Here is a 57,671-nt window from a genome sequence, read left to right as displayed (position 1 = left end):
CAGTCATTTTTTGCGCGAGCAGAGCACCGCATACACCTGCCAGCACATCACCTGTGCCACCGCTGGACAAGGCAGGGTTGCCAGTGGGGTTGATGCTCATCTCGCCATATGCATCGCAAATAATGCTGCCTGATCCTTTCAGTATCACCGTTGCCTTATATTTACTCGCTAGTTCATGTGCAGCCTGTACTCTGTCTGCCTGCACCTCGGCAACAGTTTGCCCCAGCAATCTGGCCGCTTCCAGTGGGTGTGGGCTTAAAATTGTAGCGCCAGTTCTTGATGCCAGCGCATTTTGCAGTGACTTATCGGCAGCGACCATGTTCAGTGCGTCGGCGTCAATCAGCAAGCTTGTTGCCTTATTCAACGCTTCCAGTAACAAAGTTTTTGCCAAAGATGAGTTACCTAAACCTGGCCCGATGACGACAGTACTACTGCCAAATTCCAGTTCTTGTGCCGGACGAAACATGATCTCCGGATGCAGGCTGTCATAGGCAGGTGCCTCGGCAAGCAGACCACAATAAATACGCCCCGCACCAGAAAACTGTGCTGCCCTCGCAGCCAGTATCGCCGCGCCAGTCATGCCAGACGCGCCGCCGATAATTATCACGTCGCCATAGCTGCCTTTGTGACTATTTTGTTTGCGTCGCTGCAAAATATTGAGTAAGGATGCACGGGTATTCAGGTGCGCATGGCAGGGTGGGAAGAAGGATTCAGGTATATCCAGTTTCGCAACGCTGACCCTGCCTGCATAGTCTCGCCCTGATCCTGTATGCAGGCCAGGTTTATTGGCAATGAAAGTAATGGTGTGGCTGGCTTGTAAAGTGATGCCATCAGTGTCATCTGCGCCAACAGGCTGGCCTGTATCTGCACTCAAGCCGCTCGGCACATCCAGCGCAAGCACGGGAACGCCTGTTTTGTCGCTTACTTGATTCAGGTAATTGATCAAAACGACGTTTGTGCGGTCCAGACGACGTTTCAGGCCTATGCCGTGCAAACCGTCTACAATCAGGCTCCAGGGTGTCAACGTGTCTGCCAGTACCTCTGCAGGGGTGCAGAAATGCACGCCTTGTTCTTGTGCCCGTTGCAGGCTGGCTTTTGCATCTGGCGAGTAATTGTCCGCATCGCCACACATGATCAACGTGGCTTGATAGCCGCGCCTGGATAGCAGAAACGCCACCTCAAAGGCATCGCCCCCGTTGTTGCCAGGCCCAGCCAGCAGCAAAACTGCGACACCGCTGGCACCACTGGCATGAATCAGTTGGCATGCCATGTCGGCGGCAGCCAGACCTGCTTGCTGCATCAGGGTAAATGCTCCCTGATTCGCCAAAGCCTTCGCTTCTATAGAGCGGATTTCATCTATCGTATAAAGCCTGTCCTCAGGATGAAAGTATGTTGGCATGGGAATATTATCTTTGCATTGGTGGCTGTGACGGTGGCGCTGTTGCGGGCAACCCCAATGATTGCATGGTTTCTATGCCTTGCTGGAACAGGTTTTCCAGCGGCAGCAGCAAATACGGCAGTATCAGCGCCAGCATCAGAAAGCCAACACCAATGGTGATGGGAAAACCGATACCGAACAGATTCAACTGCGGCGCGGCACGCGTCAAAATACCTAGTGCGACGTTGGTTACCAAGAGTGCCGCAACGATAGGCAGGGACAGGCGCATACCGACGCTAAAAATCTGTTCGCCCCAGATCACCATCTTCTGATAATTAAACCCGCTGTGGAAAGAGGTAGAGATAGGGATGGTCTGAAAGCTCTCTACCAGCGTCGCCAACATCGAAAGGTGTACATTCAAGGTGAGCAATATCAGAGTGGCTGTCAGCACCAGAAATTGTGCAATCGCTGAAGAACGTCCCTGAGTCTGTGGATCAAAAAAAGTCGCAAATCCCAGCCCCATTGTCAGACCCGCGACCTCGCCGGCCATTTCTATACTGGAAAACAGTACCCGCATAACAAAACCCATCCCCAAGCCGATGATCAATTGCTGCGCCAGAACAAGGATGCCGTTGAAGGAAACCGGGTCAAGATCAGAAATGACGGGCAGGGTAGGGGCAACGATGAGGGCCAGCATAACGCCCAGTGCAATTTTGATTTGCACCGGTACGGTATTGTTGCCAAATGGTGGCGCGACTGCAATCAGGCCCAGAATGCGGGTCAGTGGCCAGATAAAAGAATTGATGAGTGCAATCAGCTCATTACTGGAAATAGAAATCATTGCCTGGTTGGCTCTGGTGATCAGCCAGCCATGGTGGCGATACTGGAAAACATCTGCCGCATGTAATCAAGCAGTATGGAAAGCATCCACGGCCCGGCAATGATCAGGGTGACGAAAATCCCCACCAGCTTTGGAATAAATGAAAGTGTGGTTTCATTAATCTGTGTCGCAGCCTGAAAGATACTGACGATGAGACCTATGCCCAAAGCGACCAGTAACAGAGGTGCTGAAACCATCAAAGTGACTTCCATTGCCTGGCGGCCTAGTGTCATTACGCTATCGGGTGTCATGATGAGCCTTAATAAAAACTTTGAGCAAGTGAACCTATCAATAGCTGCCAGCCATCGACCAAAACAAACAGCATCAATTTAAACGGTAAAGAAACAATTGCAGGTGACACCATCATCATCCCCATAGACATCAAGACGCTGGCTACCACCATATCGATAATCAAAAAAGGAATAAAGATCGCGAAACTGATTTGAAAAGCGGTTTTTAATTCACTGGTAATGAAAGCGGGTATCAAGATGCGCAAAGACACATCTTCAGGTCCCTGCAATTGTGGCGAATTGGATAATTTGACATACAGCGCCAGATCAGACTGACGGGTTTGTTTCATCATGAACTGTTTTAGCGGAGCCGCCCCTTTATCCAGAGCCACAGACATGGAAATCTTATTTTCGTTAAACGGTTGATAGGCTTCGGCATAAATCTTGTCAAAAACCGGGCCCATGACGAACAGCGTCAGGAACAGCGATAAACCCACCATCACCTGGTTCGGAGGCGCAGATTGTGTACCCAAAGCCTGACGCAATAAAGACAGGACAATGATGATGCGGGTAAAACTGGTCATCATTAACAACGCTGCCGGTATGAAACTGAGCGCTGTCAGAAACAGCAACGTCTGGACACTTAAAGAGTAATTTTGCCCGCCACCAGCAGCAGGTGTGGCGGTAATTGCCTGTAAACCGCCATTGGTCTGGGAAAATGCCAGGTCAGGCAACAGTATGCCAGCGAAGAAAATGGCAAGCCATATCGTCGGCAATAATGCAGCAGGCAGGGGTAATCGCAAAGTTTTCATGCAGGTATGCTTACTTGGTTTCAGACCGGTCGGCAGTGCGTTTATCTACCGTACGCTTCAGCCATGCCGAGAAGGGATCCATTCCGGGTGGTTGGGCAGGGTGTGGCAGTAAATCTTCCTGCTTTGGCATGCTGCCCAGATTGTTGATGCTGTTGGCAGTCACACCCAGAATCAACCATTGATCAGCGATTTCTACCACCATCACGCGCTCACGATTTCCGACATTGATACCGCCGATGATTTTGACGGGGATTTTATTCCCTGTCGTCATTGGCCCCAAGCGCTTCATCAACCAGGCTGCGACGACCACCAGACCCAATACCAGCATCAGGCCGGTGATGATTTGCAATAAGCCTACACTGGGTGACGGCACACTATTTTCAGCTGCCAGAGCATTGCAGGATAATGCCAGCGCAATGACCGGGCCATAAAAATAGCGATTCCTCATTTGTTCAACTTGCGTATGCGTTCGGCTGGCGTGACGATATCGGTCAGGCGGATACCAAACTTGTCATTCACTACCACCACCTCGCCTTGTGCAATCAGGCAGCCATTGACCAGCACGTCCATAGGCTCACCGGCCAGGCCGTCGAGTTCCACCACAGAACCTTGCGCCAATTGCAGCAAGTTTTTAATCGCAATTTTTGTCCTGCCTAGTTCAACGGTCAGTTGTACCGGAATATCGAGAATGAAATCGATATCGTTATGGGTTTCGGTTGTAGCACCTTTACCGCTGAATTCCTTGAAAATGGCAGCGCTGGGTGGTGCTTCGGCTTTTTCAGCCGCTGCTGCTTCCGCTTTTTCCTGCTCGGCAATTGCCGCGCCCCAATCATCTTCACTGATTGGTGAATCGCCGTTGTCATCCATGATTTTCTCCTTGTGCTACTTCTTGTACGCTGGAACTGATGAGTTTCTCAACGCGTAAAGCATACTGCCCATTAAAAACGCCATATTTGCACTCCATCACCGGAGTGCCATCCACTTTGGCAGAAATGATGTCGGGGATCGACAGGGGAATAACATCCCCTTCTTTCATATTAAGTATATCGCCCAGCGTCACGCGCGTGGTACCCAGATCAGCGACGATTTCTACTTCAGCAATCTGTATCTGCTGCGTCATCAGACGTACCCAGCGCTTATCCACTTCCAGGGTTTCACCCTGCAAGCTACTGGTCAGGATGTCACGTATCGGTTCTATGGTTGAGTAGGGCATGCACATATGCATTTCGCCACTGACTGGTCCCAGTTCGATTGTAAATGTCGTTGAAACCACGACCTCATTGGGTGTCGCAATATTGGCAAACTGTGTGTTCATTTCCGAACGGATATACTCAAACTCAATCGGGTAGACAGGCTCCCAGGATTTTGAATAGGTTTCAAAAATGATTTCCAGTATGCGCTGGATAATACGTTGTTCCGTCTGCGTAAAATCACGGCCTTCCACACGGGTATGGAAGCGGCCATCACCACCGAACAGATTGTCGACCAGCAAAAATACCAGGCCAGGGTCTAGCACGATCAATGAAGTCCCGCGTAAAGGCTTCATGTGGACCAGATTCAGGTTGGTCGGCACCACCAGGTTACGGATGAATTCACTGTATTTGGACACCCTGACTGTACCGACAGACACCTCTGCACTGCGGCGCAGAAAATTGAACAGGCCTATCCTCAACAAGCGGGCAAAACGTTCATTGATAATTTCCAGTGTTGGCATACGACCACGGACAATACGCTCCTGCGTAGCAAGATTGTATGGCCTGACACCGGAAGTATCTTCCAGCGACTGTGAGTCATCCTGATCTCCCGTGACGCCCTTCAAAAGGGCATCGACTTCTTCCTGGGAGAGAAAATTATCTGACATGGCTTTATTGAACTACGAAAGAAGTGAAAAAGACGCCACTGACCTTTTGTGGTTCGCCTTTGGCAACGAATGGCTGCGCAACCTTTTCTATGATTTCAGTGACTAGTTTTTCCTTGCCTTCAGCCGACAATATTTCCGCAGCATCCTTGCTTGACAAGAGCAAAAGCAGGCGACTGCGTACTTGTGGCATATTGGCCTTGATGGAATTGACCTGTTCTTCATCCTGTACCTGCAAGGTCATGCTGATCTGAAGATACTTGTCGCCATTATCCGATTGCAAATTGACGGTAAACGGTTCCAGTGCCAGGAAGACCGGTGCTTTGGCAGGTTCTGCCTTGTGTTCTTTTTCTTTCGTTGCAGAACCTTTTTTCGACAGGAAAATGGCTGCGGCGCCGCCTACAGCGACCAATAAGAATACGGCTGCTGCAATGATGATGAGAAGTTTCTTTTTTGATTTGCCCGCTGGTGGGGCATCGCCTGTTTCCGGCGCTTTGGCTGGTGCTTTTGCCATTTTTTTCCTCTCGATTGGCATTAACTGCCATGATTTTTAAGTATTATCGTTGATAAGAGGCAGTTAATATCCAAGAATAAGAGGGCGTATTTCAGCTTATCTCTGTCATTTGTGACGCAAAATTTATTGCATGCCCTTGATGCCTGTTTCGAGGATCTCGCCTTTGGCAATCATTCTACATGCATGTAGCTGGTTTTTCCCAGAAGGCCGACCGAAGCGGATGGTCACCAGACAAAATTTGTTGGATTTTGAATTGATGGGCTCAATGGATAGGCGATATTATTTTGTCAGGCAAGCAAATCATCAGCCATCCTTGTCCTGATGGTTGATGCGTCTATAAAATTGACGCTGTAAGTCGTCTCGCAGAAATTGAATCAGGCAAAGGTGTCGACCAGGCCATTTTTGAGTTGTACTTTGGCCGTAGCTGGGCCAGTTGAATTGATCGTAGTGTCTGCCACTTCAGTTGCTTGCCTGGACGTACCGAAGGTTCTGGCCTGTTGCTGTTCAAATCCCTGATTCTGGTTTTGACCAGCCGCCTGGGAATTAACTGAAAAACCAGTTAACTGCACACCTGCATCACTGAGCATTTGTTTCAGACGTGGCAGTGCTGCTTCCAGTGCTTCCCTGACTTCAGGTTGTGCCGCAGTAAAACTGGCACTGGCTTGCTCATTGCTCAATTTCAGTACGACTTGCAAGGGTCCCAGATCGGGTGGGTTCAATGTCAGTTCGGCAGATTGCATTGCTTCTCCGACCATCCAGACGACTTTTTGTCCAACGGCCTTATCCCAGCCAGTGCTGCCTACCCTTGGGCCGATATGGTCTGCGGCGAAAGTATTAGCAGCGCTGACCTGCAAGCCGGTGATTGCGGCCTGAGCGGGTGGTGGGGCGACTGCAATCGGAATGTCTTTGCCAGTTGCAGTCAATTTTGTTTCGGATATTTTGTCTGCGAGAAGATCGCGGGCCTGCGCAATATCATTCGCAAAAGTTTTTGAATTATCCGTCACGCCTGTTTCAGGGCTGGAATTCACGGTTTTTTCTGTCACCTTGCTGATCAGTTCTGCATCTCCGGGTTTCGTATCAGCAGTCTTTGTGTCGGTCAGGGCTTCGGTCGTGTTTTTGCCTGTAGATGTTGCCAGCTCTTTCGGTGCAGCGGCAAGCGTCGCCAATGGCGTGCCATTGGTATCAGGAATAGCCAAACCAGTTTCTGCAGCAGGTTTTGACGCTTTAATGGAATTAGTGACGGTTTTTACTGTCACTGTGCCGCCTGATTTTGGATCTGCCTTGCCAGCAATTAATTGGGCGGCGATTGCATTCAAGTCTGGCCTGACAGCATTGCTGTCAAGCGCTGACTGGCTGGCAGCATCTGTTGCCAGGGTACCAGGCTTGTTGCTTGCTGCATTGAGGGCGTCTGCAATTTGGGTGTCAGCAAATTTTGCCAGGGAATCAATGGCCGCATCGCTGGCATTCTTGCCTGCGTCCAGTGCTGTGGCGGCCAGCCCGCTGAGCACCTTAGTGCCTGAACGTGCATCTGAGGCTGTGACTTTACTTGTATCGGTGCTGACTGGTACAGGCGCAAGATTACCTACCAGTGCAAGAATTTGCGCGCTGATATCCTGTTCCTTGCTGGTGTCCTTGTCTTCATCCTGTGTTGCGGGCTTGCTATCGTCGACATCGCTTGTCTGGGTATTGTTGGCAGTATTGCCAGGGCCACTGTCTGTCGTTTGTTTTGGCGCAGGATTATTATTGTTTGAATTGTTGACGTTATTGTTCGAATTGTTGTTATTTGTATTGGTGTTATTGGTATTGGCGTTGTTGGTTTTGGGCGCAGGCGCTGATTTGCTGACATTGTTGTTAAAACTGCTGTCGCTCTTGATGCCGCTGGATATTTCTTTGCTCAGCAACTGGTTGAAACTGTTTTCGCTACTGACAGAGGCTGCACTTTTAGATGGTTTCTGGCCATTGTTCTGTTTGTCAACGGAACTCAGTATGTTAGTAGCTTGCATTTGGATTACCTATATTCAATTCAACTGAAGTCGATTCAGCTAGCGTTTGTAGAACAGGGCGCGTGCTGCCATTTCATCGGTTTGTTTCTGATCTCGTTTGGCTTCTTTTTTCTGAACAATGTTCTGAGCCCGGGTTTGCAGCGTATCGTAAGAGAGGCGTTTCTTTTCAGTGGATTGCCATGCTGTTTTTGCCATGACAATACGGTGTTCGGCATCTTTGACAACCTGCTTTTGCCCGTCTATTGCAGAATCCAGTTTTTCTAAAAAAGACAGGAAATTCGTATATTGCGAAATGCTGAGACCCTTGCTCGCACCATCTTGCAATCGTTGCGCATAGTCATCCCGATATTGCTGCAACAAACTGAGTTTTTTCTCAGTGTCCTCATGCGCACGGATTGCCTTGCCCAAAAGTTTGGCGGCATCGTCAACTTCTCTTTCAGCAATTTCAATCAGCGTCGTAATGGGCGATTTTTGCGTCATCTTGTTTCAAGTATAGGTAATGTTCAGGCTTTCCATCCGTTGAATAGAGCACGAAGTTGGCCCATGCTTTCGGGAATGCCACATTTTTCACTGATATCTTGTTGCAAAAAGGCAACTATCCTTGGGTATAAGCGTATGGCTTCATCCAGCAAAGGGTCTGAACCGGGTGAATAGGCGCCAACACTGATCAAATCCCGGCTACGTTCATACCTGGAATAAAGCTGTTTCAATTTTCTGGCCAGTTGCTGGTGCTCCGGCGTGGTTATACCGTGCATCGCCCGGCTGATGGATTGTTCGATATCAATGGCGGGATAATGACCGCTTTCTGCCAAAGTACGGTTAAGCACGATATGACCATCCAGAATCGCACGTGCAGCATCGGCGATAGGGTCTTGCTGGTCATCACCTTCAGTCAACACGGTATAAAAAGCGGTGATTGAACCACCGCCGCTTTTGCCATTGCCGGCCCGTTCTACCAAAATAGGCAGTTTGGCAAAAACGGATGGCGGGTAACCTTTGGTTGCTGGCGGCTCGCCTATGGCCAGGGCGATTTCCCTTTGCGCCATGGCGTAGCGAGTCAGTGAATCCATGATCAGCAAAACGCTGCGCCCCTGGTCCCGGAAATATTCTGCAATGGTGGTGGCATAGGCCGCGCCCTGCAAGCGCATCAGGGGAGGGGCATCAGCCGGGGCGGCAACGACGACTGAGCGCGCCAGGCCTTCGGCACCCAGGATCTGCTCTATGAATTCCTTGACTTCACGGCCACGCTCGCCAATCAGTCCTACGACGATGACATCGGCTGCGGTATAGCGCGCCATCATGCCAAGCAAGACACTCTTGCCTACGCCTGAACCCGCAAAAAGCCCGAGGCGCTGACCACGCCCCACGCTGAGCATACTGTTGATTGCCCTGACGCCAACGTCAAGCGTATCAACAATTGGGGCGCGTTCAAGCGGATTATATATTCTTGCTCCCAGCGGGGCTGATTCATGGGTATTCAGCGGGCCTAAAGTATCAAGCGGGCGACCGTTGCCATCGAGTACCCTGCCCAGTAATTCATAACCTACAGGCAGATGCCTGCTTCTGTCACTGGGGCGGCGGCGCGGATGTTGCGCTATTTCATGGATCTCTGGCTCTGCTGGAAACACTGGCGCACCAGGCGTTACGCCGTCAAGATCACTATGCGGCATCAGAAACAGGCGTTCACCATCAAAGCCGACGACTTCTGCATCTATTTTGGCACCACTTTGCAAATGGATGGAGCAGGCGCTGCCGACGGGTAAGCGCAGGCCCACAGCTTCCATGACCAGGCCTGTCACCCGGGTTACTCTGCCAGAAAGCAGGGTTGTTTTGACATGGGAGATCTGCTCGCGAGTGGCAAGCAGTTTTGATTTCCAGTCCAGGGTGAAGGTGTCTTGCATAATGATTAGCCGGGACGATGCAGGCCATGCTGTATACCGGCCATCAATTTCTGCCAGCGTGTCGCGTAGCTGGCATCGACCATATTATGCAAGGTTTCGAGCCTGCAGCCACCGCGTTCCATGTGGGGATCAGCGATGACGCGCCAGCCACCTTCAATCAATGTTTCCCCAAGCTGATTTTTGATGATGACAGCGTCTTCGGGATTGAGAAAAATCTGTGCGGGTTGCTGAATGGCAGATAGCTGGCTAATGGCATCTTCGACGATAGGAAGTATGATTTCAGGATCAGCATCCAGTTTCGCTTTTAGCATGGCCTGGGCAAGATCAATCGCAAGCTCCATCAATTCACTTCCCATTTGGCTTGAGGCAGCGCCAATCTGCTCGGAAAACCCTTTGGCAAGTTGTTGCAAAGCCTGAATTTCTGACTGTACGCGTTCCACGGTTTCGTTGTAGCCTGTTTCCTGGCCATCTTTTAAACCGCGTTCATAAGCTTCTTTGTATCCGGCAGCAAAACCTTCCTGACGTGCACTTTCTCTTATCTTTTCTGCTTCCGCACGGTTGATCGCAGCGGTGTTTGCTGTCACCTGTTTGACTTCTTCTACATGCGCCGGGCGATTATCGCCAAACGAGGTCATTTCCCATCGCTGAAATGCAGTCAGGTCACCAGCTCTGGTGGGGTTAGACATAAGCGTCTTCACCTTTCGCGCCCAACATGATCTGGCCTTCATCAGCCAGGCGGCGTACTATCAGCAAGATCTGCTTCTGCTGCGTTTCAACTTCAGAGAGGCGCACAGGTCCTTTTGATTCCAGATCCTCACGCATCATTTCTGCAGCACGCTGCGACATATTTTTAAAGATTTTTTCACGCATATCCTGATTTGCACCTTTCAGTGCAACAATCAGCGAATCTGACTGTACCTCACGTAACAGTAACTGTATGCCCTTGTCATCAATTTCCAGAATGTTGTCAAAGACAAACATCTCATCCATGATTTTTTCAGCCATGTCACCATCATATTTGCGCAGATTATCCATGACCGATGCTTCGTTTTCGCCACTCATGAAGTTCAGTATTTCGGCTGCGGCGCGCACGCCGCCTATGGATTTTTTCTTCAGACTTTCATTGCCGGTCAGCAGTTTGGTCAGCACATCATTGAGTTCACGCAATGCCGTTGGCTGAATACCGTCGAGGGTCGCAATGCGCAAGACAATGTCATTGCGCAGGCGTTCGGTGAACTGGTTCAGAATTTCACAAGCCTGGTCGCTTTCCAGATGAACCAGGATGGTGGCAATGATTTGTGGATGTTCGTTCTTGATGAGCTCTGCGACAGAAGGGGAATCCATCCACTTCAGGCTTTCTATGCCACTGGCATCTTTGCCGCCTAAAATCCGGTTAAGCAGAGACGCCGCTTTGTCGTCACCCAAAGCTTTGGTCAGTACATTGCGTATATATTCGTCAGAATCGAGTCCGACAGACGAACTGAGGTCTGCTGCGGTCTTGAATTCTTCCAGAACCTTGGCAATCGCTTCGTGCGGAATAGGGCCGATCGCTGCCATTGCCGCACCAATTTTTTGCACCTCGCGCGGGCCCAGATACTTCATCACCTCAGCGGCGCCGTCTTCACCCAGCGCCAGCATCAGGGTGGCTGCTTTTTGAACTCCGTCTTCACTCATTGCTGACCCATGCCTTTACAACGTTAGCGACAATACGCGGATCTTCTTTTGCCAGCGCCTTGGCCATATCCAGGTTCATTTCATAAGTGGATCCATGGCGCGTATTTTGTTCTGCTTCCCGGGATAAATTGACGATAGCCGCCTCTTCTTCCTCTTTTTGTTCTTCTTCCAATATTCTTTGTTTCTCTGCCTGTTCCGCTTCTATAGTTTCCTTATCCTTGCCCATCATCTTATACAGCATGGGTTTTAAATACCCGAAGAAAAGATAAGCGAGGACGATGGCCGCCAGAATATATTTTCCATATTCTTTGGCCATTTGCCATACATCTGGCTGTTTCCACAGTGGTAATTCCACTATAGGTTCTTTTTCTGGACTGGCAAAGGGACTGTTGACGACATTCAGTGTATCACCACGGTCTTTATTAAAGCCCATTGCTTCTCTGGCCAGGTCGGTAATCTGGGTTTTTTCAATGTCGGTCAGGGGTCTGGTGGTGGTTTTGCCCGCTTTGTCTGTTTCACTTCTATAATTGACGACTATAGCCACAGACAATCGTTTTACGCCGCCCATAGGCTGTTGTGTATATTTAATGGTCTTGTCGACTTCATAATTCGTGGTCGAGTCTTTTTGCGCCAGACCACTGTTGGCCGCGGCATTGCTGCTGGCAGTAGCGCCACTGGCAACGATAGGCGCCGTGGCCGGCACGGGCGGCTGATTGCTCAGTGCACCTGGTATGCCAGAGGGATTAAGGCCCTTGTTATACGATTCGCTGGTCTGTTGGCTGCGTATGGTGGACGCTTCTGGTGGTGAATTGGGACGATAGCTTTCTGCCGCCTGTTCACTACGGGAAAAGTCAATATCGGCAGTGGCTTCAGCCCTGACATTGCTGGCGCCGACGATGGGCGAAATGATGGATTCAATCCGCTTGACGATGTTTTGCTGGTATTCCTGCACATATTTGAGTTGTGAAGGATCTAGATTATTGTTGCTTGCCTGCTTGGTAGGGTCGGATAGAAGATTGCCGTTCTGATCGACAATGGTGACGCTTTTAGCTGACAGTTCTGGCACACTGCTGGCAACCAGATGCAAAATTGCACTGACCTGTTGTTGATCCAGACTGCGACCAGGGTAGACATTCAATAAAACCGAAGCAGTGGGCTTTTGCTGGTCACGGATGAAGACGGATGACTTTGGAATGGCAAGATGGACACGTGCTGTTTGTACAGCTGAAACAGCCTGAATGGAGCGGGCTAGTTCGCCTTCCAGCGCACGCTGGAAATTGACTTGCTCCAAAAATTGCGAGATACCCAATTTTTGATTTTCCATCAGCTCAAAACCGACATTGCCGCCTTTCGGCAAGCCTTGGGCAGCCAGTTTCAGGCGTGCATCATGCACCTGGTTGGCTGGTACCAGGAGGGCATTGCCGCCATCTGAATATTTGTAGGGGACATTCATCTGCTGCAACGAAGCAACGATTGCACCACCATCCCTGTCGTTGAAATTGGAAAACAGTACTTTGTAGTCGGGCGATTGGCTCCATAGCCAGATGCCAACCATGATTGCCACTGTAATGGCTGCGCCGACACCAAGCATGATGTTGCGCATACCCTGGGTTTGCGGCAAGCCGAAAGGATTCGGAAAGTTCGCGACCGGTTGGGCAAGTACGGTATTTTCTGCTGTTGCCATAAATTACCTTGTACCGTTTAAGGTGTCAGTTGAGTCCATTGCTTGGTCCTGGAGATGAGTTTTTTCCTTGATACCGATTGTCCACTTAAATTGCAAAATCAAACTAAGGAAAAACACCATCTTTCACTCTCTTTTCGAGGGACTTACTTGTTTTCTAACTGTTAATGTAGCAGGCGTACCAGTTTAGAAAAAAAGGTGTCATGATGAAAATGGGCGGAATAGATACGAGCCAGATCAATGCGATGGTGGCGCAGTTAAAGGCAACTGCGGCCAGGATGGAGGCGGGTGCTGGCGTGGGTGTGAGCCAGGCTGAAAATCGCAGTCCTGACAGGGTGGATTTTGCTGACGCCTTGAAAGCATCGATTGACAGCGTGAATCAGTCGCAAACAAAAGCAGAGCAATTGGGGCAGAAATTTGCCTTGGGGGACGATAAAGTCAGTCTTTCAGACGTAATGATCTCTGCTCAAAAGGCCAATATTTCATTTCAAACGACTGTACAGGTCAGGAACAAGCTGGTTTCTGCATACCATGACATCATGAATATGCAGATTTGAGTTTAAGGCAATTAACCGGACAGTGCAGAGACACGGCCATGCAGCGTCTCTGCGAGGTGTTTTTGGTAAGCATTAGCGTATGCCGGTCAGTTTGGCATTGCGTTCACGTTCGAGCTTCATGATGTAACGCTGCACGCTGGCCAGCACCGTATTTGACATATTGATAAACTGGCATCCCAGACGGCGATTCGTTTTACCGTTCAACAAGATCAGGTCCTGGGAATTTCTGACTTGCAAAACGACATCTACCAGGCCGATTGTGGGCAGGTCGAGTTTGCAATGCTCGTAAATAACGCCAATAGTGCTGTCGAGCACTTTTTTTTCATCCAATATGGCGATGCCGCCACAACTGATATCTACCAGCGACAATTTCAAATTTTCAATCCTGTCGCCAACTTGCGCAGGCACCATCGCTCTGATCGGGTTTGAAAGCGGCGTATTGATACGATAATATTCGCGTCTTTGCAGACGTATCATCGTGGTTGGAATGGCAAATTGCAGGGCAGGGCGATCTTCAAAAATGATGCGCTCTATGCTGGTCGTGGAAAACTGTATGCTGATTCTGTCCAGCAAGCCTTCAAACGATACCCTTGGTGCTTCAATAATGCGCTGGTTAGCCAGTTGCCCGGGCGCACTGTCAATTGTCACCAGTTCATTGACATCGTCGACCTCAAGAATCGAAGTGATGAAAACTTCCGAACCACTATTGATGAGCATGCTGATGAGCTGCTTGCTATCTTTGAGTCCACGCAACAAACCGATGATCTCCCGTCGGGAATCAACCTGGAAAGGGCTCTGATTTTCTGTACCTAGACTCGGAGGTGAGGATGGCATATTTTTATAATCGTATTAAAAATCGGGTTGTTATGATCACGCTTAGCGCTTTTCTGGCCCGGGTAGCTCCGAAATTGCCTCTGATTTTTCTTTATCAATATGGTAAAGCCAAGCGAGTAGTTCTGCAACTGCGCGATACAGTGCAGGTGGAATATCGCGATCAAGATCCACTTTCATTAATAATGAGACCAGTTCTTTGGACTGGTGCACATGAATTCCGTGCTCTTTAGCTCTGGCAATGATTTCTTCCGCAATCAAGCCCTTACCTTTGGCGACTACCTTGGGAGCAGAATCACCGGTTTGATAAGCAATTGCAACAGCATTTTGTACTGCTGGCTTCGGATTATTCATCTTTATTGACTACAAACGACATTAATGGTGAACCGGCCACCTGCAAGGCTGCACTGAGTTCACTGGCGTGATTTTTTAATGCGGTGACTGTGTCGCTTTGTTCTGCCCGCAAAGATAATCCCAGGGTATCTGCCCGAAAATTCAGTGTCGCTGTGACTTGTCCAAGGCTGGGCAGGTTAAAACGCACTACAGATTGCCAATTTACCTCTTCTTGCGTTTGGATATTTCGTTTTTCTTGTGCTTCTTTTTTAATTTCCCATTCAATTTTTTGACCAGGAAACAACTCACCTTGCCATCGTACAATGTTTTGCTCAAGCACATTTAGTTGCTGATGAATTATTTGGCCTAATTCTTTGTTGACGGGCAGTGTGCTGCTTGTCTGGTCACTACTGCCCGTCTGAGTTGGGCTAATTTGTGACTGTGGCTCTGAACGAATGTCGGCAATGGGGCGCTGGCCCTGTGCCCATTCTGCAACATGAGATTCATAAAACAAACCGCTGGCACTAATCTGATTTTGCAGCTTGGTTGCGGTAGTGACGGTGTCTTTCAAATTCGCTGGAGCACTTAGAATTGGGTCCTGACTGGCGATGCTGGTTTTTGGGCCTTGTGGATGTTGTGTCTGCAAGATCTGATCTATAAATTTTGCTGTGCTGCTCAGCGAAGTTGGTGTGCTGCTATTTTTGTCCGTCGCCAGCTCAGGAGCAGGGGTGTTGACTAAAGGCGCTTTGACATTGATTTCGTTAGCTCTGGCAGTTGCTAGCTGTTGAGTGCCTGAGGGCTTTATTGCATCAGGGACGTCGCTCACAATTTTATTGCTACTATCAACATTTTTCGACAGGGTCACTACGGCAGAGGCATCCTCTTTGGCCGGCGTGCTGTCGGGTGAAATTTTACCGGGCGAGGCCTGGGGCCTGGCGATAACACCTGTTTCGCCCACATCAGAGGCAAGGTAATCCCTTAATGTGTTTGATGGGCTGGTTTTTTCTGCATTGGGGTTGTAATTTTGAAGCAATGCTGTGTGCGCAGGCACATCACCACTGTTTTCTAGCAAAAATGTCGGTCTTGGGCTTGTGCCGACCAGGCGCAAGGGAATCTGGTCGCCGGTTTTACTACCTTCGGGCAGCAACATTTTTGCGGTAATTCCCGCGACCCGGACGGTGAAACTGCCATCCATGAGCTTGGACAGAACTTCACCTTTTAACAACTGACCTGTAACAAGCTGGGCAAGCTTGGGAGTGATATCCTGTTTTAGCTCGCTAATTGCAGAGGCGGCAGTTGGCGCCTCGATATTGGCAACTGGCCTGCTAATTATATCGAGCCGTTCAGGCATACAATTCAGGCAGAGCTGCCTGCACCATAAGCTCTGGAAAGTTTTCTAGTGGTACTGGAATTTTTCATTAAATCAGATAATTGCGCCATCCATGGTTCTGTCAGGTCGCGAATTTCTTTATCATCTGCGAGTATCTTCTTGATGATGCGAATTTTTTTATCCCGCATATCGGCAGGAAGATCAAAGGGAATTTCATTTTCACGCAAGGTTTGTACGCGACTGGAGCAATCATGTTCCAGTTGTCCCAATAATTCCCAGTTGCCAGAGCGGGCAGCTTCCAGCATGTTGCCGGTGATGGTGGCCACATTTTCATACAACGAGATTAGTTCCAGACTATTCATCTTGATTCAAGCCTCAACAAAGTTAGCAGGACGAGGTGCTAATGGATCAATATTTACTTTTGGGGCTTCACTTACTACTTCCTTGGTCGGGGCGATGGCTTCCCATGAAGTTTTTAAATCACGTAAAAGGTTTTGTATCTCTGTCAGCATGGTTTCATTATTTTCCAGATTGGCTTGAATTAATCTGGCTGTCATGTATTCATACAGCGAGTCGAGGCTAACGGCAATTTCACCACCAGCCTTTTTATCAAGACTGGCGCGCAGGCCGTTTTCAATAATTGCGATGGATTTGGAAATGGCCTGACCTTTTGGTGCAATTTCACCATTGCGCAAGTGTTGCAGCGCATTGGAAATAGACACGATAGCCCCGTCAAAAAGCATAACGATCAACTTATGAGGGCTGGCTGCGATGACGCCGGTTTCTATGCCAACCTTGGCATAAGCATTTGCGCCACGTGCTTGTGATGAGCCAAACATATTGTTTTCCTTATATTCTCTGCGTGGTTATCGAATTACTGTTACTCATTACTCACTGCTTGCTACTGTTTACTTGCTACCAGACAGCGCTGCCAATTGCTGGGTCAGGAAGGTACTGGTGTTATTGAGGCTGCTGACGATGCTGTCCAAGGCTGTAAATTGCGCCCTGTACCGCGCTTCGATATCAAATAAGCGGCTATTCAAGACATCGCGTTGCTTGCCTATGTCCTTGATGCTGCTGTTGACGCCTGCCGTGGTGCTGGTAATGGTTCCTGAGCTGCCTATGAAGCCGCTTAACAAACCACTTAACTGTGTCGCATAGCCGACGGAGAAATTCACGGTACCCCTTGCGCCAGTTGAGCCACCGGCAACGAGTAATTTCAGCCCATCTGCCGGGCTGCCGCTGGCGCCTGACAGTACCTGTCCGTTACCGGTTGCGGTTATTCCATTTAATGTGCCTGCGACGTCCACGCCACTGGTGCCGCTCACCACACTGCCTGTCAGTAAGGCAATGCCGGTCCCTGTTTGATTGGCGACATTAATGGCAGAGGTAGAGCCAAATTTATTTGATTCCAGCACCAGAGCGCCACCGACTATGCTGGCTTTGGCGGTCGCGCTGACCGAACTAAATGCCGACGTACTGTTGATCGATGACTGGATCAGGGTGGCCAGGTCGGTCGGGGTGTAATTGCCGGCCGCCAGGCTGACGTCAGCAACCACGCCATCCAGGGTAACGCTGATTTTTGTATTTGGATCAATGGTGGTGGTAGCTGGCAGTGTCAGATCACCAGTCAGCTTGGATTTGGTCGCAATTTGTGTAATCGCCAGATCATAGCTGCCAGCTTTGGTCGTAGAAGAAGAACCAGTAATGCTGGCGAGACTATCAGTCGCCGAACCTATAGAAGCAAACAGGCCGCCTACATCGCTAAATTTGGTGGCAAGTGCCGATGAGAGCTTGGATGCATCCAGCGCAATGGAGCCATCTTTCTGGAAGCTGACACCAATCTGTGACAAGGTTGTTAAACCACCGCCCAGGCCATTGACTGAAGAGGACAAGGTTTTTCTGATCTGATTCTGTATGCTTTGTGTGGTTGAATCACCCAGCAGCAAACCGGCCTTATTGGTCGTCGCATCATAAGCAGTCAGGCTCTTGATAGTGCTGTTAAGATCATTGTAAGCTTTGACAAAACTTGTGACCCCCGCTTGTATACCGGTGGTATTGGGCGACACGGATATTGAAGTAGTGCCGACTTTTGAAACCGTCAGCGATACGCCTTGTATCGCGCCCAATACTGTATTGGATGCACTGGAAATGGCAATGCCATTGACCGTCAGGCTGGCGTTTTGCGCGGTACTGACTTCCGTAAAATGTTGCGTGCCAGCCGGATCATTAGCCAGTAGAGAGGTAACAGCGGCATCTTCGCCTGATGAGGTGATTTTGATGCTTGATGCTGCACCAGTTTTGCTGGAATTGAGTACCAAGTGATAAGGGGTGGCACTGCCGTCACCTACGATAGATGCGCTTACACCGATATTTGCCGAATTAATGGCATCACGAATTCCTTGCAAGGAATTATTGGTGCTGTTTATTTTTACGGTACCTACCGTTTGATTGGGATCTTGCTGGAATGTCGTGCCGCCAGGATAGACCCCATTTGTTGCTGTTCCGGTGATGGTGCCGAATTCAAAACTGATGGTGGTTTCAGTACCAGTACCAATCGCATCGGTAGAGTTGACCTGACCTGCACTGGAAAGGCCCTGTGCTTGCGCCAGCTTGGTCACGGCTACATTATAGCTACCAGCTGTTGCTGAGCTGTTGGCAGTGGCAAATGCAATGGTCGAATCGCCGGAGCTAGCATTCAGTGATTGAAATGTCGATGGCGTGTTCAGTGATGTCAGGGCACTTTGAAAAGCGCTTACAGCGCTACTCAACGATCCATATGCGGATAATTTGGCCTGATAGCTCGCTTCTTTGGTCGCCAGCAACGTTAATGGCTGACTCTCCACCTGCATCAGTTTGGAGACGATGCCATTGACGTCAAGATTAGAGCCAATGCCTGTTGATTGAATGCCTGCCACGTGATTCCCCTTTGTTGGAAGTACTTTACTTTATTATCGGCAAAGGTAAATCAGACTTTAGAAGGGAATTTACCTGCTTGTTTTGAATATAGACATAAAATTCATATTAGGCGGTTTGTTTTATTAGTAAACCTTGTAATTTGTCCAGTGATTTTGCAATCTCTAATGCTTCTTCAGTAGGAATTTGTCTGATAACTTGCTTGGTTTGCTGATCGACAATCTTGACGACCACTTCTTTTGCGTCATGGTCGACGCTAAATTCCAGGTTTTGCGAGCTGACCTGCAAGGATTTATTAATTTCGTCTACCGCTTTGGTAACTTCTTCAGCCGACGCTGACTTCTGGCTTTGATTGGCGGGAGTAACGGGATTGGCAATCTGCACTGGTGCAGCGCTCTGGGCTGTAGTAGGGGCTGGCGTTGCGCCGGTATACCGGTCTGTAACAGGTGCTCCTGACGATGTGCTGTTAATCGATAGGACATCCATGATGTTTCCTTAAAGTAAAATACCCCTGATCAAAAAATTGACCAGGGGATCACTCATTTCTCAATGAAAAACTAACTTACTTTCATTGATTAGCCACGCAGCAGGGCCAATACACCTTGTGGCAATGCGTTCGCCTGAGCCAAAATTGCAGTACCAGCTTGTTGCAATACCTGGCCACGTGTCAATTGCGCTGTTTCTTGAGCAAAGTCAGCATCACGGATACGGCTACGGGAAGCTGTCAAGTTTTCAGAAGTCGTATTCAAGCTGTTGACTGCTGAAGAGAAACGGTTTTGATAAGCACCCAGAGAAGCACGTGAACTATTGACAGAGGCCAGGGCCGCATCAATAGTCGTCAAGGCCGAAGTTGCGCCAGCTGCTGTCGTCAGGTCGAGTGAGGACAAACCTGCGCCAACCGTTGCCGTTGCAGCAGTAGCACCAGCTGTCACGCCCGCAGCAGTGGCACCGGCACCAGCAACATTGGTTGTACCTACAGCCAGACCGGAGTTGGCCAGCGTGGCGGTACCTTTTGTTGTAAAGGTGTAGCCGGCATTTTGCGAGCTTGTCAATGTAAGAACGCCAGCGACATTTGATGCAGTAACACCAGTGTCTTTGGTTTTCAGGTTGATCGCATCGCGGATGGCATCGCCTTGCAAAGTGGCTGTTGCGCCGCCAGTGATTGCGCCAATATCTACACCGTTGATCTGGATGTCGCCAGCAGCGATATTGGAGTTGGTGCCAGTGATAGTTGTACCACTTGTTGCAGCACCAGCGCCGCCATTTGCCAACACGATACCGGCAGAGCTGGTCGATGTCAGTTTAACTGTACCAGCTGTAGTGGTTGTTGCAGCAGCAGTACCGATAGCAGTGGCTGCACCGGTAGTTGAGCTACCCAGACCTGTTACTGTGGAAGCCAGACCGGAAGATGCATCAGTTTTGGAAACAGTGATGTTTCTGCCATCAGCAGCTGTCAGTGCAACTGCACCAGTAGAAGAGTCAAATGCAGCTGTTACGCCAGTTTGTGAAGATTTTGCGTTAATGGCAGCAGTAACTTGCGCACCACGTTCAGCAGCAGAACCAGCAGATGCCAGCGCGCCGATATCAACACCGTTGATCAGGACTGAGCCAGCAGTGATTGCTGTAGCAAAACCTGTTGCAGCTGTGCCGCTGGTAGTTGTAGCTTGAGCCGTTGCAGTAACACCTGTTGTACCGTTAGAGGCATTGATGGCGGCAGCTTTGGCAATCGCGCTACCTTTGCTGTCTGCATAAGATACGCCGTCGCTGCTGGTTGCGCCAACATTGAAACCGTTAATGACCAGATCACCAGACTGGAAGCCGCCTACGCCATTCACACCACCGGAGACGCTGGTCGTGTAGCTGGAACTTGCACCAACACCCAGGCTGGAAGACTTGGCGCTGGCGATGGAGGAGATGGAAATTTGATCGTTCGATGTTGCATTTGCACCAACTTGGAAAGTTTGTGCTGTGAAGCTACCGTCCAGCAGATTAACGCCGTTAAAGTTGGAAGAGCTGGCAACACGATTGATCTCTGAAATCAGTTGTGAAGCTTCGTTGTTCAACGCAGCACGGTCACTTGCGCTGTTAGAGCCGTTGGCAGCTTGCACGGCCAGATCACGGATACGTTGCAGGTTGGAGCCGATTTGTGTCAAATCGCCCTCAGCGGTTTGCGCCAGGGAGATACCGTCATTCGCATTACGAACAGCTTGATTCAAGCCGCCGATCTGAGAAGTCAGACGTTCAGAAATCGCCAGACCCGCAGCATCGTCTTTTGCGCTGTTAATACGCAGACCGGAAGACAGACGTTGCAACGAAGTGTTGAGGGATGACTGAGATGTAGTCAGATTGCGTTGTGCATTCAAAGACGCAATATTGGTATTAATAAATGAAGCCATGTTATTTCTCCTTACCCAAGTTATGTAAATATGGCCGGTGGCCTTAAACTTTGGTCTGTTTTACCAGGATATTGGACCGCCGTTGCAATCAGGTATCGGACGCTTATTTCAAAAGTTTAATGGGTTGCTCAAAGTAAATATTTTATTTTGGGGGTAAAGTTGGCTTTAATATTCCGCTAAACGGCAGCATTTCAAAATACTTGAGACGTTTTATATGTTTATTTCGGGCTTTAAACAGGTTTTTTTTTGCTATTGTCGACTGGGAAAAGTATTAGTTTTTGTTAAAAAACCTGGGCCTCAAAGTAGTGCCGTATCCCTTTAAATAAAGGTTTGACAATGAGTCAGCATCTTTCGTCTTCCCCATCTGATCCAGATATTGCTCAAATTACAGCAGAACGTGCGCTGGAGCAGGCGATTGCCCAGGTGTTGCAATTGGCGCAAGCGTCGCTGGCGGCGGGTGATACACAAGGTGCCATTGCGCATTACAAAGTAATACTGGAAAGTATCCCCGATCACCATGAGGCAAATTTCAGTTTGGGTAAGCTGTTGGTATCGACAGGTTTGCCCGAGGATGCACTTGCTTACCTGGAAGCAGCAATTCAGGGAGCGCCGCAATGTGAAGAATATTGGGATACTTATATAGATGTACTAAATCTGTTCGGCGACACGGAGATTGTCCGCCAAGCCCGGGAGCTACGTACATCATACTTTCAGAATACTGCGTCTATCGATAGTGACGTAGTAAAAGAGAGCAATAAAGACCAGCAAGTGGCGACGGCCAAAGCGTCAAAAGCCGCAGCTACTCATAAAAGCGGTAGTAATGTCCCTGAAATCAATAAATTATCGACATTGTATGCGCAGGCGAATTTCAAAGAGGTCGAGCGCCTGTCACGTAAGTTAATCCAGAAAAATCCGCAAGATGGGATTGCCTGGCGCTTTCTGGGTCTTGTCCTGCTCAATGCGGCAAATTATCAAGAAGCAGAGAAAGCCTTGTGTACCTCGCTAGAGCGCATGCCAGATGATGCCGTGGCACATTTCAATTTTGCCCTGGCCCTGGTTAAAAACAAGAAATTTGAGGCCGCGGAAACGCATTATCGAAAGGCGCTGGACATCGATGACACCATGCAGGCGGCTTATAATAATCTGGCAAATTTATTAAGAGCTACAGGCAAACTGGAAGAGGCAGAAAGCTGTCTGCGCAAATTATTGAGTTTTGCGCCTGATTTCGCGGTGGCGCATATCAATCTGGTCGGGATATTGCGGGAAAGAAAGCTGCTTCCACAAGCACTGGAGGAGGCATTGCAGCTTTTATCAAGCTATCCTCAATTGGCAGAAGCCCATCATGCTGTCGGTTCTGTGCTGTCTTTGCTGGACAGGGATGATGAAGCGCTGCCTTATCTATTGCGGGCGATAGCATTGAAGCCCGAATTTGCAGAGGCCTATAATAATATTGGCAGTATCTATTTGGATAAAAAAGATTTTGCTGCTGCAAAAGTCTATTTCGAAAAAGCCTTGCAAAATAACCCACACCTGAGTAACGCCCACCGTTGCCTGGGGCAGATAAGCATTTCGCTTGATTCTGATATTGACATGGCAGAACAGCACTTTCGGCGTGCCATCGCATATGGCAAGAATGAAAGCGAAGCCAATACCTGCCTGTTATTTTGCTTGAGTGAAACCGGGCAGCTCAATCCGCAAGAGCTGTTTCAAGAGCATCTGGATTACAGCACAAGATACGAGGCACCTTTGATACCAGGCTGGCCACAGCATCACAATGTCAAGGATAAAAAACGTGTTTTAAGGGTGGGCTTTGTGTCTGGTGATTTTTGCAATCATGCCGTCGCCACATTTGCCATACCTGTTCTTGACTACTTATCCCGTATTGCTACGCTGGATTTATATGCTTACGACAATAATGAAGTTGAGGACGAAGTTACCAAAGAAATACGCTCATACTTCAAATTCTGGCGGAAAATAAATAAAGTAGATGATGAAGTTGTGGCGCAACAGATTGTTTCAGACCAAATTGATATCCTGTGTGATTTATCAGGACATACAGCCAAGAACAGATTAATGGTGTTGGCGCACAAGCCTGCGCCTGTTCAGTTGAGCTGGATAGGTTATCCGGGCACGACGGGTCTGAAGGCGATGGACTATTTCATTGGTGACCGGTTTTACCTGCCTGAGGGAAGGTTTGATCATCTGTTCACAGAAAAGATTGTTAACTTGCCTTGTGCCGCACCGTTTCAACCAAGTGCGCTGGCGCCGTCAGTACTGGGTTTGCCTGCACTTGAGAATGGCTATATCAGCTTTGGCAGCTTTAACCGTTTAAGTAAAATCAATGCGCTGACCATACAAACCTGGTCAAATTTATTGCTGCAAGTCGCTAATTCAAAAATTCTGATTGGTGCCATGCCTTCCGGGTTTGACACGAAGGCAATGATTTCAGCTTTCGAAGCGCATGGCGTGGCCCCTGAACGCATCAGTTTTTATGGACGTACCAATGTTGAAGATTATTTGAATCTCTACAACAAGATAGATATTTGCCTGGATTCATTCCCGTTCAATGGGGGGACCACAACCCATCATGGATTGTGGATGGGTGTCCCTACACTGTCGATAGATGGAAAGTTGCTGGCGTCACGAAGTGCCGCTGCAATTTTGGGGCAAGTCGGCATGGAAGGGTTTCTGGCCAGTGACGAAGAAGATTTTGTCGTCAGAGGAAAATACTGGTGCGACAGGCTCGACGAACTGGCAGAGATACGGATGTCGCTCCGGTCGATTTGTGAAAATTCCATCAAGTGCAAGCCTGAGATCATCGCAGATGCCTTATATAGCGCAATGCGTCAGATGTGGGCAAACTGGTGTGATGGCGAAACCCCGAAAGCTTTCTCAATAGACAATGCCGGCCTTAAGTAATTAGCGTGGCACATCTGCACCTGACTGATAACCTTACTGACGAAAAAATGAAAAAAACGGACGGTACTTCAGCAATCTATGTGACGCAGCCTGTACTTCCACCTTTGGAAGAGTTCATGCCTTATCTGGAAAAGATCTGGGCGAACAAGATCTTGACCAATAGCGGCCCATTTCATCAGGAACTGGAGCAGGCGCTGTGTGATTACCTGGGCGTTAAGCATTTGTGCCTGTTTGCCAACGCCACTATTGCGCTGATCACGGCTTTACAGTCACTGCGCATTCATGGTGAAGTGATTACTACACCTTATTCATTTGTGGCTACGGCCCATTCGCTTTTATGGAACGGTATCAAACCGGTTTTTGTCGATATTGATCCGGAAACTTTCAATCTTGATGCTTCAAAAATTGAAGCCGCTATTACACCCGAGACATCGGCCATCATGCCGGTGCATTGTTATGGGCGGCCTTGCGATGTTGATCGCATACAAAAAATCGCTGACAACTATGGCTTGAAGCTGATTTATGATGCTGCGCATGCATTTGGCGTTCAATACCGAGGCGAGAGCCTGCTTAATTTTGGTGATCTGGCGATACTCAGTTTTCATGCAACCAAGGTATTTAATACCTTTGAGGGCGGGGCGATTGTTTGCCCGGACGCGAAAACCAAGCAACATATTGATCATCTGAAAAATTTCGGTTTTGTCGATGAAGTGACTGTGGTGGCGCCAGGCATCAATGGGAAAATGAGTGAATTCAATGCGGCGTTGGGTTTGTTGCAATTGAAGGGTATTGATGCTGTCCTGGATGAGCGACGACACATCGCCAACCTGTATCGATCAAAATTAAGCGGTGTCAAGGGCATTATCTGCGTACCGGATATCGCTGATACCAAACCCAATAATTCCTATTTCCCCATCCTGGTGGAAGCTGATTTCGCGATGTCGCGTGATGAATTATTTCAAAAGCTGCGTCAGCATCAGATATATGCCAGGCGTTATTTTTACCCCTTGATCAGTGATTTTCCCATGTACCGTGGCCTGGCATCGGCTGCCCATAGTAATTTACCTGTGGCCAGGGAAATTGCCAGCAAGGTCATCTGTCTGCCGATCTATCCCGGGCTAAATGAGGCTGAACTGGACACGATTACTGCTCTGATTACACAATCATGAGCAGGCCGGGTATTGTCGCCATGCCCAACAATATGATGCAAACCGCCCAGCTACCGGAACAGAAAAAAGTGGCGATCATGCAGCCTTATTTTTTTCCTTATATCGGTTATTTTCAGCTCATTTCAGCAGTTGATGTATTTGTCATTTACGATAACATCAAGTACACAAAAAAGGGTTGGATTAACCGCAACCGGATTTTGCAGCAAGAAAGGGATAGAGTCATTTCTTTGCCCTTGAAGCATGCTTCTGATTTTCTGGACGTTTGCGAGAGGGAACTGGCAGATAATTTCGATGCCGGAAAACTGCTCAATCAAATCAAGGCGGCATATCAGCGCGCCCCATACTTTAAGCAAGTGTTTCCTCTGATTGAGAGCATATTGAAAAATGATCAACTGAACCTGTTTCATTTTTTGCATAACTCCATTGTAAAAACCTGCAATTACCTGGGCATTCAAACAAAAATAATACCTTCATCCGGTATAGACATTGATCACACACTGAAAAACCAGGATAAGGTGCTGGCGATATGTCAGGCCGTGCGGGGCACACATTATCTGAATCCCATCGGCGGGCTGGAGTTATATTCGAATGAGTATTTCCTGTTTAAAAACATCCAGCTTCATTTTATTCAATCTGATTTGCGTGTTTATCCGCAATTTGGGCGAGAGTTCGTTCCCTGGCTTTCCATTATCGATATCATGATGTTTAACGCCATTGACGATATCGCTGATTACCTCGACAAGGGCTACACATTATTATGAAAGCTGCCATCGCACCATGAAATGGGAAAAAATAGGGAAGATATTTGACCCCACAGAGCATGTCTTGCCTGGTAACTGCTTGGCGTTTGCCCAGGCACCACAGGTACTTTTATTCGACGATTTCATCCGCATCTATTTTTCCACGCGCAGCCTCGATGCCAGCAATGGTAAATACCTGAGCCATATTGCCTATGTGGATATGGCCTTGAATTTTAAGGATATTCTTGCCGTGTCCGGGCATACCGTCATCCCGCTTGGCAAACCCGGGTGTTTTGATGAGCATGGTATTTTCCCGCTGAACGTTGTTCGTCATGCCAATAAAATTTATGGCTACATTGGTGGTGTCAACCGGCGCAGTTCCGTGCCGGTCGACAGTGCCATTGGTATCGCCGTCAGCAATGACGAAGGCAAGACCTTTAAGCGGCTGGGTGATGGCCCGGTATTGTCTGCTTCGCTGCATGAACCCTGCCTGATTGCGGACCCGTTTGTGCAGGTACATGGGAATCAATTTCATATGTGGTACATCTTTGGCAAAGGATGGCAGCATTCAGGCACCCATGTCGAGCAGGACAGGGTATATAAAATCGGACATGCCATTTCTGATGACGGCGTACATTGGAAAAAACGTGATGGCCACGAAATTATCGCATCAAAACTGGGCGCAGATGAGTGCCAGGCCTTGCCAACCGTGATCAGCATGGCGGGGCGGCATCATATGTTTTTTTGTTACCGTGAAGCCAGCGATTTCCGGAATAACAGAGAGCGTTCATACCGTATTGGGCATGCATTTTCTGATGACCTGATCAATTGGCAGCGTCAGGACGAAGAAATGCGCCTGGGTTTGTCCGACACTGGTTGGGATTCTGACATGACTTGCTACCCCCATGTTTTTGCATGCAAAAATGAAATTTACATGCTGTATAACGGCAATGAGTTTGGCCGCTATGGTTTTGGCTTGGCTAAATTAAGCCGCTGAATCAAAAATGCCATACATGATCAACATCATGGACATATAGTTACGTTGACGTAAATACAGCTTGATGTCGGGAGCAAGTTGCTTGAGTAAAATCGGCAACCTGTAAAAATCTTCTTTTTTATGAATCCGCACGACGATGTTTGGCCGGTTCTTTCTGATGGTTTCAGCGGCACCGCACAGCGCTTGATACTCCGCACCGTTAATATCGAGCTTGATCAGGCTGACTGAGGTATCAAGCTGCTTCAATATGGCATCTATTGTATCGACCTGAATTTCGCTGCTACCTGTTTCGCTGATTTCATTGTCGATATGCATGTCCTTGGTGGTGAAACGTAAAGTGGTTTTCTCATTCCATGCGCCGACTTTCAGAGGAATGACTTTGGATAATTGCAGCGTACTGATGGTTTCTTGTAGCGCTGTAAAATTCTTGTCGCCAGGCTCCAGGGAAATGATTTTTTCATAGGCACCTTTTTTAATGGCGTGAAACTCCCTGACCGTATCGCCAGTGAACCCGCCCACATCAAGGAAATTTTCATGGTCGCCAGGTGAAAACTCTGAGGACGGTAAATATAAATTATCAAGCCTCACCAAAGGCTTAATATGATCAAGGTTTTCGTTTATTTTGGTGTTGATGGCGGCAATATAGGTTTGCCGTGACAACTCATCGGCAAACAGATCGGCAGCCTGTTCAAAATGGGCGCTGTTTTCGATCACGAACTGCCTGTCCATAAAGGCGTTGGGCATATTAAGGTAATCCGGAATATCAATGACATGGATATCTGTTAACCCCAGCTTTTCCAGTTTTTCCACACACGGTGGATAGTTGGTAATGCCGATAATCACATGGCAATTGCCAAGTTGCGTAACATAAGACTCGGTGGTGACGACATTCAAGTCCGTGAAACTGGGATGCGATTGATAATCAGCATCCACCATGGCTGCCTGAATGTGGATACCATTTAATTCAAGAAATCGTTTCAGTACATAGGCATAGACGCCGGCACCGTAAATAATGATGGGTCTGGCAGATACTTTCAGCCGTTGCAGCAAAATTCTTTGCTGGTTGGTTTCTTCAAAAAGCTGATCTATGATTTTCATTGGCTGGTATATTCACTTGAGCTTGTAGAGGAGGGGGATTTCAGGCACCCATCAGTTCGGCAATGCCAAAACCTTCTTTGCCAAAGTGATTGCCACAATAAAACATGAAAATGCGACCGTCGATTTCTTTGATATTGGGATAACAGATCATCTCAGCATCCCAGCCGGAGTCGGATGTGTCTATACCAGCCTGTTCATCATCGCGAATCCAGGTTTCAAGATCAAGCGACGACGCATATCCCATCTGATAGGCACCTTCTGAAGAAGAGGGCTTGCGCCAGGCAAACACCGCATGCCATTTACCGTTGAGAAAAAAGGGAGAGAAAATATCCTGGCATTCATCCTCACTGAGGCGAGGTACAACAGGGCGGCCATCATGCTGCCAATGAAGGCCATCAACCGATCTTGCCAGTGCCACCTGGTAGACGGGTTCGTATTTTCCTTCTGCAAATAACCATTTTTTACCACTCAGATACCACATACGCCAGTCATTGCCGGTAACTCGCACGCTGGGGCCCGTGACAAAATAGGGTTCGGTCAGGCTTAATCCAAGAACCGGCCCATCGCCCAGTTTCTCAAAGCTCGTGCCGCCATCCTTGCTGATTGCGGCACCAATTGCCAGTGAGTAGGGGACAGATGACATACGGGTCCAGCCAGTATAGTAGGCAAAGATACCGTCATCACACTGAATAAAGCTGCTGGGCATGATACCGAATTCGTCAAACGCACCCGATCCTCCTAATGATAACAAGGGGAACTGCGAAATTGTGATGACCTTTGAGAGATCTTGCCGGTCCAAATCGACATACCCTGGGTAAGATACATATTTCAGGTCGGAGTCTGCTTTTGGGCGAGAGGCAATAAACACACGCACAGTGGTCTCATTCAAGATAAAAGCAGTGGGGCATTGCGCATATTCTTGCATCCACGGATGGGGCTTGCTAATGCAGGGGTTAAATACGTTGCCCAGTTTTTTCCATTTCAGCATGCGTCAATCCCTTTTCTGCCTGCTTCCCATGGCAGGTAAAGAAGTCATTCTGAGGAAAGTAGGGCTATCAAGCCTGAATTTTTCAGTGCCAGGAGCGATGAACACACTTTTATCGTCCGTACTTTTCAGGATTAGGGCCGCTCCACCCAGCAAATTATCTGCACCAATCACAATTTCACCACCCACGGTTGCATTAAGTCCGACAAAACAACGTTCGCCCAGTGTCGTGCTGCCACCAATGGTGACCCCAGCGGCAATCCAGCAATCATTGCTGATGGTGGAATGATGGCCTATCAAGGCATTGTTCCAGATAAAGACATTGTTGCCGATTTCAGCGCCTGGTTGTATGCCCACACCATCAAGGATGACGCAGTTTTCACCGATTTCCAGCCAGTGGCCATGATCGGCTTTGGGGCTGACATAACTGACCAACTGATAGCCCTTTGCTTTGGCCGCATTACACTTTTGCAGGCGGCTGGCGTTCAGGTTTTGATAACCGATAGCTATGATCATATCTACTGCTTCTGGTGGATATGTTTTTTCCAGGTCTTCGAATGCAACAATGGGCAAGCCCTGATGCCTGCCATCTTCTGATGCGGTAGCATCCAGCCACTGCCTGTCACAGGTAAAGGCCACTACCTGAAAACTCTGGTCACGGACGATATGCTGATAGACCACATCAGATATCTTGCCCAGGCCAAAAATCACAATGGGTTTCACATTTTTCATAAGGCATCCCGCTGTTTCTACTATTCGTTGCACGATATGGCATGATCGATTTTGCTATATTTTCTCACTATACTGTATAAGCTTTTAAACTCTTTTGATTGCATAAAAGAATTAATTGAAAATACAAGATTACCGTTTCAAGCCCGTCGATTTGATTAAAATCGTTGTTATAAAGCACCTGGATACAGGGATCTCGCCTCATACGCAGAAATAAGTATGTCTTTCCCATGAATTCATGGATAAGAAATTGCTTAAATACACATACACTATCGCATAAGTCTTTTAACACTAAACCTGGAGCGAACATGCGTTTTGGCGAAGAGAATTTCTATGTTGATCCCATTACCCTTGAACCCCTGGTTTTATCGAATGCTGTGAGCAGCGGAAAAGACGGTAAAGACGTGGTATCCGGTACGCTCAGCAGCGTTTCGGGCAATCATTTCGACATCGTTAACGGCGTCCCCAATTTTGTATATCCCTTTGACTTGCCGGTAGCTGACAAAAAAGCGCTACAACAGTACGAAGACCGTGCAGATGCTTATGACCGCTTCCTTCCCCTGACTTTTAGCACCTATGGTGAAGATGAGCAGGCTGTACGTAGTGCCATGATAGACAAATTAAACCTTACCCCGGGCAGCATCGTACTGGAAACCGGTGCTGGTACTGGCAGGGATTCGGAAATCATTGCCAAAAGACTGGGGCCAGATGGAAAATTGTATATTCAAGACCTATCTCCCTCGTTTCTGAACAAGAATCTGGAGCGCATGAAGGGAATAGATACCTGTGTGGAACCTGCGCTGGCAAATGGTTATTACCTGCCATTTGCAGATAACAGTTTTGATGCCTGTTTTCATTTTGGTGGTATCAATGCCTTTGGCGATATCAAGCGGGCTTTTTCTGAAATGGCGAGGGTGACCAAGCCCGGTGGCAAGGTTGTGGTGGGAGATGAAAGCATGCCACCATGGCTTAGGGAGACCGAGTTTGGCAAGATATTGATGAATTCCAACCCGGAATTCGTCTACACGCTGCCTTTGGATAAATTGCCAGTGGAGGCCCGCAAAACACGTCTGGAATGGATTATTGGTGGCGTATTCTACTTAATCGATTTCGTGGTGGGAGAAGGCGAGCCAAATGCTGACCTTGATTTTGACATTCCAGGTGCCCGCGGCGGAACTCACAGGACCCGTTTTCATGGGCAGCTTGAAGGGGTGAGTGCCGAGGCCAAGCGCATGGCTTATGAAGCGCGCGCAAAAACAGGCAAAAGTATGCATCAGTGGCTCGATGAGGTGGTGCGCGAAGCTGCCAAACGCGATATTGACTTGAAAGATTAAGCAGGTGTTGACTATGGACAATGCTGATGCTGGAGCAGGTGCAACATTGATATTTCCTGCGGTAGACCAGTCTGCGCTGGATTACCTCACTGCTGCACAGCATCGCGGAGAAAAAACTATTTGTGCGGCTTCCGTCAAAAGTGACCTGATTGCCAGTAATGGGGCCGATTTATTGCATTTGCCGTCTATCTATGCGGAAGATTTCATCGATTGCTTCATGGCTCTGGTTCAGTCGCGCCCTGTTCGCCGCTTGTACAGCCCGGTTTCCAGTGTTTATGATTTCATGCAGCGTTTTATCAATACCCACCGACTGAATATAGAAATGGTCGGGCAATCGCCAATACGCCAACAGGTTCAGCAACACAGGCAATTGATGGGACGTGCCAGTCGTTTATTGTCCTTTGTTGGTTTATGCGCAGCAGGGCTACCACATCTTTCCTTGATTGAAGTTGCCGGTGTATTGAGGCAGGTATCCCTGATCTATGGTGAATCCAACGACGATAAACTTGCCGCCATCATGGGTATTGCGCCAACGGTAGTGGCCGGGGATGTCATAGAAATCGGTTCTCTGATGGGACGATCTGCATTCGTATTGTCGTATCTTGCGATGAAATACAACATAGGGCCACTGCTGACGGTAGATCCCTGGGGGCGTGACCAGGCTATCCAAACTGATTCTACCCAATCATTTCAGGCACTGGTTGATGACTGGGATTTCAGCGTCCTGAGTGAAGGTTTTTATGTGAACATGGTGCCATTTAACCGGGGGCAGCACGCACATTTGCAATTGCCTTCGATTGATGGATTTAAAGAATACGCCAAGCAGCACAGTTTTTCATCGCCATCTGCTGAGCCAGTGAATTTCTCAGGACGCATATCATTAATCCATATTGATGGAAATCATGATTTTGCTCGCGTGCAGGAAGACTGCGTACATTGGCTGACTTTATTGACGCCGGGCGCCTGGCTGATTCTGGATGATTATATCTGGGCGCATGGAGATGGACCCTATCGCATCGGCAATCAGTTGCTGATCGATAGGGCGGAAGATATTGCACTATCATTCGTATGTGGCAAGGCACTGTTCATACAATTCAATAATTCAGTTGATGCGAAATGAGTAGTTTCAGACAAAGTTAACCGTATAGATATGTCCATAGAAAAAATATTCGCAGAAGTTTTTGGTTTGCCGGAATCCACTATTGTCGATTCTTTGGTGCTGACAGAAATCGCCAGTTGGGATTCGCTTGCCCACATGATATTGATAACGCGCCTGGAAGATAATTACGCGATTCAGTTGACTGGTGACCAGATCGCTGACATGCGATCTGTCGCCGACGCCCGCAAGGCGCTTGTTGCACAGGGCGCAACAATATGAATATCAGTGGCGCCAATATTCTTGTTACAGGTGGCGGGCGTGGAATTGGCCAGCATCTGGTCAATCAGCTTCATCAGGCCGGGGCCAGATTATGTGTACTTGAATATGATGCGCCACTGTGTGAAGAACTAAACCAGCTTGCACCAGACAGCATCCAGGCCCTGCAATGCGATGTCTCAGATGCAGACGCAGTCGACCGCGCTGTGCAGCAAATTGTTGAATCAGGTTTTTATATCGACGTGCTGATTAATAATGCCGGCATTATCCATAGCGAACCTCTGGTGAATATGCTTTCGCGAGCAGAGCGTGTACATTCCAGGGATAACTGGCGAAAAGTCATGTCAGCGGATTTGGATTCCGTTTTTTTTGTTACCAGTCGTGTTGTGGATCATATGCTGGCAAAGCGAAAAAAAGGAATAGTCATTTCCATCAGTTCCATTGCTGCCAATGGCAATGCCGGGCAATCGGCCTATTCCGCAGCCAAGGCGGGCGTGAATGCGCTCACCCATACGTGGGCAAAGGAACTGGGTCCCATGGGTTTGCGATTTATTGCGGTTGCGCCAGGCTTTATTGATACACCATCGACCCGTGCAGCATTAAGCGAGACTATCCTGCTGAAGTTACAACAGCAAGTACCCTTGCGCAGGCTTGGAGAAATGGGTGCAGTTTTCCAAGCTGTGCGCTATGCCATAGAAAATGATTACCTGACAGGCAGCGTTCTCGAAGTGGATGGCGGCCTGGTACTTTAGTTTGCCCATGGTTTGCATATGACCTATAACTCAAATTTGCCTCTGGTTTTTGAACAGATCGCCCAGCGCTTTGCAGACCGGGTTGCGCTTAGCTATCCTGAAACCGATGTGCAGGTTCGCTATGATGAGTTGTACAGGATGGCGGATAGTATTTGTCGTTCGCTCTACGCGAGAGGTTTGCGCCAAGGGCAGGTCCTTGCTCTGTTTAATGATAAGTCACCGGCAGCATTCGCCTGCATGCTGGCTTGTTTGAAGCTTGGGCTCATCTATACCAACCTGGACCCCGCCAGCCCGTGGGAAAGATTGCGTAAAATGTTAAGTACATGCCAGCCCGCGCTGGTGGTGAATAGTTTTTCTGATCTGTCATTTACAGTAAATCAATTTGATCATGCACAGGTTGAGGTGGTAACTCTCGATAGCCTTGTTTCTAGCCGCCATGAAGTCAGCTTACCTGACTGCACGGCGATTTCCGGGAGCACGCCTGCTTATATCATGTTCACATCAGGATCAACTGGCTCACCTAAGGGGGCGGTCATGTCCCATGCCAACCTCTTGTGGTTCATACAATGGGCGCAGGACAGGTTTCAGGTAAGCGCGCAAGACGTGTTCACCAACGTCAACCCCAGTTACTTTGACAATTCCGTATTTGATTTTTATGTGTCGCTATTTTCCGGTGCAAGCTTGGTCCCGTTCACAGTCAAACAGGTACATGATACGCGTTCCCTGGTTCGCCTGATCGCTAAGGCGGGGTGTACAGTCTGGTTTTCTGTGCCGTCCATGCTGGTTTATTTGCTGACGACACGTGCCTTGACTAAAAATGATTTTCCACAAATACGAAAAATCATTTTTGGCGGCGAGGGTTTTCCAAAAACCAAACTGCGTCAGTTGTTTGAATTATTTGCTGACCGTGCAGATCTGGAAAATGTATATGGTCCGACTGAATGCACGTGCATATGCTCTGCACACCAGATTCGCGCAGCGGATTTTGATGATATGAATAATCTTGCAACCCTGGGCAGGCTGGCTCAAAATTTCGATTATGAAATACTGGCGCTGGATGAAGAGCAATCCGACAAAGGGGAATTGTTCTTGCGAGGGCCACAGGTAGGCCTGGGCTACTATAACGACGTGCCAAGGACGATAAAGGCTTTTGTGCAAAACCCTGCACACGCACGCTATAGTGATATTGGCTACCGGACTGGCGACATCGTCATGCGCGACGCCCTTGGTCGCCTGCATTTTCAAGGCCGGGCTGATTTCCAGATCAAGCATATGGGTTATCGCATCGAGCTGGAAGAAATCGAAGCGGCCATCAATACACTGCCAGAAGTATCTGAGTGCGCAGTCATCTACAAAAAACTTGAAAATGGACTTGGCCAGATCATTGCTTTTGCCGCTGTCAGCGTCGTCAGTCAGCCGGAAGTCTTGTTACAAGGTGTGGCAAACATCGTTCCTGCCTACATGGTGCCCAGAAAATTAATTTTTCTGGATGCATTACCCAAGAATGCGAATGGCAAAATAGATCGTATCAAATTGAACACAACAGAAATAAGAAATTAATGTCAAAAATACTTCAAAATTTACAAGTAAAGATATCGTGTAAACAGTTTTATCATCACGGTTTTATCGTTATGGCTATAACTTTGAAAGAAAATCCATGCACATTTCTGATGTAATGAAGGATTTGCACAGGGTTTGGCCAGACGCGAGTTTCTGGAAGGACCGCCGAGTACTGCTAACCGGGCATACAGGATTTAAAGGTGCTTGGCTGGCATTCTGGCTGACGCGTATGGGGGCTAAGGTAACAGGTCTTGCCTTGCAAGCGCAAACAAGGCCAAATTTATTCGAAATCCTGAGCATTGAAAAACACTTGAGTAGCCATATAGGAGACATTCGCAGTCTGGACGTAATTCAAAATGTAGTGGATATATGTAAGCCGGAAATAGTCTTGCACCTCGCCGCACAGGCGTTGGTCAGAACAAGCTACAAAAATCCATTGAATACTTTTGAAACAAATGTTCTTGGTAGCCTTAATTTGCTGGAAGTTTTGCGAGGTAATAAGAATGTAAAAGTGATCGTGATGGTAACAACGGATAAAGTGTATCGCAATCTGGAACAGCGCGAGCCCTACAGTGAATTCGCCGAATTGGGAGGGCATGATCCATACAGCGCCAGCAAAGCAGCCTCTGAATTATTGATTGCGAGCTACCGGTCGTCTTACTTTAATGAGCAGGGGGTTGCGGTGATTGCTGCAAGGGCTGGTAATGTGATTGGCGGAGGCGATTGGGCGGAAGACCGACTATTGCCTGATGCTGTTCGAGCATGGCAGCGTAAGCAAATTCTACAAATAAGGCGCCCCGATGCGATAAGGCCCTGGCAACACGTACTGGAACCGTTGGCTGCCTATATGTGTCTGGCCCAGCAGGCTTATTTTCACCCCGATATTGACACAGCGTGGAATATCGGGCCTGAAGGCACCGCCACAGTGCGGGAAGTCGTTGAATTAGCCCGTATCAGTTATGGGCAGGGTGATGTCGAATTCGCCGCGAACCTTGCTGGCCCGCATGAAGCGGGTTTGTTAATGCTGGATGTTCGCAAATTAAAAAAAGAACTAGGTATCCAGCCGCGCTGGCAACTCGAAGAAGCCGTGCATCGCAGTTTGGATTGGTATCGTCAATTTGAAGCGGGTACATCGGGCAGTAGCTTGTGCACAGAAGATATAGACGCTTTTCTGTCATAACGTATAGCAGTATTCCTCAGCCCGCTTTTACTACCCGGTTTTTGCCGGATTGCTTGGCTTCATACATAGCCTTGTCGGCACGTTTTATCGTGGCGTCCTGTGGCTCACGTGGATTGCGTAAAGCTACCCCTGCGCTAAAGGTAATAAACAGTCTTTGCTCATTTGCGGTAAAGAAGTGTTTGGTCAATTCTCTCTGTACCCTGATCATGGCCTGGGAAGCTTCTTCCAATTGCGTTTCAGGCATGATAATGACGAATTCTTCACCACCGTAACGGGCTACCACGTCAATTGATCGCAATGTCTGTTTAACGATGCGCACCAGATGTACCAGGGCTTCGTCACCGGCGGCATGCCCATGCGTATCATTGAGTTTTTTGAAATTGTCGAGATCAAGCAAGGCTACGCACAAAGGTGTATTGCGCCTGTCTGCACGATCTGCTTCCCGCTCAAACACGTCATCCATGCCTCGGCGATTCAGGCTGCCGGTCAACTGGTCTTCCCTCACCAGTTCGCTCATATGGGCGAGTTTGTTTTCCAGTTCCTTGATGCGAGCCTCAGCTTCGCTGACTTCTTTTTGTGCCGCAACGATCATGTCGCGTGAGCGCAGGGTTTCGGACTGCACTTCTTTGGTTTCATTCAAAATATCGGCAATCAATGCGCTGACTTCCGACACTTCTTTGGCTGAACTGAGCTGCCTGGAATAGTTGCCCATCTTGTTTTGATAGGCTCCTGTGCTGTCTGCCATTGCATTGAGGCGATCAATAAATGCCGTCATCATGTTTTTGACGGATGTTTTTGATTCGGCAATACTGTTTTTCAGCACACCCTGTTTATAAATCACGTCTTTCAGGCTGCGCGTTGCTTCTTGCAGGGCACGATGATCAATCGGACCTGCGATCAAGTTCTGTACGACTTCGATTTGCCCACGCAGCCAGTTATCGTTATCAAGCAAGTCATGGATATTGGTTAGCAACAAATCGAACAAACGCAGCAATAATTCATGCTGCTCGGCACTGTCACCGCTTTGTAATTCAATCTGAAAACACAGTTGTTTAAGTCTGCTGGCAACGTGATTGAGTTCGGACTCATTATTTGCCACTTTGACAGACTGCCCCAGGCTTTCTGATTCTTCAGCAAGCTGCGGTGTAGGCTTTAATAAAGACGTAAGTGCCAGTGCCAGCGTTCTATATAATAAATCTTTCAGTAGCCGCAGCCGCGGGTCATCGACCGGCCCATCATCAACAAGCGAGATATTTTTTGCCGTAGCTGCCGGGGGGGGCAGGGGATCATCAACCAGGCTGATGTTGTTTGATGGTGCTGCGCTTGGTGGTGTGGTAATGCGGTCCGTCAATTGTGTCAGTGCCCGGCCGTAATCTGTCCAGTTGCCTGATTTGATTGCACGATTAAAGCGTTGTCCGAAGCTGGCGAGATCGCTGGTGGAATTTTGCAGGCTATTGGCAAAGCTGGTCAGTATGTTTTCAGCTTCGGATATTTTTTCAGGTGCTTCGGGATCAACGCCAGGCGGCGGTTCTATGACCCCGGATATTTCGTTGTATAACTTTTGATAAGCATCAGGGGTGGGCGCGATTCTTTGTATCGCCAGTTGCCGGAAGGTCTCGCGCGCAATGTCAGTAGGGCTTTTGAACTGCGAATTATTTGGAGTTTTTGACATATTGCTCTGCCAGTTAACGTTACCAAAGCATTACCAACGGTAGCTTAAGTACCAAAGGTAGTAATAACGATATTGTTATCTAGTCTACAAGTTGATTCTTGATGGCGTAGTGCGTTAACTCAGCATTGTGCCGTAATTTCATCTTCAAAAGAATTCTTGCGCGGTATTCACTGATGGTTTTTACAGAAAGTGACAATTCTTTTGCAATATCACTGACTGATTTTCCGGATGCGATCAAGGTCATGGTCTGGAATTCGCGATCTGAAAGCGTCTTGTGCAACGCATCTTCATGTTCCTGATTCAGATTGTTCGCGAGTTCTTGCGCCAGTTGTGCGCTGATGTATTTCAGGCCACGCGCAACCTGACGTATTGCTTCCAGAATCTGTCCACTGCCGCACTGTTTATTCAAAAAACCTGAAGCACCGGCTTTTAGCGCGCGCACGGCATATTGGTCTTCCCGATGAATTGAAAACATGAGGATGAAAATACCAGGCTTTTCTGATTTGATTTGTTTTAATACTTCGATGCCATTTTTATCTGGCAGCGATATATCCAGCAACATGACCTGAAAATCAAGCTGACGTGCCAGTCGTATGGCATCGAGCCCGGTTTCTGCTTCGGCAACGATGGCGATGTCTGTTGTGGTTGATACAATGCTTTTTATTCCCTCACGAACGACCGCATGATCATCGACGATGAGTACATTTATTGCTGCTTTTTCTGTCATGCAAAATCCATTTCTATTCCATGCGTGGCATTTTTGTTCTGGCAATCCAGGCAGAACTGTCAGCGGTCTGGCATCAATTTTAAGCATATGGCTGGCAATGGCAAGCCTGTGTTTTACTATTCTATAAGGGATGCATCAACTTCGGTGTTACAAAGCAAATTAATTTAACTAACTCCGCTACAATACAGTGATGAGCAAAGCATTTATTAAAGAATCAGATTCGGATGACGACGAGGAATTCGGCGCGCCAGCCATCCCGGTCGGCGTCAAGAATTACATGACGCCAGCAGGGCATCAGCGCATGAAGGCTGAATTCCTGCATTTGATGGACGTCGAAAGACCTGAAGTGGTTAATATCGTCCACTGGGCCGCATCCAATGGGGATCGTTCCGAGAATGGGGATTACATTTACGGCAAGCGTCGCTTGCGCGAAATTGACCGACGCATACGTTTTTTGACCAAACGCCTGGATATTGCCGAGGTATTTGATCCACGTATTCATCACGGTTCGGATCAGATTTTCTTTGGTGCAACGGTCACCTATGAAAACCAGCAGGCTGAAACGGTCACCGTAACCATCGTAGGTGTCGACGAATTTGATCCCCTGCAAGGCAAGATTAGCTGGATTTCACCCGTGGCAAGAGCGCTGATCAAGGCCCGGATAGATGATACGGTCACACTGCGCACGCCAGGCGGGATAGAGGAATTAACTATCCTGGACGTGACCTATCCAGAATAAAAGATTTTTAATTTCCCTCAATTTCAAAAATGTCTCTTGCCTACACCAAACTCAATCATCCTCTCAGGGTGCCACTTGCTGCTGAAGTACACTCAAGACCTTCGCTACGCCTGCGGGCGCCTGAAAAACTGACGCATCTCGCGATCTTTGCAAGAAATGACGCCCATGTAGGTGGTGATATTTTGCTGACGCAGCATGTGATCCTGGGCGATTTTTGCCGGCATTTTGGCGTCGCCAGTCCAGCGGGAGATGCAAAGTATTTTTTTCATGATTTTGGACGGTTTCGTCTGAAGTGGGAATGCCATACCGAATTTGCTACCTATACCTTTGTCGAAAATGCCGCAGAACCGCCCGTCGCATTAGCGCCCGATGCAGATCTGGAGCAAATTTTTGCCGAAGCGCCCATCCGTCATTTGCCGCAGCAATGGCTGTTTGAGCTTCAGGGCAAAGTCATGGTGGCTGCCCACGTGGTTTTGTTGCCTGAGCCACCTGATGTCGATAGTGCCGTTCCTTTCAGGCAGATTTTTGAAGGCAGTGTACTGGTGGGCAGTGAGGTATTGCAGCGCGGTGAAGTCTGGACGGATTTCCTGATACAGGCGGACGGCTTTAGTCGTTTTGTGGTGAGGGACAAAGGCTTTATCGACCAGCAGGCAGGTCGTATCGTCCAGCGCTTGCTGGAAATTGAAACTTACAGAATGATGGCATTGCTGGGTTTGCCGCACGCGCAAAGAGCTTCGCCGATTCTCAATGCCATAGAAAGTGAACTGGTGACGTTGACATCAGCGATGATCATGGCAAGCAATGACAATGCAAATGGCGAATCCAACACGGACGCAGAGCAAAGTTTGCTACGCCAAATTATCGGCCTGGCGACGCGCATTGAAAAACTGTCTTTGGAAAACAGTTATCGCTTTGCCGCTTCCAAGGCATATTTCAAGCTGGTGCAATCGCGTGCTGAAGAAATGCGTGAGTTTCGTATTGAAGGTGTACCCACCATACAGGAATTTATGGACAGGCGCCTTGCGCCTGCCATGAATACCTGTGAAGCCATCGTTCGCAGGCAGGAAACCCTGGCCGAGCGTATCGCCAATACCAATGACCTCTTGCGTACCAGGGTAGGGATCGTGCAGGAGCAGCAGAATCGCAGGATATTGCAGAGCATGAATGCCCGTGCTGCCCAGCAATTGCGGCTGCAGCAGGCGGTCGAAGGGCTGTCCGTTGCAGCGATCAGCTACTACACTGCCGGTTTGATTCAATATGCGCTGAAGGGATTAAAAGCGATGGGTTTGCCGGTCAATCCAGACCTGGTGACCGGGTTGTTATTGCCTGTTATTGCTGGTGCAGTGTGGTGGGGTTTGCGTAAGCTGCATGCGCGTTTGCATTAAGCTGCGCTGAATTGCGCTGAAATGGGTTTCTCAAGGCGCGGGTTATTCTTTACCCGTGCTCTCTGACGATGCGCGTTACACCTGTCAGGTGCTTGATGTTGCGCATGATTTTTGCCAGGTGAGTGCGGTCTTCAATCTGTATGGTGAAGTGGATGTTGGTCATGTCATTGGCATCCCCATCTTCCATATTGACATGGCTGATGTTGGCGTCGGATTCGCCAATCTCTGCGGCAATACGCGCCAGGGCGCCACGTTCATTGCCTACCGTGACAGCGATGCGGCAGTCGAAGCGGCGGTTCAGGTCTTCACCCCAGTTCACGTCAATCCAGCGGTCTGGTTCCTTGATATGCAGGCGTTTCGCATGCTCGCAATCATCAGTATGTACGACTAGGCCCTGATCTCGTTTTAACTGACCAACGATGCCATCGCCAGGAATAGGCAGACAGCAAGCCGCCAGTTGCACAGACAGGCCTTCGCTGCCATAAATGATGACAGGGTCGCGCTTGTTCGAAATCTTGTCGCCAAAATGCTGGAAAGGAATGGAAGGAGAATCATCTTCCACCAAATCCAGGATATGCCTGGCTACCAGTGCAGCCATGCGCTTGCCTATGCCAATGTCGGTATGAATTTCATCAAGGGATTTGGCGCTGGATTCGTTGAGCAGTTTGTCGACCAGAGACTGTGGCAGGTCGGGATTCAGGCTGACTGAAACCAGTGCCTGTGCCAGCAACTGCTTGCCCAGTTCTGTCGATTCATTCAGGTTGATCGTGCGTAGGTAATGTCGTATCGCTGAACGCGCCTTGCCGGTGCGTACATAGGTCAGCCAATTCGGTGTCGGGCGTGAATTGGGTGAAGTGATGATTTCAACGATATCGCCATTCTTCAATTCTGAACGCAACGGTACTGGTTCATGATTGATGCGTGTGGCAATCGCCTGGTCACCAATATCGGTATGAATGGTATAGGCGAAATCCAAAGCGGTTGCACCGCGTGGCAGAGCAATAATTTTGGATTTTGGAGTAAAGACGTAAACCGAGTCCGGGAACAGATCGATTTTGACGTGTTCGAGAAACTCTGCGGAATCACCAGTTTGCTTTTGTATGTCCAGCAGCGACTGCAACCAGGCATGCGTGCGTTGCTGCAAGTCAGTCAGGCTGCCTTCTTCATTCTTGTATAGCCAATGTGCTGCGACGCCGGACTCTGCCACATGGTGCATGTCACGGGTGCGTATCTGGAATTCGACTGGTGTGCCATACGGACCAATCAGCGTGGTGTGCAATGACTGGTAACCGTTGGTCTTGGGAATGGCAATATAGTCCTTGAATTTGCCCGGCATGGGCTTGTATAGCGCGTGCAGACTGCCCAGGGCATAATAACTATCACGAAAATCACTGACCACGATGCGAAAGCCATACACATCCAGCACCTGGGAGAAGCTCAGGTGCTTGTCATGCATTTTGCGGTAAATGCCGTACAGGGTTTTTTCGCGCCCATAAACCTCAGCTTTTAAACCAGCTTCTGTGAGCGTGGTCTTAACAGCTTCCATAATCTTGTTGACTACTTCACGGCGGTTGCCGCGTGCTGCCTTGACCGCTTTCGACAGCGTGCGGTAGCGCATCGGGTACAAGTGCGAAAACGCCAGATCCTGCAATTCGCGATAGATGTTGTTCAAGCCAAGACGATGGGCGATAGGCACATATACGTCCATGGTTTCGCGCGAAATGCGGCGTTTTTTTTCCGCCGACATGAAGTCCAGCGTGCGCATATTATGCAAACGATCTGCCAGCTTCACCAGAATGACACGCACATCCCTGGCCATGGCCAGCAGCATTTTGCGGAAATTTTCTGCCTGCGCTTCGATCTGGCTTTGAAATTCTATTTTTTCAAGCTTGGACAGGCCATCTACCAGTGTTGCCACCGGCGCACCGAAGCGTTCGATCAATTCGTCTTTCTTGACATCCTGGTCTTCCATCACATCATGCAGCAGCGCTGCCATGATGGCTTGCACATCAAGTTTCCATTCGGCGCAAATCTCTGCTACTGCAATCGGGTGTGAGATATAAGGCTCACCAGATTTTCGCACCTGTCCAAGATGCATCTCGTCTGAAAAACGATAGGCTTCCTTGACCAGCTTCAATTCGCTGGCAGACATATATTCGCTGATGCGATTGGTCAGTGCGGTAATGGAGGCAACCCCGGTGTTCATGGCAGACGCACGAATACTGTCGATGTCATCTAGCGGGGAGGTGTGCCGGGCAGGGAGGTTGCGGATGGCCGCAAGGGTGACAGGAGCTGCTTCGGCCGGTTTGCTTTCCAGAGATGAATGACTGTCATTAAGGTTCATTCTGTGGGTTCCCGGCCGAATAAAACTGAGGCTTGATGATAGAGCGGGTTACGGCTGTGATGCGGTCGTCTGGCGACTTAAACCGGTACCTTTTTCAACATTTCTATACCAACTTTTCCCTCAGCGATTTCGCGCAAAGCGATAACCGTTGGTTTGTCTTTGGAATCAACCTTTGGTGTATGGCCTTGCAGCAATTGACGGGCGCGATAAGTGGCGCACAAGGTCAACTGGAAGCGGTTAGGGATTTGTTTCAATGCGTCTTCAATGGTAATACGTGCCATGTTTTCTTCCTAAATACTAAAAATACAAATGGGTTCGCGAATTAATTCAGATTGGCATGGATGCCAAGTTGGGCAAACAGCTCGTAATGACGTGTTGCCTGTTGTGCAAATCGGCAGCGTGTTGCTTTCACGATTGCATTCAATTCTGACAAGGCTGTTGCAAAGTCTTGATTAATAATAACATATTCGAACTCTGGAGAGTGGGCCATTTCGCCGCCTGCCGCCAAAATCCGCTTGGTAATTACATTTGGTTCGTCTTGCCCACGCTTTTTCAGGCGCTCTTCTAAAGCCGGAATGGATGGTGGCAAGATGAAAATGCCAACAGCACCAGGGAACTGCTTTCTGACCTGTTGTGCGCCTTGCCAGTCAATTTCCAGCAATACATCGGTGCCTGAGCGCATTTCGTTTTCAATAATGATGCGTGAAGTGCCATAGTAATTACCAAACACTTCTGCCGACTCCAGAAATTCACCCTGGGCTTTGCGTTCCAGAAAATCTTCTGGTGTTGTGAAATGGTATTCCCGGCCATTTTCTTCACCCGGGCGTGGCGGGCGCGTTGTGTAAGAAATCGACAGCTTGATGGACGGTTCTTGCATAAGCAATGCGTTGACCAGCGATGACTTACCTGCGCCAGAGGGGGCTGCGACCACGAAAAGACTGCCGGCAGTCGAGTTATTGGTTTGCATGGCGTTCCTCCAGTAGGTTAGTCAGGGCGTCAAATAAGAATAAAAACGGGCTTGCTTAGACGGCTTACCCAATTCTTATACATTGCCCCGGGAAAATAGTGGCGGGAGTATAAGCAAATGCGCCTGTTTATTCAAGGTTTTGCACTTGTTCGCGCATTTGTTCAATGAATAGCTTCAGCTCCATTGATGCATCAGACAGTTCCTTCGACGCTGCTTTTGAGCCAAGCGTATTGGCTTCGCGGTTCAACTCCTGCATCATGAAATCCAGCCTTTTGCCGACCTGACCCCCTTTTTTGAGTATATGCCTGGTTTCTGTCAGATGTGCGGAAAGCCTTGCCAGTTCTTCTGCAACGTCAACACGTATGCCATAGACGGTCACTTCCTGGCGGATGCGGTCAAGCGCTTCTTCGCGGGTGATGGTCTGGCCTGCATTGGCGCCGGTAGACTGCAATGCCAGCCCCAGGGCTTCTTCCAGCCTGGTTGTGGCTTTTTGCTGGAACTGTTGTACAACCAGAGGCATCAAAGGGGTGATGCGGGTAACGATTTCTTCCATGGCGGTGATGCGGCTGAGCAGCACTTGTTCCAGTGCTGCACCTTCGCGTTCACGGCTGACAAGAAAAGCGTCCAGTGTCTGGCTGATGGTGTTGTTGATCGCTGTTTGTAAAAAATCAGCATTGATTTCACCCTCTTCTATCACGCCGGGCCAGCGCAAAATTTCATTCGTGCTCAGCGGTGAAGCATCAGGGAACTGTTGTTTCAAGCTCGCCTGAAAGGCTGACAACTGATTCAACAAGCTTGTGTTGAGACTTTTGTTACTGGTTTCTGTGACTTTTTTACCAAAACTGAAACGGCATTCCACTTTGCCACGCGCCAGTTTGCGTGTAATGGCTTCGCGGAACTGCGATTCCACGGAGCGAAACTCATCATTGATCCGGAATTGCAGATCCAGAAAGCGGGAATTCACGCTTTTGATCTCTATGGTAATGGTGCCCGCATCGGTTTCATTGGTGCTGGTGGCATAGCCAGTCATGCTAAAAATACTCAAGGTATGTCCTCTAAAATGGATCAATGTGGGTTGGATTGGCAAAATTGCGCATTAGACACTAGGATATTCTTTACAAATACCGCAATAATCAACACAATCCGTTTTGTATAGTGAATTGGATGATTGATGGCCGCACAAAATAACGCACCTCTACCAGATGGACTGGAAATTGCCGGATACCGCATTGTAAAGAAAATTGCGTCCGGTGGCTTTAGTATTGTATATCTGGCTTCTGATGAAGATGGCAACGCTGTTGCGATCAAAGAATATTTGCCCAGTTCCCTGGCTTTGCGTCAGCAGGGTGAACTGGTGCCTGCCATTTCGAATGAAAACCTGCCGATTTATCGGATAGGCTTGAAGTGCTTCTTTGAAGAAGGTCGGGCGCTGGCACGGATTTCTCATCCCAACGTGGTGAGCGTTATTAATTTCTTCAGGGCCAATGAAACCGTGTATATGGTCATGGCTTACGAATCAGGTCGTTCGCTGCAAGAGCATATTTTGAGGCGTCGCGACAAGGGTGAGAAGCCGCTGGTGTCTGAGCGTTTTATCCGCCGTATGTTCAACCAGGTCATGAACGGCCTGCGCGAAGTGCATACCAATAAGTTGCTGCATCTGGATTTGAAACCGGCGAATATCTATCTGCGCCTTGATGGTACCCCCATTTTGCTGGATTTTGGTGCCGCCCGTCAGACCCTGAAAACGGATATTCCCAAGCTCTACCCGATGTATACGCCGGGTTTTGCCGCGCCAGAGTTGTATCAGAAAAATGGTAACCTAGGCCCCTGGACAGATATTTACAGTATCGGCGCCTCCATTTTTGCCTGCATGGTGGGCGCACCGCCGCAACCGTCGGATCAACGCAAGACCAGTGATAAGATGGAAGGCCATTACCGCAAACTGGAAGGCCTGTATTCTACCGAGTTGATTGAAGTGGTGCGCTGGTGCCTGCAACTGGATTCGCTGGAAAGGCCGCAAAGTGTATTTGCCTTGCAAAAAGCGCTGGCTATACAGGCGCAGCCACAAAGAGAATTGACTTTCATGGAAAAAATGACATTGAAAGTAACAACACTTATTGGCGGTAAAAGGAAAAAAGTGGAAAGTGACCACACTACGATACAAGAAAGTACCTTGAATTGAATTTCAATATGTACGCGGATCAGCCAGAAATATACAAAATCCTGGCAAATCTGACGTGCGTAAAAGTAGCCCCTATTAACAGAATAATTTAGTCTTTTTATATCTCATGCGTTTTTCCGTTTATCAAGAGAGTCATATTGGTGGCCGCAAGGTCAACCAGGATCGAATGGGGTATAGCTTTACCCGCGATTCGATTTTGCTTTTGCTGGCGGACGGCATGGGTGGTCATATCATGGGTGAAATGGCTGCAGCCATTGCCATGCAAACCATAGGTAATCTGTTCCAGCAACAGGCTCACCCCATGATAGGGCGGCCTGAACGCTTCATGGAAGACAGTTTTCTGGCTGCCCATCAAGAGATACATCGTTACCGCGCCATCAATAATTTACCAGAAACACCACGTACAACCATTGTTGCCTGTCTGATACAAAATGGTTATGCCTATTGGGCGCACTGTGGTGATTCCCGCCTGTACTGGATACGGCAAGGGCAGATATTGCTGCGCACCAAAGACCACTCACGTCTTGAAACCCTGATCGCCCAAGGCAAGGTTGATCCGGCAGAACGACATACGCATCCTGACCGCAACAAATTGTTCAACTGTCTGGGTGCGCCAAATGCACCTATCGTTGAATTGTCGCGCCGTGCTGTTTTGCAGCCGGGCGATTTGCTTTTGCTGTGTTCAGACGGGCTATGGTCGGTATTGCCAGACCACATGCTGGCACAGCGCCTGCATGACCACACCATTGTGCGTGCCGTACCTGAGTTGATACGTTCGGCTGTCGATATCGCTGGCAAGCAAAGTGATAATGTCACAGCCCTGGCGATGATGTGGGAAGGCGATGACCGTATGGATAATTCCACCATCATATCCACCAACACCTTGCCTATCGGCTCTGTCACGACGACCATACAGGCGCCAGTTGATGCCGAGTTGGAAAGCACGGACAACGACGTCTTTAACGACGCAGAAATTGAAAAAGCGATTGCTGAAATACGCAATGCAATTCATAAATCATCACGCATCACTTCCAAGAATTAATTCATCATGTCAAACACATTTCGCCCTAGCGGGCGTGCACCGGGCGCTCTGCGCCCGGTAGTTATCAGCCGTCATTTCACCAAACATGCCGAGGGTTCTGTTTTAATTGAATTTGGTGACACCAGGGTCATTTGCACTGCGAGTATTGAAGACAAGGTACCCGGCTTTTTAAAAGGCAAAGGGCAGGGCTGGATGACAGCTGAATATGGCATGTTGCCACGCTCTACCCACACCCGCATGGACAGGGAAGCTGCCAAAGGCAAACAATCTGGACGCACACAAGAAATTCAGCGCCTGATCGGACGTTCGCTGCGTTCTGCCTTTGATCTTGAAGCATTTGGCGAGCGTACGTTGCATATCGATTGCGACGTGATCCAGGCCGACGGTGGTACCCGCACCGCATCTATTTCTGGTGCGATGGTTGCTGCCTACGATGCTTTCGCCAAACTGGTTGAAAAGCAAGTTATTCCCCGTGTGCCGGTAAAGCATTTCGTCGCGGCGATTTCTGTCGGCGTGTATCAGGGCCAGCCGGTGCTGGATCTGGATTATCCTGAAGATTCAGCTTGCGATACCGACATGAACGTGGTGATGACCGAGCATGGCCATTTTGTTGAAATTCAGGGCACGGCAGAAGGCGAAGCATTTGATCGTGTGAAAATGAATGCCATGCTGGATCTGGCACAAGAAGGTATCAATGACTTGATCGCATTGCAAAAGCAGGTATTGGGTTTGCAAGAAAATTGAGAGGCCTTCAATGAACAAAAAAATAGTATTGGCCTCGAACAACCAGGGAAAGCTGAAAGAGTTTTATCAAATACTCGCCCCCCTGGGTATCGAACTTTGCTCGCAATCAGAATTTCAGGTGCCTGAGGCGGACGAGCCTTATCCCAGTTTTATTGAAAATGCGTTGACCAAAGCCAGGCACGCCTCGCGTTTGACGGGGTTGCCTGCGTTGGCTGACGATTCCGGTATTTGTGTCAATGCCCTCAACGGTGCACCTGGCGTGGTTTCGGCCAGATATGCTGGTGAACCCAAGTCTGATTTGCGCAACAATCAAAAGCTTATTGCAGATATGGCTGGCATAGCCGACAAGTCCGCGTTTTATTATTGTGTACTGGTATTTGTGCGTTCCGAATCTGATCCGCAGCCAGTGATCGCCGATGGGGTATGGGCTGGTGAGCTTATTGCAGAAGCCAGGGGTGATAATGGTTTTGGCTATGACCCTTACTTTTTCTTGCCAGCTTTAAACAGAACAGTGGCAGAACTGTCTGCCGAACAGAAAAACCAATTATCGCATCGTGGACAGGCGCTACGTGCCCTGGTTGAAAAACTCAGATGATACCGATCAAGCCAATTTTTACGGCAAAAGCAGTCGAAAAAAACAAGCCAGATTTATCGCAGTTGCCACAGAATGTGGCGACGCAATATCTGGCGCCTGGCAACTTGAATCTGAGCCAGTTGCCACCGCTGTCTTTGTATATCCATTTTCCCTGGTGTGTGAAAAAATGCCCTTATTGCGACTTTAACTCACATGAAGTGCGAAACGGTTTTGATGAAACCGCTTATCTGGATGCCTTGCGTGCTGACCTCGAAGCCGCATTGCCGCTCATTTGGGGGCGCAAGATATATACGATCTTTATCGGTGGCGGCACACCCAGCCTGATGTCAGCTGCCGGGTTGGACAGGCTGTTATCGGACGTACGTACCTTGCTGCCATTGGATGGCGCTGCTGAAATCACCATGGAAGCCAATCCGGGTACTTTCGAAGCAGAAAAATTTCGTTCTTATCGCCAGAGTGGCATTAATCGCCTGTCGATCGGTATACAGAGTTTCAACTCCCGGCATTTGGCAGCGCTAGGCCGTATTCATAATGGTGACGAGGCACGCCGTGCCATAGAAATTGCCCAGGCAAACTTTGATAATTTCAACCTTGACCTGATGTTTGCCTTGCCAGGCCAGACTATGGAAGAAGTGCAGCTTGATGTCGAAACTGCCATCTCGTTTGCACCGCCGCATTTATCGCTATATCACCTGACACTGGAACCCAATACTTATTTTGCGAAATTTCCACCAGCAATTCCTGATGACGATTTAAGCGCAGAAATGCAAGAGCTCATCCATACCCGCATGGCTGCGGCTGGTTATGGCAACTACGAAGTGTCGGCCTATGCACAGCCAAAACGCGCATCACGCCATAATCTGAATTACTGGAACTTTGGTGATTACCTTGGTATCGGGGCTGGCGCGCATTCCAAGATATCTTTTCCGCACCGGGTTATCCGTCAGGCGCGCTACAAGCAGCCTAAAGCCTATATGGACGCCACTGCCAGTGGCAATTCGGTACAGGAATCGTTTGAGATTCAACCGGACGAAATGGGCTTTGAATTCATGCTCAATGCCTTGCGTCTGCAAGATGGCTTCGGCGTCAATCTGTTTCAGGAGCGCACAGGCATGCTGTTGAACAGCATAGAAACAGAATTGCTGGCGGCGGAAAAAAAGGGTCTGCTGTATCGCGACCATCAAACCATTTCTGCAACACCGCTGGGCAAGCTTTTTCTGAACGATTTGCAGCAAATCTTCTTGAAAAGTGCTTAATTTTCAATTGCCATATGTACATCTGCGCAATGCAGTGTAAGCTATCTTGCAACACACAGATAAAGCGGCAAAATGGCATGCCATTTGTTAAATTGCGCACCAATCCAGAAAATCATTTAATTTTTGCCAGAATTGTTAAGTTTTGATCGGTTTACTGTCGATAATTCTCACAATAGCTCATGTATTGCTTTAATTTGTGTTGCAATTGGTTAATTCTCAAATTAATATCTTTACCAATTTTTGTAACAATTGAAGTACTTCTCTTATGGCTCAAACGCGAGAAATTGGCACATTTTTGCCGGTGATGAATAGCAAGCAACAATTGCTTGCTTTGCAAGCTGATTTTGGCGACTTGCCTTTCAGCGAAGTATTATCAATTGCGCAGTTCTTGAATGAATCTGAATTTTTTTCCCGTGTCAGTGGCGTCTCTTTATTAATCAAGACAGCTGATATCGCACAAGTCCCCACCGACATCGATACGCGTTTGCCTGTAGCACGCCTGGTACTTTGCATGCCTGAAACGCAATGCGTGGACAAAGAGGCACAAATACGTCTTAAACATTTCAACTCGCTTGGTATACGGCTGCTGATTGATGATTTCACGGGGGACAATCAGGTCTGGGATGATGTGAAATTAATCGGTGCGCCTTGTACAAAGGAAATTCCAGCGCAGCTCAAACCCTGGTTGATACGACTGCATGGCGGCACGCATCTCGCGCAAAACCTGCCCCACGCAGCCATGCTTGATCAGGCCCATGAAGCTGGTTTCAAATGGTTTTCTGGTGACTATGCGTTTTATCCGCCCGTCAGCAACAAAGCCGCAGATGCGACTGCACGCACACGCTTGTTGAAATTATTGGGCCTGGTGGCGCGGGACGCAGAATCACGCGAACTGGAAGAGTTGTTCAAGCAAGACACGACCTTATCCTTCATGTTGTTCAAGCTGGTCAGTTCTGCCGCCTTTGCGCAGACTGTGCGTGTTTCCAGCTTTGGCCAGGCGATCAATTTACTGGGGCGACGGCAATTGCAGCGATGGTTACAATTATTGCTGTATGCACGTCAGCAGGATCATGGCGGTGGCCTTAATCCACTCATGCCGCGCGCAGCGTTCCGAGCCAGCCTGATGGAAGCCATCTGTCAAAAGCAGGGCGGTAATAAAGACCAGCTTGATTGCGCCTTCATGGTCGGCATGTTTTCTTTGTTGGACAAATTGTTCGGCAACTCCCTGGCAGAAGTCTTGCAGCCACTGAATTTACATACCGATGTGCTCAATGCCTTGCTGCACAAATCGGGGCAATTGGGTAAAAGCCTGGATCTGGTAGAAAGAGCAGATCGTCCCTATGCAAATTTTGATCAAAGCTTGCCAGATCAATTAGGCTTGGCCGCAGATGATTATTATGAGTGCATCATATCCGCCTATGCCTGGGTTAATCAGGTTTGCCAGGATATGTAAATATGCAAATGCCTGCAATCGACGATCTGGAAATTGGTGTGAGCTTGAGTGAAGCCGTCCTTTGTCTTCAGGGTGAAGAGCTGGATGCCACGTTAAATCGTATTGTCAGAGAAGTTTTTCGTGATGCCAATGCCGCATTCATGCGCGGCAAATTTAAAGCCGGTGATCAGGATGAGGTCATCTATAGTGTGGCGTCGCCTGAAACTTATTATGTCTTGTCCGGTAAAAAAGGGCATATCAACGAAGCCGATATCCATAAATTGAATTTGCTGGCCAGCCTGACTGCCAGGTTATTTTCTACCCGTGCAAAGTTCGACCAGGGCTTCAAGGAATCTGCACTGGCGCAACTGCAACAAACACAGATACTTGATCAGATCCATGAATCCGTCATCACCATGGACCTGGCAGGTTTTATCATCAGCTGGAACCGTGGTGCTGAACGCCTGTTCGGGTATGACTCGCAAGAAGTCATCGGCAAAAATATCCTGTTTTTGTATGACGATGAAGACATCAACGGCCTGCGCCTGTATGACAGCTTTCTTGAGCATGGCGGGCGAGAGATGGAAGTGCAACGCAAGAAAAAATCAGGTGAAGTTTTCTGGGCCAGCCTGAGCCTTTCGCCTTTATGCGATGCGCAAGGCCTGCCCATTGGCATCATCGGTTATCTCAGTGATATTACCGCCCGTAAAAAAGCAGAAGAAAAAATCAATCACCTGGCGTATTACGATGCGCTCACCAATTTGCCCAATCGTAGTCTGTTCAAGCAACTGGTCGACAAAGCTTTGCTGCAATCTCAGCGCAACAATACCAGCGCGGCCATCATTTTTATTGATCTGAACCGCTTTAAGCCGATCAATGACACCCTGGGGCATGAAATAGGCAATGAATTATTGCGCCAGGTCGCCAGTCGCTACCTGCTGACCCTGCGCGAAAACGACATCGTTGCGCGTCTTGGCAGTGACGAATTTGCGATTGCCCTCATCGATATCAACCAGCATTTTCACGCCAGTCTCGTCGTACAGAAGTTATTGCATGCGATGGATGATGCCTTCATCGTCGCAGGGCATGAATTGCGGGTAGGGGCCAGCATAGGCATCAGCGTGTTCCCGCAAGATGGCAGCGAGGCCGATAGCCTGCTGCAAAAAGCCGATATCGCCATGTACAAAGCCAAGCGCAGCGCCGGCAATGTATCGGGCAGCTTCGTCTTCTATAGCGACAGCATGAACCAGAGTATCGCCGGTCGCTTGTATCTGGAATCTGGCATGCGCAGGGCTTTGGAAAATCAGGAGTTTTTCCTGGCCTATCAGCCCAAGGTTGATATACGAAGCGGCAGAATCATCGGCGCAGAAGCCTTGCTGCGCTGGCTGCATCCGGAAAGAGGTCTGATTTCGCCGGTAGAATTTATTCCCATTGCCGAAGAAACCGGCCTTATTCTGCAAATTGATGAATGGGTGCTGGAAACCGCCTGCGCACAGGCCAGGCAGTGGCAAGACAGCGGCATACCGGCATTTCGCATTGCCGTGAATGTATCTGCCAGGGAATTCACCACCAGCCTGCCAGTGCGCGTCAAAGAAGCGCTGGAGCGTTATCAGATATCACCCAAATGGCTGGAACTGGAAATCACCGAAAGCATGCTCATGCACAGTACGGAAAGCGTGATCGCCATCATGGAACAGATTACTGCACAAGACGTGGTGCTGGCCCTGGACGATTTCGGCACCGGTTATTCCAGTCTGTCGTATCTGAAACGTTTTCCGATTGATACACTGAAGATTGACCGGTCATTCATACAAAGCATACCTGCCGACCAAAATGACTGCGCCATCGCCAGCGCCATCATCGTCATGGCAAAGCAACTCAATCATAAAGTCATCGCAGAAGGGGTAGAAACCGAAGAGCAACTTGCTTTCCTGATCAAGGCAGGCTGCGACGAAGTGCAGGGTTACCTGTATTCCAGACCAGTCAGTCCTGGAGAGTTGCTTAAATTGCTAGATAAAGACTTCCATTCTGGAAATGAGCCTTGCTGAACCGCCTCACACAGGTTATACTGTCGGGCTCGGAAGCTTGGCAGAGCGGTTGAATGCACCAGTCTTGAAAACTGGCGAGGTGTTATAGCCTTCGTGAGTTCGAATCTCACAGCTTCCGCCAGATATATTGATTAAGCCCTTGATTTTCAAGGGCTTTTTCTTTATCTGTACTTCTTAGTATGCCATTCAGTATGCCATTTTGCGCTGGAACAAATTGGATGCTATTGGAATCCAGTTGATTATGTTCCTTTTCTGTTTCTGCCTTCTAATCGCAGACTTAAATGTCGTTGCATGCAGTTATAGCATTTCAGTATTGGTTGCCATGGTTTGTATTGGAACGAGTTCTCGCGGCCATTGCTGTCTTTGACTCAGGTTGGTTTTGAAAGCCAAAGTTCCTATCCAAGACTTGCTTTTCCCACCAGGTTGAAAGTGCATAGTGCTCAGTTGGATAGCTTAGCCACTGATCCTTGGCGTGTTGTTTCTTGGTGTACGCGCTAATGAATTCAGGTCGAAAGCAACTGTACTTATTGGCAGTGTATTCAAAGAGAGAAACAAACTGCTCTGGGTCAACTGGGTAGTTGGGCCAAATTTCATTTAGAGCTCGCGCCATTTCCTTTTTGAGCTCACCCTTCTTTAACTTGCTCAGGAGATGAAAAATCTTATCGTTCTCTTCGACTCGTGGACGTTCCACGGAATTACTTATCGCTAACCCTGCGCATTTGGGCAAGTTAAAGCAAAAGGCTTCTCTGTTTTGCTTTGTTACTAACTTCAAGTGTTCATAGGAATGAAGGTTGCGCATTGCCCGTGGGACATAATCGCCCCGTTCTGCTTGCATCAATTCCTTTAAACTTATCGGAGTCAGGAGCATGATCCAAATGACAAGATAGGTTTCGGTTTCTTTTTCCGATAAAACACCTAGTCGACGGGACTTCAGGTTATCTAGTGGTATTTTATGCAACAGAGCATTGACGAAACGCGCAACATCCTCGTAAGTTTTGAAGCACGGGAGCGAGCTTTTTGCTGATATCGTTTCCTCCACTTTGGCAAGTAATTTTTTGCTGCTTTCTGTTCGCTTTGTCCTATCTATTTTTGCATTGAGTCTTAAGGCTGTCCTTCTGGCAGCACCTTCAGTGATTACAGTCGCCCGGCCTAATTTAATGTCACGGGATTCTCCTTTGACCGTCCTTCTGTAGAGATATTCTGTCACAACGCCATTGATGACCTTTTGATATAAATTGCCCCCCAAGGCTTTTACGGAGGTCCTTGGTGCGATTGGAGGCGGGTTGGTTTCTGCCCTATCAGTCACTTCTGGATTGATCGCCTCGATAGGCTCCGTAGAGTCTTTGGCTATTTCGGTCTTTAAGGACTTCTCGGTTTCCGGTGATTTTTCCAATGCTATTGTCTCTTCGGTATCTTTAGGTGGTTGGGAATGTGAGAAATAGGTCCTTCGGTTTGTGCGGATTTGTACATCGATTTCACGACCGTTACTGGTAACCAGTTTATGTTTTGAGGGCATATAAAATTCAAAAATAAATTGTTTCTGAAGTGCAACGTTAATTAAGAGGCATTTTTCTGGAATGAGAGTGTTGGTAAAATAAAATTACCATTATTCAATTTTTACACAAAATTTACACAAAAAATACTCTGAAAAAGCACATAATTAAAACTAAAGTTACACAATATTTTTATGGAAAATATGCAGGGAATCGGTGGACATATTTCATATACATTCTTATCCGTCAGTAGAGGTAAATGGGGAAGTAAACCCCACCTGGCTCACAAAGATAAACTATATGGCATCTATAAAGATTCAAACTAATAAAAAATATGTTTAGAAATGATACCGCAATTTTTTGTCGTATCTCATTCCTTTTAGAGTCCAGGTTGCAGCTCTGGCGACCTCTTCAACCAAAACAATCCACGTAATCAAGTCCAGCGGTTTAGCCCATGCTCTGGCGATCTTGGCAGCTATTTGATGGAAGGATGGAATTTGCGGGCGAGAAAGGGAGGAAAGGGTATTAACTGTTAAGGGTTCAAATTGAACATCAGGAAAAAATATTTAACTACTCCATCATGTGCAGTGCGCACCGGCAATCTGCATAACTTAATCCTGGAGCCATCAGTCATGCCAACCCGAATCCAACCACGCAGTAAAGTAAGTGTCCCGACGCCATCCCCCAAAGTTATAGCGCCTGCGGGTCCAACCAAAACACGTCGAACTGTGAGCGCCTTGGCGCTGTGCCTGGAGCCACCTTTCACACAAACACCAATCCAACCCCAATTGCTGCGCCGTCAACAAGTCGAAGAGCTGACTGGACTAAAACGCAGCAGCATTTACGCTCGCTTCAATCCCAATTGCAAACAGTACGACCCCGATTTTCCCAAGCCCATTTCCCTGTCCACTGGCGCAAAAGGTGGCGTTGCCTGGATCGCTTCCGAAGTTGTGGCCTGGATAGAGACACGCATCGCCGCAAGCCGTGCCAGCGCATTTGACAATGCCTGAGTGGCTTACCAATTTTCTTTAAAACAGCGTTGACACGAGTAAAGATGGCGTTACCAATACGGTGTTAAGCCAGGTCAGCTACCGTCCTTTTGGAGAAATGCAATCTTACACTAACAGTGCTGGGCAAGCGCACGTTCGCAATTTTGATTCCTTAGGTCGCGTAGCCAGTTACACCTTAAATAATCAGGTGCAAGCGATTAGTTATGACGTCAATAGCCGCATCACTGGAATTGCAGAGACGGGTAATCCTGCTCGGCAAGCGACTTTCGCCTATGACGACTTAAGTCAGCTTACTAGCTATATCACACCACAAACGACACAGGCTTTTACCTATGGGATGGTGGGTGAGTACATATACAAAGACATCAATGGCGCGAGAACAGTGTATGGCAATAATTCGACCCGACGTTTAGTCCAGGTTGAGTCAACTAACATTGTAAGTGATCCAAATGGGAGCATCACCAATAATGGTGATGCGAAGTTTAGTTACGATGCCAGGGGGCGCATGCTTTCCGTGAATAATAGCGCAGGGGTTGTTCAGTATTTAGTCAATGCACTTGGTCAGCGCGTACAAAAGACAGTGCTTGACAATAGCGCCAATGTTCTTTCGCGTACCACGTTTTACTACGATAAAAATGGCAAGCTCATCAGTGAACGTACTGGAACTTTTGATGTTGACTATATCTACCTGAACGACACCCCTGTCGCGGTATTTAAATAAACGTCCATCATTGGTTTGATTTAGAAATACCACATTATAGAAGTACGCAAAAAAACGAAATGATTATGTATCTATTCAAAACTAAACGCATGGTCACTGCGTGCTTGCTGTCCATATTGACAGCAAGTTTAATGGTATTGCCAGCAATGGTGACAGATGCGCATGCCGCCAGTGCCATACCGGTTGGCTGGATTATCCCAGGTGGAGGCGGCAACACCCCTCAGTTAAATGGTAGTGTTTTTAATGTGTTTTCTGGCGGTAAAGTCACCTTGGGTGACACCGTAAATACACAAGCATTTTGTAATCCGAATTTTTATGACGCACCTCAGCTGAATGTAGAGACGGCTAATTTATTGGGTACAACGCAATGTAAAAACAATAGCAGTACAGTCACCGGTACGGCGGCATTAATCACTGCCAGTGGTACCAGTGTGGCACGTCAGACCTTGCCAGCATTTCTAAGCACGACTAACCCGCTGGACGTTAATTTCGCTAATGGCAGCCAGATACTGGTCAATAATGGAGTGACCAGCAGCCAGATCAACGGCAATGGACAATTAATAGTCACCAGCAGCAGCCCGGCAGCCACAGCTGCCAAAACACAAACCGCTAGCGTTGTCGCCTCTACAGTACCAGGTGGCGGCAACACAGCGCAAACCCTTACTCTAAGCAAACAAGGCAGTACATTGACCTTGCCTGCGGGAGAATACGCCAAAGTTAATTTGCAAGTTAATGGCATCCTGCGCTTCCAGGCAGGTACTGTACCAACCCGCATCAAACAGCTCAATCTCAGCAATTGCAATGGCACCACCATGGAGTTTGAGCCAGGCGACTACTACATAGAGAATGCCGTCTGGCAGCAAGCCTGTCACCTCAAAGTCGGCGCAGCGGCAGCAGGCAACAACAGTACCAGCGTCAACCTGTATTTCAAAAATGCCTTTACCCTCAATAGCGGGCCTACGTGCTGGAACATCAACGGCACCTGCGGTAGCAGCATGACCACTGCTCAGATGCAGACGCAACATCCAGAGCAACTTAAACTCTATCTGTACAGCGGCAATTTTGCGACAGCGCAAGGCGCACAAATTGCAGCTGGCATCTACGTTGATCAAGGCGATATCAAGCTCACCACTGGCAATAACTTCGTCTTCCTCGGCGATATGTTTGCCAGCAACATCAGCA

At 48.5% G+C, this 57,671-nt stretch carries 55 protein-coding genes and 1 tRNA gene (1 of these 56 running past the window's edge); 24 read left to right on the top strand and 32 right to left on the bottom strand.

Annotated elements, in window-relative coordinates; all coding sequences use genetic code 11:
- From ACO0LH_RS25705 to fliF, 14 genes are all read right to left on the bottom strand, one after another.
- A protein-coding gene (locus tag ACO0LH_RS25705) for an NAD(P)H-hydrate dehydratase (protein ID WP_422943999.1) crosses the window boundary here: on the bottom strand, positions 1–1,399 show its 5' portion. Its footprint begins 155 nt before the window's first position; only the first 1,399 of its 1,554 coding nucleotides appear in the window; the start codon lies at positions 1,397–1,399; the stop codon falls past the left edge of the window.
- Between the two features lie 7 nt (positions 1,400–1,406).
- The gene (gene fliR, locus ACO0LH_RS25700) at positions 1,407–2,219 is read right to left on the bottom strand and encodes a flagellar biosynthetic protein FliR (protein ID WP_422943998.1); all 813 of its coding nucleotides are present in this window, start codon (positions 2,217–2,219) and stop codon (positions 1,407–1,409) included.
- A 20-nt stretch (positions 2,220–2,239) separates the two neighbouring features.
- Positions 2,240–2,509 carry a flagellar biosynthesis protein FliQ gene (fliQ, locus tag ACO0LH_RS25695; RefSeq protein WP_422943997.1) on the bottom strand — a complete coding sequence of 90 codons (270 nt, stop codon included), beginning with the start codon at positions 2,507–2,509 and terminating at the stop codon, positions 2,240–2,242.
- An 8-nt stretch (positions 2,510–2,517) separates the two neighbouring features.
- Positions 2,518–3,300 carry a flagellar type III secretion system pore protein FliP gene (fliP, locus tag ACO0LH_RS25690; RefSeq protein ID WP_422943996.1) on the bottom strand — a complete coding sequence of 261 codons (783 nt, stop codon included), beginning with the start codon at positions 3,298–3,300 and terminating at the stop codon, positions 2,518–2,520.
- 10 nt (positions 3,301–3,310) lie between these two features.
- On the bottom strand, positions 3,311–3,748 hold the full coding sequence (fliO, locus tag ACO0LH_RS25685; RefSeq protein ID WP_422943995.1) for a flagellar biosynthetic protein FliO: 438 nt from the start codon (positions 3,746–3,748) through the stop codon (positions 3,311–3,313).
- Positions 3,745–4,167: a flagellar motor switch protein FliN gene (gene fliN / locus ACO0LH_RS25680; protein WP_422943994.1), complete on the bottom strand. Its 423-nt coding sequence runs from the start codon at positions 4,165–4,167 to the stop codon at positions 3,745–3,747. Before fliN ends, fliO begins: the two co-directional genes overlap by 4 nt.
- Positions 4,160–5,161, bottom strand: a complete 1,002-nt coding sequence (gene fliM, locus ACO0LH_RS25675; protein ID WP_422943993.1) for a flagellar motor switch protein FliM — start codon at positions 5,159–5,161, stop codon at positions 4,160–4,162. Before fliM ends, fliN begins: the two co-directional genes overlap by 8 nt.
- 4 nt (positions 5,162–5,165) lie before the next feature.
- A complete protein-coding gene (gene fliL, locus ACO0LH_RS25670; protein WP_422943992.1) occupies positions 5,166–5,672 on the bottom strand; it encodes a flagellar basal body-associated protein FliL in 507 nt (168 codons plus the stop codon).
- 374 nt (positions 5,673–6,046) lie between these two features.
- Positions 6,047–7,675 (bottom strand): flagellar hook-length control protein FliK, encoded by a 1,629-nt coding sequence (locus ACO0LH_RS25665; protein WP_422943991.1) that lies wholly within the window; start codon positions 7,673–7,675, stop codon positions 6,047–6,049.
- A gap of 39 nt (positions 7,676–7,714) precedes the next feature.
- The gene (gene fliJ, locus ACO0LH_RS25660; protein ID WP_422943990.1) at positions 7,715–8,155 is read right to left on the bottom strand and encodes a flagellar export protein FliJ; all 441 of its coding nucleotides are present in this window, start codon (positions 8,153–8,155) and stop codon (positions 7,715–7,717) included.
- A gap of 23 nt (positions 8,156–8,178) precedes the next feature.
- A complete protein-coding gene (gene fliI / locus ACO0LH_RS25655) occupies positions 8,179–9,576 on the bottom strand; it encodes a flagellar protein export ATPase FliI (RefSeq protein WP_422943989.1) in 1,398 nt (465 codons plus the stop codon).
- A 5-nt stretch (positions 9,577–9,581) separates the two neighbouring features.
- The gene (locus ACO0LH_RS25650; protein WP_422943988.1) at positions 9,582–10,262 is read right to left on the bottom strand and encodes a flagellar assembly protein FliH; all 681 of its coding nucleotides are present in this window, start codon (positions 10,260–10,262) and stop codon (positions 9,582–9,584) included.
- Positions 10,255–11,250 carry a flagellar motor switch protein FliG gene (gene fliG, locus ACO0LH_RS25645; RefSeq protein ID WP_422943987.1) on the bottom strand — a complete coding sequence of 332 codons (996 nt, stop codon included), beginning with the start codon at positions 11,248–11,250 and terminating at the stop codon, positions 10,255–10,257. Before fliG ends, ACO0LH_RS25650 begins: the two co-directional genes overlap by 8 nt.
- The gene (fliF, locus tag ACO0LH_RS25640) at positions 11,243–12,934 is read right to left on the bottom strand and encodes a flagellar basal-body MS-ring/collar protein FliF (RefSeq protein ID WP_422943986.1); all 1,692 of its coding nucleotides are present in this window, start codon (positions 12,932–12,934) and stop codon (positions 11,243–11,245) included. The genes fliG and fliF overlap by 8 nt, the downstream gene beginning before the upstream one ends.
- A 200-nt stretch (positions 12,935–13,134) precedes the next feature.
- On the opposite strand from fliF, the gene fliE reads away from it, so the two are divergent.
- Positions 13,135–13,488 carry a flagellar hook-basal body complex protein FliE gene (gene fliE / locus ACO0LH_RS25635; protein ID WP_422943985.1) on the top strand — a complete coding sequence of 118 codons (354 nt, stop codon included), beginning with the start codon at positions 13,135–13,137 and terminating at the stop codon, positions 13,486–13,488.
- A 72-nt stretch (positions 13,489–13,560) separates the two neighbouring features.
- Here fliE and ACO0LH_RS25630 read toward each other — a convergent pair whose 3' ends face one another.
- The 8 genes from ACO0LH_RS25630 to ACO0LH_RS25595 all read right to left on the bottom strand — a co-directional run bounded on the left by ACO0LH_RS25630 (position 13,561) and on the right by ACO0LH_RS25595 (position 21,294).
- Positions 13,561–14,322 carry a flagellar brake protein gene (locus tag ACO0LH_RS25630; RefSeq protein WP_422943984.1) on the bottom strand — a complete coding sequence of 254 codons (762 nt, stop codon included), beginning with the start codon at positions 14,320–14,322 and terminating at the stop codon, positions 13,561–13,563.
- Positions 14,323–14,364: 42 nt separating this feature from the next.
- Positions 14,365–14,673: an EscU/YscU/HrcU family type III secretion system export apparatus switch protein gene (locus ACO0LH_RS25625; protein ID WP_422943983.1), complete on the bottom strand. Its 309-nt coding sequence runs from the start codon at positions 14,671–14,673 to the stop codon at positions 14,365–14,367.
- Positions 14,666–16,003 carry a flagellar hook-length control protein FliK gene (locus tag ACO0LH_RS25620; RefSeq protein ID WP_422943982.1) on the bottom strand — a complete coding sequence of 446 codons (1,338 nt, stop codon included), beginning with the start codon at positions 16,001–16,003 and terminating at the stop codon, positions 14,666–14,668. The genes ACO0LH_RS25625 and ACO0LH_RS25620 overlap by 8 nt, the downstream gene beginning before the upstream one ends.
- Before the next feature lie 5 nt (positions 16,004–16,008).
- Positions 16,009–16,344 carry a flagellar protein FliT gene (locus tag ACO0LH_RS25615; protein WP_422943981.1) on the bottom strand — a complete coding sequence of 112 codons (336 nt, stop codon included), beginning with the start codon at positions 16,342–16,344 and terminating at the stop codon, positions 16,009–16,011.
- A 6-nt stretch (positions 16,345–16,350) separates the two neighbouring features.
- Entirely contained in the window at positions 16,351–16,821 is a 471-nt protein-coding gene (gene fliS / locus ACO0LH_RS25610) for a flagellar export chaperone FliS (RefSeq protein ID WP_422943980.1), read from the bottom strand.
- Positions 16,822–16,890: 69 nt separating this feature from the next.
- Complete coding sequence (fliD, locus tag ACO0LH_RS25605; protein ID WP_422943979.1) at positions 16,891–18,900, bottom strand: flagellar filament capping protein FliD; 2,010 nt, start codon at positions 18,898–18,900, stop codon at positions 16,891–16,893.
- A 106-nt stretch (positions 18,901–19,006) separates the two neighbouring features.
- On the bottom strand, positions 19,007–19,384 hold the full coding sequence (locus ACO0LH_RS25600) for a flagellar protein FlaG (RefSeq protein ID WP_422943978.1): 378 nt from the start codon (positions 19,382–19,384) through the stop codon (positions 19,007–19,009).
- An 89-nt stretch (positions 19,385–19,473) separates the two neighbouring features.
- Complete coding sequence (locus ACO0LH_RS25595) at positions 19,474–21,294, bottom strand: flagellin (RefSeq protein ID WP_422943977.1); 1,821 nt, start codon at positions 21,292–21,294, stop codon at positions 19,474–19,476.
- Positions 21,295–21,630: 336 nt separating this feature from the next.
- Between ACO0LH_RS25595 and ACO0LH_RS25590 the strand changes: the two genes are divergently transcribed.
- From ACO0LH_RS25590 to ACO0LH_RS25575, 4 genes are read left to right on the top strand one after another with little or no spacing between them, the layout of a single operon-like run.
- Positions 21,631–24,213 carry a tetratricopeptide repeat protein gene (locus tag ACO0LH_RS25590; RefSeq protein WP_422943976.1) on the top strand — a complete coding sequence of 861 codons (2,583 nt, stop codon included), beginning with the start codon at positions 21,631–21,633 and terminating at the stop codon, positions 24,211–24,213.
- A 47-nt stretch (positions 24,214–24,260) separates the two neighbouring features.
- Entirely contained in the window at positions 24,261–25,382 is a 1,122-nt protein-coding gene (locus tag ACO0LH_RS25585; protein ID WP_422943975.1) for a DegT/DnrJ/EryC1/StrS family aminotransferase, read from the top strand.
- On the top strand, positions 25,379–26,143 hold the full coding sequence (locus ACO0LH_RS25580) for a WbqC family protein (protein ID WP_422943974.1): 765 nt from the start codon (positions 25,379–25,381) through the stop codon (positions 26,141–26,143). Before ACO0LH_RS25585 ends, ACO0LH_RS25580 begins: the two co-directional genes overlap by 4 nt.
- 16 nt (positions 26,144–26,159) lie before the next feature.
- Positions 26,160–27,119 carry a hypothetical protein gene (locus ACO0LH_RS25575; protein WP_422943973.1) on the top strand — a complete coding sequence of 320 codons (960 nt, stop codon included), beginning with the start codon at positions 26,160–26,162 and terminating at the stop codon, positions 27,117–27,119.
- Here the strand turns inward: ACO0LH_RS25575 and ACO0LH_RS25570 are convergent.
- The 3 genes from ACO0LH_RS25570 to ACO0LH_RS25560 are packed head-to-tail and all read right to left on the bottom strand — an operon-like array spanning position 27,108 to position 29,934.
- Positions 27,108–28,217 (bottom strand): FkbM family methyltransferase, encoded by a 1,110-nt coding sequence (locus tag ACO0LH_RS25570; protein WP_422943972.1) that lies wholly within the window; start codon positions 28,215–28,217, stop codon positions 27,108–27,110. The genes ACO0LH_RS25575 and ACO0LH_RS25570 overlap by 12 nt on opposite strands.
- 40 nt (positions 28,218–28,257) lie before the next feature.
- On the bottom strand, positions 28,258–29,205 hold the full coding sequence (locus tag ACO0LH_RS25565) for a hypothetical protein (RefSeq protein WP_422943971.1): 948 nt from the start codon (positions 29,203–29,205) through the stop codon (positions 28,258–28,260).
- A 3-nt stretch (positions 29,206–29,208) separates the two neighbouring features.
- Positions 29,209–29,934, bottom strand: coding sequence for a transferase (locus tag ACO0LH_RS25560; RefSeq protein WP_422943970.1), 726 nt, complete (start codon positions 29,932–29,934; stop codon positions 29,209–29,211).
- A gap of 305 nt (positions 29,935–30,239) precedes the next feature.
- Here ACO0LH_RS25560 and ACO0LH_RS25555 point away from each other — a divergent pair, with 305 nt between their 5' ends.
- The 6 genes from ACO0LH_RS25555 (at position 30,240) to rfbG (ending at position 36,132) form a co-directional block, all read left to right on the top strand.
- Positions 30,240–31,265: a class I SAM-dependent methyltransferase gene (locus ACO0LH_RS25555; protein ID WP_422943969.1), complete on the top strand. Its 1,026-nt coding sequence runs from the start codon at positions 30,240–30,242 to the stop codon at positions 31,263–31,265.
- A gap of 13 nt (positions 31,266–31,278) precedes the next feature.
- Complete coding sequence (locus ACO0LH_RS25550; protein ID WP_422943968.1) at positions 31,279–32,385, top strand: class I SAM-dependent methyltransferase; 1,107 nt, start codon at positions 31,279–31,281, stop codon at positions 32,383–32,385.
- A gap of 30 nt (positions 32,386–32,415) precedes the next feature.
- On the top strand, positions 32,416–32,643 hold the full coding sequence (locus tag ACO0LH_RS25545) for an acyl carrier protein (protein WP_422943967.1): 228 nt from the start codon (positions 32,416–32,418) through the stop codon (positions 32,641–32,643).
- Entirely contained in the window at positions 32,640–33,392 is a 753-nt protein-coding gene (locus ACO0LH_RS25540; protein ID WP_422943966.1) for an SDR family NAD(P)-dependent oxidoreductase, read from the top strand. The genes ACO0LH_RS25545 and ACO0LH_RS25540 overlap by 4 nt, the downstream gene beginning before the upstream one ends.
- 18 nt (positions 33,393–33,410) lie before the next feature.
- Entirely contained in the window at positions 33,411–34,952 is a 1,542-nt protein-coding gene (locus ACO0LH_RS25535) for an AMP-binding protein (RefSeq protein WP_422943965.1), read from the top strand.
- A 97-nt stretch (positions 34,953–35,049) separates the two neighbouring features.
- Complete coding sequence (gene rfbG, locus ACO0LH_RS25530; protein ID WP_422943964.1) at positions 35,050–36,132, top strand: CDP-glucose 4,6-dehydratase; 1,083 nt, start codon at positions 35,050–35,052, stop codon at positions 36,130–36,132.
- A gap of 16 nt (positions 36,133–36,148) precedes the next feature.
- Here the strand turns inward: rfbG and ACO0LH_RS25525 are convergent, their stop codons facing one another.
- Positions 36,149–37,804: a GGDEF domain-containing protein gene (locus ACO0LH_RS25525; protein WP_422943963.1), complete on the bottom strand. Its 1,656-nt coding sequence runs from the start codon at positions 37,802–37,804 to the stop codon at positions 36,149–36,151.
- Positions 37,805–37,883: 79 nt separating this feature from the next.
- The gene (locus tag ACO0LH_RS25520) at positions 37,884–38,531 is read right to left on the bottom strand and encodes a response regulator (RefSeq protein ID WP_422943962.1); all 648 of its coding nucleotides are present in this window, start codon (positions 38,529–38,531) and stop codon (positions 37,884–37,886) included.
- Positions 38,532–38,721: 190 nt separating this feature from the next.
- Here ACO0LH_RS25520 and greB point away from each other — a divergent pair, with 190 nt between their 5' ends.
- Positions 38,722–39,270 (top strand): transcription elongation factor GreB, encoded by a 549-nt coding sequence (gene greB, locus ACO0LH_RS25515; RefSeq protein WP_422943961.1) that lies wholly within the window; start codon positions 38,722–38,724, stop codon positions 39,268–39,270.
- 29 nt (positions 39,271–39,299) lie between these two features.
- Positions 39,300–40,655 carry a DUF3422 family protein gene (locus tag ACO0LH_RS25510; protein WP_422943960.1) on the top strand — a complete coding sequence of 452 codons (1,356 nt, stop codon included), beginning with the start codon at positions 39,300–39,302 and terminating at the stop codon, positions 40,653–40,655.
- A 49-nt stretch (positions 40,656–40,704) separates the two neighbouring features.
- Here the strand turns inward: ACO0LH_RS25510 and ACO0LH_RS25505 are convergent, their stop codons facing one another.
- From ACO0LH_RS25505 to ACO0LH_RS25490, 4 genes are all read right to left on the bottom strand, one after another.
- Entirely contained in the window at positions 40,705–42,999 is a 2,295-nt protein-coding gene (locus ACO0LH_RS25505; RefSeq protein ID WP_422943959.1) for a RelA/SpoT family protein, read from the bottom strand.
- 77 nt (positions 43,000–43,076) lie between these two features.
- Positions 43,077–43,280, bottom strand: a complete 204-nt coding sequence (rpoZ, locus tag ACO0LH_RS25500) for a DNA-directed RNA polymerase subunit omega (protein ID WP_110253221.1) — start codon at positions 43,278–43,280, stop codon at positions 43,077–43,079.
- A 41-nt stretch (positions 43,281–43,321) separates the two neighbouring features.
- Positions 43,322–43,966, bottom strand: a complete 645-nt coding sequence (gene gmk / locus ACO0LH_RS25495) for a guanylate kinase (protein WP_422943958.1) — start codon at positions 43,964–43,966, stop codon at positions 43,322–43,324.
- A 127-nt stretch (positions 43,967–44,093) separates the two neighbouring features.
- The gene (locus ACO0LH_RS25490) at positions 44,094–44,996 is read right to left on the bottom strand and encodes a YicC/YloC family endoribonuclease (RefSeq protein ID WP_422944087.1); all 903 of its coding nucleotides are present in this window, start codon (positions 44,994–44,996) and stop codon (positions 44,094–44,096) included.
- A gap of 141 nt (positions 44,997–45,137) precedes the next feature.
- Here ACO0LH_RS25490 and ACO0LH_RS25485 point away from each other — a divergent pair, with 141 nt between their 5' ends.
- The 8 genes from ACO0LH_RS25485 to ACO0LH_RS25450 all read left to right on the top strand — a co-directional run bounded on the left by ACO0LH_RS25485 (position 45,138) and on the right by ACO0LH_RS25450 (position 53,386).
- Positions 45,138–46,148, top strand: a complete 1,011-nt coding sequence (locus tag ACO0LH_RS25485) for a serine/threonine protein kinase (protein ID WP_422943957.1) — start codon at positions 45,138–45,140, stop codon at positions 46,146–46,148.
- Positions 46,149–46,254: 106 nt separating this feature from the next.
- Positions 46,255–47,190: a PP2C family protein-serine/threonine phosphatase gene (locus ACO0LH_RS25480; protein WP_422943956.1), complete on the top strand. Its 936-nt coding sequence runs from the start codon at positions 46,255–46,257 to the stop codon at positions 47,188–47,190.
- A gap of 6 nt (positions 47,191–47,196) precedes the next feature.
- Entirely contained in the window at positions 47,197–47,934 is a 738-nt protein-coding gene (rph, locus tag ACO0LH_RS25475; protein WP_422943955.1) for a ribonuclease PH, read from the top strand.
- A 10-nt stretch (positions 47,935–47,944) separates the two neighbouring features.
- Complete coding sequence (rdgB, locus tag ACO0LH_RS25470) at positions 47,945–48,529, top strand: RdgB/HAM1 family non-canonical purine NTP pyrophosphatase (protein WP_422943954.1); 585 nt, start codon at positions 47,945–47,947, stop codon at positions 48,527–48,529.
- Positions 48,526–49,785, top strand: coding sequence for a radical SAM family heme chaperone HemW (hemW, locus tag ACO0LH_RS25465; RefSeq protein ID WP_422943953.1), 1,260 nt, complete (start codon positions 48,526–48,528; stop codon positions 49,783–49,785). Before rdgB ends, hemW begins: the two co-directional genes overlap by 4 nt.
- 304 nt (positions 49,786–50,089) lie before the next feature.
- On the top strand, positions 50,090–51,238 hold the full coding sequence (locus ACO0LH_RS25460; RefSeq protein WP_422943952.1) for an EAL and HDOD domain-containing protein: 1,149 nt from the start codon (positions 50,090–50,092) through the stop codon (positions 51,236–51,238).
- A gap of 2 nt (positions 51,239–51,240) precedes the next feature.
- Positions 51,241–53,265 carry a putative bifunctional diguanylate cyclase/phosphodiesterase gene (locus ACO0LH_RS25455; protein ID WP_422943951.1) on the top strand — a complete coding sequence of 675 codons (2,025 nt, stop codon included), beginning with the start codon at positions 51,241–51,243 and terminating at the stop codon, positions 53,263–53,265.
- A gap of 31 nt (positions 53,266–53,296) precedes the next feature.
- Positions 53,297–53,386 (top strand) — tRNA-Ser (locus ACO0LH_RS25450).
- A gap of 186 nt (positions 53,387–53,572) precedes the next feature.
- On the opposite strand, the gene ACO0LH_RS25445 is transcribed toward ACO0LH_RS25450, so the two are convergent.
- Positions 53,573–54,658 carry a hypothetical protein gene (locus tag ACO0LH_RS25445; RefSeq protein ID WP_422943950.1) on the bottom strand — a complete coding sequence of 362 codons (1,086 nt, stop codon included), beginning with the start codon at positions 54,656–54,658 and terminating at the stop codon, positions 53,573–53,575.
- Positions 54,659–55,486: 828 nt separating this feature from the next.
- Here ACO0LH_RS25445 and ACO0LH_RS25440 point away from each other — a divergent pair.
- From ACO0LH_RS25440 to ACO0LH_RS25430, 3 genes are all read left to right on the top strand, one after another.
- Positions 55,487–55,768 (top strand): helix-turn-helix transcriptional regulator, encoded by a 282-nt coding sequence (locus ACO0LH_RS25440; RefSeq protein ID WP_422943949.1) that lies wholly within the window; start codon positions 55,487–55,489, stop codon positions 55,766–55,768.
- A gap of 97 nt (positions 55,769–55,865) precedes the next feature.
- Positions 55,866–56,489 carry a hypothetical protein gene (locus tag ACO0LH_RS25435; protein ID WP_422943948.1) on the top strand — a complete coding sequence of 208 codons (624 nt, stop codon included), beginning with the start codon at positions 55,866–55,868 and terminating at the stop codon, positions 56,487–56,489.
- Positions 56,490–56,578: 89 nt separating this feature from the next.
- The coding region (locus ACO0LH_RS25430; protein ID WP_422943947.1) for a hypothetical protein at positions 56,579–57,671 on the top strand (1,093 nt) is incomplete at its 3' end.

This window comes from Undibacterium sp. TJN19 (assembly GCF_049339485.1).
In the GTDB taxonomy this organism is placed as follows: Bacteria; Pseudomonadota; Gammaproteobacteria; order Burkholderiales; family Burkholderiaceae_D; genus Undibacterium.
This window is presented reverse-complemented; position numbering and strand designations above follow the sequence as displayed.

Bases quoted from the DNA above. Each gene is read 5' to 3' on its own strand.
- fliR (WP_422943998.1), bottom strand. From the start codon at position 2,219: ATGATTTCTATTTCCAGTAATGAGCTGATTGCACTCATCAATTCTTTT.
- fliQ (WP_422943997.1), bottom strand. From the start codon at position 2,509: ATGACACCCGATAGCGTAATGACACTAGGCCGCCAGGCAATGGAAGTC.
- fliP (WP_422943996.1), bottom strand. From the start codon at position 3,300: ATGAAAACTTTGCGATTACCCCTGCCTGCTGCATTATTGCCGACGATA.
- fliO (WP_422943995.1), bottom strand. From the start codon at position 3,748: ATGAGGAATCGCTATTTTTATGGCCCGGTCATTGCGCTGGCATTATCC.
- fliN (WP_422943994.1), bottom strand. From the start codon at position 4,167: ATGGATGACAACGGCGATTCACCAATCAGTGAAGATGATTGGGGCGCG.
- fliM (WP_422943993.1), bottom strand. From the start codon at position 5,161: ATGTCAGATAATTTTCTCTCCCAGGAAGAAGTCGATGCCCTTTTGAAG.
- fliL (WP_422943992.1), bottom strand. From the start codon at position 5,672: ATGGCAAAAGCACCAGCCAAAGCGCCGGAAACAGGCGATGCCCCACCA.
- ACO0LH_RS25665 (WP_422943991.1), bottom strand. From the start codon at position 7,675: ATGCAAGCTACTAACATACTGAGTTCCGTTGACAAACAGAACAATGGC.
- fliJ (WP_422943990.1), bottom strand. From the start codon at position 8,155: ATGACGCAAAAATCGCCCATTACGACGCTGATTGAAATTGCTGAAAGA.
- fliI (WP_422943989.1), bottom strand. From the start codon at position 9,576: ATGCAAGACACCTTCACCCTGGACTGGAAATCAAAACTGCTTGCCACT.
- ACO0LH_RS25650 (WP_422943988.1), bottom strand. From the start codon at position 10,262: ATGTCTAACCCCACCAGAGCTGGTGACCTGACTGCATTTCAGCGATGG.
- fliG (WP_422943987.1), bottom strand. From the start codon at position 11,250: ATGAGTGAAGACGGAGTTCAAAAAGCAGCCACCCTGATGCTGGCGCTG.
- fliF (WP_422943986.1), bottom strand. From the start codon at position 12,934: ATGGCAACAGCAGAAAATACCGTACTTGCCCAACCGGTCGCGAACTTT.
- fliE (WP_422943985.1), top strand. From the start codon at position 13,135: ATGATGAAAATGGGCGGAATAGATACGAGCCAGATCAATGCGATGGTG.
- ACO0LH_RS25630 (WP_422943984.1), bottom strand. From the start codon at position 14,322: ATGCCATCCTCACCTCCGAGTCTAGGTACAGAAAATCAGAGCCCTTTC.
- ACO0LH_RS25625 (WP_422943983.1), bottom strand. From the start codon at position 14,673: ATGAATAATCCGAAGCCAGCAGTACAAAATGCTGTTGCAATTGCTTAT.
- ACO0LH_RS25620 (WP_422943982.1), bottom strand. From the start codon at position 16,003: ATGCCTGAACGGCTCGATATAATTAGCAGGCCAGTTGCCAATATCGAG.
- ACO0LH_RS25615 (WP_422943981.1), bottom strand. From the start codon at position 16,344: ATGAATAGTCTGGAACTAATCTCGTTGTATGAAAATGTGGCCACCATC.
- fliS (WP_422943980.1), bottom strand. From the start codon at position 16,821: ATGTTTGGCTCATCACAAGCACGTGGCGCAAATGCTTATGCCAAGGTT.
- ACO0LH_RS25600 (WP_422943978.1), bottom strand. From the start codon at position 19,384: ATGGATGTCCTATCGATTAACAGCACATCGTCAGGAGCACCTGTTACA.
- ACO0LH_RS25595 (WP_422943977.1), bottom strand. From the start codon at position 21,294: ATGGCTTCATTTATTAATACCAATATTGCGTCTTTGAATGCACAACGC.
- ACO0LH_RS25590 (WP_422943976.1), top strand. From the start codon at position 21,631: ATGAGTCAGCATCTTTCGTCTTCCCCATCTGATCCAGATATTGCTCAA.
- ACO0LH_RS25585 (WP_422943975.1), top strand. From the start codon at position 24,261: ATGAAAAAAACGGACGGTACTTCAGCAATCTATGTGACGCAGCCTGTA.
- ACO0LH_RS25580 (WP_422943974.1), top strand. From the start codon at position 25,379: ATGAGCAGGCCGGGTATTGTCGCCATGCCCAACAATATGATGCAAACC.
- ACO0LH_RS25575 (WP_422943973.1), top strand. From the start codon at position 26,160: ATGAAATGGGAAAAAATAGGGAAGATATTTGACCCCACAGAGCATGTC.
- ACO0LH_RS25570 (WP_422943972.1), bottom strand. From the start codon at position 28,217: ATGAAAATCATAGATCAGCTTTTTGAAGAAACCAACCAGCAAAGAATT.
- ACO0LH_RS25565 (WP_422943971.1), bottom strand. From the start codon at position 29,205: ATGCTGAAATGGAAAAAACTGGGCAACGTATTTAACCCCTGCATTAGC.
- ACO0LH_RS25560 (WP_422943970.1), bottom strand. From the start codon at position 29,934: ATGAAAAATGTGAAACCCATTGTGATTTTTGGCCTGGGCAAGATATCT.
- ACO0LH_RS25555 (WP_422943969.1), top strand. From the start codon at position 30,240: ATGCGTTTTGGCGAAGAGAATTTCTATGTTGATCCCATTACCCTTGAA.
- ACO0LH_RS25550 (WP_422943968.1), top strand. From the start codon at position 31,279: ATGGACAATGCTGATGCTGGAGCAGGTGCAACATTGATATTTCCTGCG.
- ACO0LH_RS25545 (WP_422943967.1), top strand. From the start codon at position 32,416: ATGTCCATAGAAAAAATATTCGCAGAAGTTTTTGGTTTGCCGGAATCC.
- ACO0LH_RS25540 (WP_422943966.1), top strand. From the start codon at position 32,640: ATGAATATCAGTGGCGCCAATATTCTTGTTACAGGTGGCGGGCGTGGA.
- ACO0LH_RS25535 (WP_422943965.1), top strand. From the start codon at position 33,411: ATGACCTATAACTCAAATTTGCCTCTGGTTTTTGAACAGATCGCCCAG.
- rfbG (WP_422943964.1), top strand. From the start codon at position 35,050: ATGCACATTTCTGATGTAATGAAGGATTTGCACAGGGTTTGGCCAGAC.
- ACO0LH_RS25525 (WP_422943963.1), bottom strand. From the start codon at position 37,804: ATGTCAAAAACTCCAAATAATTCGCAGTTCAAAAGCCCTACTGACATT.
- ACO0LH_RS25520 (WP_422943962.1), bottom strand. From the start codon at position 38,531: ATGACAGAAAAAGCAGCAATAAATGTACTCATCGTCGATGATCATGCG.
- greB (WP_422943961.1), top strand. From the start codon at position 38,722: ATGAGCAAAGCATTTATTAAAGAATCAGATTCGGATGACGACGAGGAA.
- ACO0LH_RS25510 (WP_422943960.1), top strand. From the start codon at position 39,300: ATGTCTCTTGCCTACACCAAACTCAATCATCCTCTCAGGGTGCCACTT.
- ACO0LH_RS25505 (WP_422943959.1), bottom strand. From the start codon at position 42,999: ATGAACCTTAATGACAGTCATTCATCTCTGGAAAGCAAACCGGCCGAA.
- rpoZ (WP_110253221.1), bottom strand. From the start codon at position 43,280: ATGGCACGTATTACCATTGAAGACGCATTGAAACAAATCCCTAACCGC.
- gmk (WP_422943958.1), bottom strand. From the start codon at position 43,966: ATGCAAACCAATAACTCGACTGCCGGCAGTCTTTTCGTGGTCGCAGCC.
- ACO0LH_RS25490 (WP_422944087.1), bottom strand. From the start codon at position 44,996: ATGACTGGCTATGCCACCAGCACCAATGAAACCGATGCGGGCACCATT.
- ACO0LH_RS25485 (WP_422943957.1), top strand. From the start codon at position 45,138: ATGGCCGCACAAAATAACGCACCTCTACCAGATGGACTGGAAATTGCC.
- ACO0LH_RS25480 (WP_422943956.1), top strand. From the start codon at position 46,255: ATGCGTTTTTCCGTTTATCAAGAGAGTCATATTGGTGGCCGCAAGGTC.
- rph (WP_422943955.1), top strand. From the start codon at position 47,197: ATGTCAAACACATTTCGCCCTAGCGGGCGTGCACCGGGCGCTCTGCGC.
- rdgB (WP_422943954.1), top strand. From the start codon at position 47,945: ATGAACAAAAAAATAGTATTGGCCTCGAACAACCAGGGAAAGCTGAAA.
- hemW (WP_422943953.1), top strand. From the start codon at position 48,526: ATGATACCGATCAAGCCAATTTTTACGGCAAAAGCAGTCGAAAAAAAC.
- ACO0LH_RS25460 (WP_422943952.1), top strand. From the start codon at position 50,090: ATGAATAGCAAGCAACAATTGCTTGCTTTGCAAGCTGATTTTGGCGAC.
- ACO0LH_RS25455 (WP_422943951.1), top strand. From the start codon at position 51,241: ATGCAAATGCCTGCAATCGACGATCTGGAAATTGGTGTGAGCTTGAGT.
- ACO0LH_RS25435 (WP_422943948.1), top strand. From the start codon at position 55,866: ATGCAATCTTACACTAACAGTGCTGGGCAAGCGCACGTTCGCAATTTT.